Genomic DNA, 57,671 nt, shown 5'->3' with positions numbered 1-57,671 from the left:
CGGCACGAGGACGACGTCCGGGTACCGACCACCGCCGAGTCCGAGGACGCGGTCACCCGTGCCCGCCGGGCCCTGGACGAGATCCAGGCCCAGGAGGTCTACGAGGCTGGCCTCGACACCCCCGAGGCCCGCGATGTCGACCACCACCGCAACGACCCGTTCACCGACGAACCGGACGACAGCGCCGGCTACGACGCCGAGCGCTGGGACTGACCAGGATCGGTCACGATCGCCTCGACGACAGCCCGCCACAACGGCCACCCCTGCGGCGGCTCGTCACCGGGGCGCACCGGCCACGCCATGTGGTAACCATCGTCCTCCAGGTCGAGGTAGGCCTCGGCGATCTCCACCGCGGACCACGTCCGCGGTGACCGCCACAGCTCCAACGCCGCGGACACCGGCATCGGCAGCCGGCCGCCCGGGATCCGCTGCGTCGGACTCCACGACGCCGTGACGACCGGACAGCCGTCCGCGCGGGTCCCGGTCTGCACCAGCTCAGCCGGGTTCCACCGCACGACGTGCTCACCGACCCTCGGCGCATCGACCACGACGAGCCCCGTCGGCAACAGCTCGCCCGGGCGCTGCAACGCGATCTGCAGGTCCGCCTGCTCCCAGGCCAACACCAGCCGCGAGGCGTTCACAAACGACGCGACGAGTCCGAGGGTCTCGACGGCCGCGTGCGCGTCGTCGCCCGGGTAGAAGGGCCGCGTGCGGACGTAGCCCGCGTACGGCTGATGGCCCAGGTCGTTGCAGAACATGTGCATGGTCGGGGGCGGGACGAAGCCACCCTCGGCCAGCATTGCGTCGGTTGTCGCGAGGGCGATGATCTCCAGCTCGTCCACCTGGTGCTGCTCGGTGAGCTCCATGTCAGCAGAGTGTGCGACAGACCCCCGACGTTTCCCGGGCCCTCGAACGATCGGTCGGGGGACGACGGATTGCCCCTCAGTAGGCCATTTCCGGTGGGAGAAGAGGGTGTCTAGCAGCTCCTTGTTGGTTGCGTCTGCTACCTGCTCGGTGATGCCGGGCGCGGTGAGGTCGAGCGCGCGCAGGTTGCCGGTCGAGTCGCGGATGACAGTGGGCACCCGGCGTACGTGGTCCAAGTGGTCAGTCGCGTACTTGGACAGCAGCAGCTCGTGCAGGGCCGACCACACGCCGGCTTCGGTCCAGTCCCGCATCCGCCGCCAGCAGGTCACCCCCGAGACGCCGAACGCAGTGGTCGGGAGCTGGCTCCAGCTGATCCCGTTGCGGAGCACGTACATGACCCCGCGCAGCGCCGCCCGGTCGTCGACCGGCCTGCGCCCGGGGAACCGGTACCGGCGCGGTGGACGGGCCGGCAGCAGCGGTTCCACGCGCTCCCACAACGAGTCAGGAACAAGATCGGCAGCCATGCGGGACGGATCTGCCGCAGCTCAGCGAGTGTCTACAACAGACACACCGAGCTCATTCTGAAACCATCTCTTACTCGGCAAGACGTATTCCCTCTAAACCCTGCCACGCTGGACCGATCTGAAAGGTGAACGTGGTTCGGACAGCATCTTTCTTTGGGAAGGTTAATCTGACAGTGAATACGTCGCCAGCCTCAAGTCGTTCGCGCGATTTACCCGGGATTTGGCAACTGCGTTCACGCACACGTTCAGGAGGGATCGAATTGTGCTGAGGCAGTAGCCTGGCTTCGTCGAATGTGTTGCAAGCCGCTGGCCTGTCCCTGCTAGGGTCGTAGGTCGCGCGCACCGTTGCGTGAACTTCCTGATCGGTTATTGCAATTGTTTCTAGAATTGCACCCGGGGGCGATTGAAGCGGCCGGTCGATCCTGTAGACGCCGTTCGGCGGCGCGACACTTGCGATCGCTGGCTGTGTTAGTTCTTGCCAGGCCCACTTTCCTCCAAAGAGGAGCACTGTCAAAGCAACAAATGCGAGAGTAGGAATCGCCGAAAATGATCCGCTAGTACGCGACGACTCTTGATTCGCTCGCATGCGAGCACGATCCCGCTCCGGGTCGTGAGGAATTCGGTAGTAGTGCGTCTCCGAGATTGGCTTGCTTGGGTCGGGAGGGCCAACACCTTTCGGGATCCAAGGCACGATTTCTCCTTGCTGTCGCGTCAACAGAATTATACGGGGTACTGCTGTTCGAATCTGTGGTGGGCGCAACCGACACCGTTGTGGTCCACCGCTGCTAGGCGTCGCACCCGGGAGGGCGTGTCAACTCTCAGCTCCTCCGTAGTTCCCGGAAAACCGCGACGACGGCGTGGATGGCAAGGCAGCGGCCGGGCCTCCCCGCGCCAGAGTCGAGCCACCACGAGCTTTGTCGAGGGCCTGTCGGGCTTCGTTAGCGACTGTCAGGCGGGCGACGAGCAGATACTCAATTCCGATGAGACATGCGGCAGCTTCCCCGGTCGCTGAGTATTCTTGTTGGCCAAGCCGTGTTCGCGCCACTGGGTCGCGCATGGCGAGCCGAGAGACCTGCTGGGCGGAGCGCGGCGCTGGACCACGGCCGCGAACGCTGCCTCGGAAACACAGCTGGCCGGGCGCGACCACGTCTGCAGGACGGTCACGGCGATTACGGATCCGATACCGCGGACTTCGAGTCCTTGTAGGTCGGGATTGCAGGAACCGCCGGTACGACTCCGGTCAAGGAGCGCGGACCGATCGGCCTGGCAGACGGACCTGGTTCGAGTGCGCTCTCGGTGTCGCCGGTCTTGTCGGTGTCGCCGTTATCCCCCTCTGAGGCCGCGAGTGAGGTCAGGCGATCTCCGAGGAGAGGGCGGCCCGGAGCTTGGTGACGGCTTCGTGGGTGACGCGTTTGACCTTGTCGACGGTGTAGCCGGTGATTTCCGCCGTGCGCGCCATGGTGTAGTCGTCGATCAGGCGGAGGATCACGACCTCGCGGTGGGGTGAGGAGAGATGGGTCAGGGCGTCGCGCACGGCCATGGCATTAGAGACTCGGGTGCCGGTTTCGTGTTGTTCACTCGGCAGGTTGGCGAGTAGGTCCTCACTGTTGTCGACCGGTAGGGCGCGCCAGCGTCGGCGAAGTTCCTCGTAGACCTCGTTGCGTACGGCGGTGATGAGGTAGTAGCGGAGGTTGGTGATTTCTCGGGGACGGTTCTGCTGGCTGTACCACACGTTCAGGAACGCGGTCTGGACCACATCCTCGGCGGTGTCACCCGCACCGGCGGCGCGGGCCCGGGCGAGAAAGTGGCTGCGGTGTTGCTCGAACAGGTCGTAGAATTCTCGGTCGAACTCTGGCCCCGGCCGGGCGACCCGGCGTAGTCCACGATGGCGACCGGAGCCGAGGCCGAGGATGGGGGCGTGTCCGTGGCGGGCCAGCCACGCAAGAGCGTCGATGAGCAGCGCGTCCGCGTCGGCTTTGGTGTCCTCATGTTCCATCAGGATGATCCTTGTTGTCATGCTCGTAGAGAGCCGCGGCGACCCGTCGGCGTACGGGATTGTGGTGCACGTCATTGTCGCTGTGCTTCTCGCGGGCCCGGGAGTCCTCGATGGAGGTCGCCCAGGTTGCACGATGTCCAGCGGCACAAGTGGTGGGTGACGAGCCGTCGACGCCGACGTTGAGCTGGTGGTCTTGTCGTTGCCACAGGTCGTGCACGTGCCCGTGTAAGAGCGGCACGCCGAGGTCCGGGGGGTGTCTCTATGGGTTCGTCAAGCGGCTGCGAGCTCGGGATCGGGTGTGCGAACGATGGGCGGGGCGTAGGGGCGTCGGTCGCGGAGCATGGCGTAGATGACGACGGTGCGGCGGCGGGCCAGGCAGATCAGGGCGGCGTTGTGGCGTTTGCCCTGTGTACGTTTGCGGTCGTAGTAGGCGCGGCTGGCCGGGTCGGCCAGGGCGGCGAAAGCGGAGAGGAACAACGCCGATTTCAGGGCGTGGTTGCCGCGCTGGGAACGGGTCTCGCCCTCGATCGACGAGCCCGATCGTCTAGTGACGGGAGCGAGGCTGGCGTAGGCGGCCAGGTGTCCGGCGGTAGGGAACGCGGAGCCGTCTCCGACGATGGTGAGGATCTTGATGGCGGTCCTGACCCCGAGTCCGGGCATCGAGGTCAGGACCGGTCCAAGAGGGTGGGCCTCCAGGCGGGCTTCGAGCTCGGTGGCGAGGTCGTCGCGTTCGCGGTGGACCTCGCGCAGTTGGGTGGCGACTCCGGCAACCACGCGGGCGAACGCGGTGGTGCCGGGGACGACCAGGCTCTGGGCGTCGAGCGCAGCCAGGATCTGGGTAGGCAACGTGCGGACCAGTCGCGGGGAACGTGCCCGCATCGCCTGCGCGATGCCGTCGGGTCCGAGATCTCGGAGAGCTTGCGGGGTCGGTGCGACGGTCAGCAGGTCGAGCACGCCGCCGCGGTCCAGACGTGGCCCGAGCAGACGTTCCAGTGCCGGGTGGACGTACAGCATCGCGTCACGCAGTCGGTTGGTCAGCCGGGTGGACTGTCCAGCGAGGTCGTCGTCGTAGCCGGCAAGGACCGAGAGTTCAGCGAGAGTCTCGTCGTCGGTGCCGACCCGGCGCAGGGTGTGGGGCATCGTCCGGGCCGCTTCGGCGATGACGTGGGCGTCGCGGGCGTCGGTCTTGGCCTGACCGGGGTGCAGGTCGGCGATGCGGCGCATCGCCAGTCCCGGCAGGTAGGCCACGGCAACGCCGAGTTCTCGGGCCACGGCGACGGCGAGCGCTCCGATCGAGGCCGGTTGATCGACCACGACCAGCACCGGGCCGCGTTCGGCCAGCCCGGTGAGCACCGTCCGAAGTGCGACCTCGTCGCCTGCGCAGCGCTTTGTCGTGCAAGCGCTTCCCGGCCTGGTCGAGAGCGCAGGCGTGGTGTTCGGACTTGCCGACATCGAGCCCGCAGAACACCGCGAACCCGTTCGGGCTGGGATCAGGACCGAGCAACGACCGCTCCCTTCTCGTCGCGGCAGGCCGACCATGAGCACCCGCGCCGGCAGCCACGCCTGCGAGCAGACCGAGGTGCGGTCAGGTCTCTATCAGCGGTCGTTGGCGCCCTCCGGCCGCGGCGACAACACCCCCCAGATCATCGAACGACAGGGGCAACGAGTCATACCGCGACCGGCGGCCTGCAAGCCCTCACCGGGCTTGATCAAGAACGTAACAGGACGAGTGGTTGGGGATGAGGCAAGTCGGGTGGTCGAGTTCTATGCGCTGGTAGCGCGGATCGTGACCGAAGGTCGGCCTACTGGCGGAATCCAGGCACCTGGACGTACCCCCCGTACACGGTGTTCGGGTCGTCCTGCGGGGCGTAGATCGCGAAGTCCTCGGGGTCGAATGACTCGTCGAAGGCGCCCTCGGTGAAGTACGTGAACACTGCATCCGACCCGGGCGGGATCGGCGCCCGTGCCGGACCGTTGAGCCGGTCGATCGTGTGGGTGCAGGAGCCGACCGGCAGGCCGCTGGTCAGCGGCTTGGATGTCGAGATCGATCGTGTGCTGTCGGCGGTGCGGAGGTCGAAGTCGCCGTTGCCTGCCACCCGGCAACGCTTAGCTTTGATCCAGCCGTTGGTGACGTAGAGGTCGGCTCGTGCAGAGGGGACGGCCACGTAGGTCGCTGCTCTCGGTGCCGGGGCGCTGCGGTCCTGCTGGAGGTTGCGGGCCCGGATGGTGACCGAGACGTAGTTGCGGCCCGGGCGGGCGATGGCGGATCCCTTCGCGGGTACCCTGCTCACCTCGACGAGCTGGAGCTCGTAGGCGAACCCCTTCTGCGTGGTCGTGACGGTCGGAGCGCTCGGCGGGTCCGGTACGGATGCCGGGCCCGCTCCCGGTCCGCTCTGGCCGGTCGTGCACGAGGTCGAGAACAGGGCCGCGCATGTGAGGGCGGTGAGTGCGACGAGCGTCCTGCCCAACCGTGTCCGCGTACCGAGGCGCTGCGACGGGTCGGAAGGGGACGGCGCGAGGGCCGTGCGGGTCTGCTCGGCGGGTCCGGGCCGTGGTGACGTGGTCATGCGGACCAGGAGCGGCAGGACCGCCTGAACGTTCGTCGGATTCCATGGAAAGTGATGCGAGTCACACTTTCGAACCTTGCTGTCTGGTTTCGGTCTTCTTCGTTGTCCGCGCTCGTGCCGGGCGAGGGTGCCGGGTCCCCGAAGGCCCGGGTTCGTGAACTGGAGGAGACCATGCAGCTACTTAGGGCGGGAACTCTGGCTGGTGTGCTGGCGGCGCTCGTGCTGCCGCTGGCGGTCGCCGTTGCGCCGGAGGCGTTGGCGACTGACGGTCGGGACCGAACGCCGACCGGTGAGCTGGCGGCGGTATACCAGCACGCGTTCACCCGGGCGCCGAGCGGCGCAGAGCGCGAACGTGACCTGCAGCTCGCCGGCATGGACTGTCACTGGGGAGTTCTCGACTTCTCCTTCCGGGCGATGACTAGCCCGGAGGCTCGTGGTCGGTGGGACAACGACCCGCAGGACCTGGCCGGAATGCTCTACGCTGGGCTCCTCGACCGCGCCCCAGACGCCGAGGGCCTTCAGACCTCGACCCGCTCGATCCAGCAGCGCGGCCTGGAATGGGCGACGACCGAGATGTTGGCCTCGCCGGAGTACCACCGCAGGATCGACCGGATTTGCCAGGGCTTGCCCTCGACCGGTGCCGCGATGATGACCTGGTCGGACGCGGTGGAGACTGCGCAGTCCGTGGTCGAGTCCCGGCGACAGGTCGCCGGGGTGACGTGCTGGCTCGACAGCACCGTCTGGGCGGGGCTCGATGCGTTCGACGCCCTGCTCAGGACCGACACTGGGAAGGAGAAGGACCCCCGGACCCTGAAGGCCAAGAAGGACCTGCGGGTTGAGACCCTGAAGCTGTTCGACGACCTGGTGAAGGGCGTCGACCGCGTCATGGGCGGCTCCGGCGGGGAGGACGAGTGCGCGGCTGAGGCCAACTTCATGCGGGCGGGCGAGCGCATCGTGGAGATCGCCGTGCCGGAGCGGGTGGGTACGGACGGCGGGCACAACGCCGTGTTCGTTCAGGAGGAGCAGGTAAAGATCGACAACCTTGCTCCCGGCCACAGAACGAAGGCGACCTGGCGGGTTGGGGCCAACCCGACGTCCTGGGAGCCCTTCGAGGGGACGGTGCGCGAGTACCCGAAGGTCATCCTGCGATAGCGAGCACCCGGCCGCACCGCAACAGCTGTCCGCCTCCCACCAGTGGAATCCGGTGGGAGGCGGACAGCTGTGTGCCGGGTGGGCTAACGAAACCGGCACCGTAGACGACGGTCGGAATGTCCGTTGTCGTCGGCCGTACGGCCGTGCCTGTTCTGGGGGCTGGTGGGTGACCGAGACCGGTCTGGGGTGGCGGGTTCAGTTCTCCGCGGTCGCACGCGTTGTCAGGCCGTCCGGCGAGGTCGTGGGGAGCGGGGTTCTCGTCGGCCCGAACCTCGTGGCTACCTGCGCGCACGTGGTCACCGCCGCATGCGGCGCGGGGGTGGATGCCGCCTACCGCGACACTCCGCCGGACGGACAGGTAGCGATCGAGTTCCCGTTGGTCGACCCTGCCGACTGTCGAGGGATCCGATCCGCGACCGTCCTGCGCTGGGTGCCCATCACCGAGTCCGGCACCGGTGACGTCGCGATCCTGCGACTCGGACAGGACGCGCCTGCTGGCGTCCGTCTGCCCCCGTTTCTGCGCCCGGACAAATTGTGGGATCACCGGTTCCGTGTGTTCGGGTTCCCGGCCGGCACCGGCGACGGGGTTTGGACGGTCGGCCGGTTCCGCGCCGAGCAGGGCACGGGATGGGTGCAACTGCAGACTGATCTCGGACAGCCCGCGATCACCGAAGGGTTCTCCGGTGCCGCGGTGTGGGACGAGGACAGCCACGCCGTGGTGGGGATCGTCGTCGCGTCGTCGCTCGACGCCGCCTCGGGTACCGCCTACCTGATCCCGGTTGCCGACGTCCTGGGCCTTGACCCCGGACTGCTGCCTAACCCCTACCGCGGGTTGGAACCTTTCCATGAGGAGCACGCCGAGTACTTTTTCGGCCGCGCCGACGACATCGCACGCTTGGAGGCAACCCTGGACCGCGCTGGTGCCGCGGTCCTCGTCGGCCCGTCCGGCTCGGGGAAATCGTCTCTTGTACGGGCTGGTCTGATCCCGCGCCACCGGGCACGGGGACGCCACATCGTTGACTGCACCCACACCGACAGCGACCTCTTGCCCGAGCTCGACGCGATGTCAGCGGAGGGTCGACCGGTGACGGTCGTTCTGGACCAGTTCGAAGAGCTCGTCGCCCTCGACCCGCCGGCGGCCCGCCGCCGGCTCCAGCGCCTGTTGGAGCGTGTTGGCACCGACCTTGCGCTGATCGTCACCCTGCGGTCGGGATCGCTGGACCAGTTGCTCACTCCTGAACTCGCGGACGTGATCGGCGCGGCGACGGTGCTCGTCCCCCCGATGGGACGTGAACAGCTCCGCCAGGCCGTCACCGGGCCTGCGGAGCGTGCTCCGGGGCTGCTCTTCGAGGACGGCCTGGTCGATCGCATCCTCGACGACACCGGTGACGAGCCCGGCAGGCTCCCCTTGCTCGGTCAGCTCCTGGACCGCCTCTGGGAGAACAGGGAGGGTGCCCGGCTCACCCTCGAGGGGTATCGGGCGGCCGGCGGGGTCGCGGGTTCGATCAGCCAGCACGCCGAGCAGGTCGTGGCGGACCTCGGGGAAGGCAGCATCGACCCATTACGCCGACTCCTCACCCGCATGGTCACCGCCGACAGGGAAGGCGGCTTCCAACGCCGCTCCGTGGCCCCCGCGGACCTCGACGACACCGAACTGCATCTCCTGGACCGCCTGCTGGCGGCGCGCCTGGTCGTCGCGGGGACCTCAGAAGACGGACGCGCGACAGTCGAGCTCGCCCACCAGGCCCTGATCGAGCACTGGCCACGGCTGGCCGCCTGGCTTGCCGAAGACCAGGACTTCCTCGTCTGGCGTACCCGTACGCACGAAGCGTGGGAGAACTGGCAGGACCAGGATCTCGACGAGACCGCTCTCCTCCAGGGGGGCGCGCTCGCCGCTGGCCTGGACTGGGTGAGACGCCGACCCGGCCAGATTCCCGATCGCCTGCACGATTACGTCCGCCGCGGTGAAGCGCGCCAACGACGCTCCGTCCGGCGATGGCGCGCCATCGCCTCCGTCTTGGCCGTGCTCGTAGTGCTGGCCGCCTCGCTGGCCGTGGTCGCCGGAGAGCGCGGTTCCCGCCTGGACAATCAGCTCCGCAGCGCGAACGCGGAGCTCCTCGGACGGCTGGCCATCGCCCGCGCGGCGACCGATCCGGACGCCGCGACCCAGTTCGCACTGCAGGCCTACCGGTCCGATCCGGACAACCCGGCGGCCCGCGATGCACTGTCCGCTCGCTACAACGCTATGGCAACCACCGTCCGCCAACACACGGTCTCCGACGTACCAATCCAGGCATTCAGCGGTGACCGCGAGGTTCTGCTTCTGCGCACCGATGACGGCCTGCATGTAGTCCATGACGTCGCGGGGCCGTCGCCCCGGGTTGTGACGCTGCCTGGGACACCCCGTCGGGTCAGTGCACTGTTGTCCCCGGACCGTCGATGGATCGCTGCCATCGACCCAGGAGGCTCGGTCTACCTCTGGGAGGTCACCGACCTGCGCGAGCCAACGATCCTGCACGCCGGTTCGGACGTCTGGCCCGTAGAGTTCACCGGAGCGCTGGCCTTCTCCGACGATGGTGCGCAGTTGTCGTTCGCCCCGCCGGGAACCGGTGAACCCCGAGAACTGGTGACCTGGCAGCTGCCGGACCTGACGCCCGTCCCGAACGCCGTCACGATCGACGCGGCCGACCCCAGCGTCACGGGGCTGCTACACATCAAGGACTCCGGCGTGTTCCTTATCAAGGAAGCCGACGACGAGCCGTCCGTCGGCGCCGCAGGAGAAATGACCGTTCGGTCGGCCACTACAGGTGCGGTCCTCCGGTCGATGCCCGGCGACTCGGTCGTCGTCGGCGAGTTCGAGGTCGGCTGCGCCGAAAGCATGATCGACGGCGAGAGACGAACCGAAGCGATCCTGCGGCAGCTCGCAACGCGGGACGAGGTCCGCCGACTTGCGGTAGAATTCGGTGACCGTGCGATGTGCCTAGACGGACGCTGGTCGACGCCGCCTATACCGTTGTTGGGTGACAGCCTAATGTTCCGTCAGGCTGAGGTCGGTCGCCCCGGAGCTCCGGAAGAAGTGACGCCGGTGCGGATCGTATCGCTGTCCGATGACGACACCTCTTTCGCCCAGCTGACGCTCCACGCCACCGATATTGACTGGCAGTCGAGCTGGGCATTGTCCCCGATCGTCGAGCGTGACGATTCCGGCGCGATCACGCTCCTCACGGCGCAAGGTCGCGCGATCAGCATCGTGCGGACCGACCGACAGCCGACGATACCTGCAGAACTGGATCCCCAGGTCCGGCCTACATTAGCGCGGACGATCGTCGGCGGACACCTGGCGATCCCGCATACCGGAAGCACACTGTTCATCGACCCTGCAACCGGGAGCCTGGTGGCGGAGGGCGCGGGCGTCACGCTCTATGAGAGTGGCGCGTTCCGGTTCGGGCGCGACGCATCGGGGGACTGGCGGTTTGAGAAGCTCGCCCTGCCGACACTTCATCCGGAGTACGTCGTCACCGTTCCCGGGAGCAGGGACCCGATGGAGAACACAGGTCTAGCAGCGTCGATCGACGGTGAGTTCACCGCCATCGCGGGGGGCGTCGTCTCGACTTGGACGATGCAGGGTGGCGACCTCGTGCGCCCGCCAGCCACGTTGCCCCCCCGGGAAGGGGATCCCACCTGGTATAAGAGAGTCGCATCGATCGAGGCCCGTCCTGGGCACTCCGGTCAGGTCGCGATCCGGACCCCCGATGGTGCCGTCGAACTCTGGGATGTCCGCGAGGACCCCCGGCAGCTGTTCAGGATCGACGCGAACTTGAATTCGGACGGCTCCCATCACCTGTTCGACGCGTCCGGAGAGCGGCTTGTCACCTCGTCCGTGGGTGGTGAGCTGAGAGTTTGGAGTGCCGAGACTGGGGAACAGCTCGGAGCCCCGATTCCGACTCCTGGCATCGGGCAGTTGCTCACCATTTCCGCGGATGGGCGGCTGATAGTAGAGGGGTTATCCTCTAACTCCATCGAGTTCTGGGATCTCGAGCTCGGTGCCCGAAGCGGACGGCTCGACCCAGGACACCAGCTAGCAAGCAACCAGGACGTGACCGGCGAGCAACTGCAGTTCCTCACCCGACACGGGTCGTACTCGCTGGCGGCCACCGGCCAGGCCTGGTTCGACCACGTGTGCTCCATCGCGGGCCGAGAACCGACGGCGGACGAGACCCGGGCGTTCCCACCAGGCACGGACCAGTCGTCCCCGTGCACATAACTGGCTCTTCCGGAAATGGAGTGTAGGTGAGGGCGTGGTCGACCACGGTGGTGGGGTTGTGTCGCTGCGCTGAGCTTGATCTTTAACCGCGACGCGCCGCTGTCGTCGAGTTGATGCAGGTCGCGCGGCGTGTCGGCCGATGTTGGGTGCTGCCACCGCTTGTTCCGGCTCGCGCTCTGCGACCGCGATGAGCCGAGCAGCGGTGCTGTTCGCGGACGCGAACAAGCGCGCGAAGTACGGCCTGGGCAGATTCGCTGGGGAGGATGCTGCCGCCATGCCGGATTCTGATCGGGACCTCGCCGCGTTCTACCTGGCGCGTGCGTTGCCGCAGCGTTGGCGACACGTGCAGGGGGTAGCGCGTCGTGCCGAGAGGGTGGCCGAGTACCTCTGTCCTGCGGAGGGTGAACTGCTGGTCGCCGCGGCGTGGCTGCACGATATCGGCTACGCCCCACCGTTGGTGGAGACCGGGTTCCATCCCCTTGACGGAGCGCGAGCGCTGCGGCGGCAACTGGGAACCGGCGAACGCCTCTGGGGCCTGGTCGCCCACCACTCCGGTGCCATCCACGAAGCCCGTGTCCTCGGCCTCGACGACCAGCTCGACGAGTTCGCTGACGACTACAGCCTGGTCCGCAACCTGCTCTGGTACCTGGACATGACTACCAGCACCGACGGAAAGGTGGTTTCGTTCACTGACCGGATGGCCGACGTTCGAGCCCGCTACTCGGCTGGTCACTACCTTAACCGGGCCCTGGGACCGAGCATGTATGAGCGGCAGGCCGCCGTCAGTCGTGCCGAGCAATGGATGCGCCACAGCAGAATCGAACTGAAGTGACACCCGTCAGCCGGACACCTGGGTCTGCTGCAGTATTAGGTGACATCTGATCTGGCTTGCCGACCCGGTTGGCTGAGAGGACGTAGCCGTGCCCAAGACCTATCCTGAGGAGTTCCGCGCCGACGTGGTCCGCGTCGCCCGTAACCGTGAGGACGGGCTGACCATCGAGCAGGTCGCCCTCGATTTCGGGGTGCATCCGATGACGCTGCAGAAGTGGCTACGCCGCGCGGCGGTCGACGACGGAGCCCGCTCCGGCCAGACGTTGACGGAATCGGCCGAGTTGTGTGAGGAACGCAGGCGGGATCCAGTTATTGGAGCAGGAGAACGAGATCCTGCGCCGCGCGGCGGCGTATCTGTCCCAGGCCCAGCTACCGGGAAAGGGCTCTACTCGCTCGTGAGAGAGCTCGCCGCCGACGGGATCGCGGCGGCGCTCACGTGTCGGGTGTTCAGACTCGCCCGCCAGCCCTACTACCGGTGGCTCGCCGCTCCGGTCACCACCAGCGACCTGCACCGCGCGTATCAGGCGAACGCCCTGTGTGACGCTCACCGTGACGATCCGGAGTTCGGCTACCGCTACCTCGCCGCCGAAGCGGCCTCGGCCGGTGAAACCATGGCCGAGCGCACCGCGTGGCAGCTGTGCAGCGAACACGGCTGGTGGAGCGCGTTCGGCAAGAGGCGCCGCGGCGGCGGTAAGGCCGGGCGGGTCGGACCGCCGGTGCACGACGACCTCGTTCACCGTGACTTCACCGCCGATGGACTGGATCAGCTCTGGCTCGCCGACATCACCGAACATCCCACGGCGGAGGGCAAGCTGTATCTGTGTGCGGTCAAGGACGCCTGTTCCGGACGGATCGTGGGCTCCTCCATCGACACCCGCATGGCCTCAGAGCTGGCCGTATCCGCGCTCGACAACGCTGTCGCCCGCCGCGGCGTCGTCGCGGGTAGCACGTTTCACACCGATCGGGGATCGCAATTTTCGTTCCCGGAAACTGCAACACGCTCTGCGTTGGCGCGGGCTGAACGGGTCGATGGGCCGCGTCGGCGCAGCCGGGAACAACGCCGCGATAGAAAGCTTCTTCGCGTTGTTGCAGAACAACGTCCTGGACCGCCGTCGCTGGAGGACTCGTCAGGAACTGCGGACAGCGATCGTTGTCTGGATCGAGCGGACCTACCACCGACGCCGGCGCCAGGCCCGTCTCGGGCGTTTGACCCCGATCGAGTACGAGACCATCATCAGCCCCGCCACGCCCCTCGTGGCATGACAGCCCGACTGTCACCTATCGCTGCAGCAGACCCGAGTCCCGCGGCTGATGTAGCGCTTGACAGCCATAGAAGCACCTCACTGCCAGAGAGTCTGACGCACGACACGGCGACCCTCGTATTATCCACTTGACCTCAACAGGGCGTAACGTCCAGGTCCGCGAGAGCGACCATCAGGCTGTCCGAGGTCTAACGAAACTGGAACGAGGCTTGACTGATGCGCGCATGGCCTATCGTTGCAGTGACGGCAACGCTTCTCGCGCTGGTCGTGCTAGCAACTATCGTAGTTGATGTCGAGTCCGTTAACCAGCAGGAAGCTGTGACGGAAAGCAATCCTGGCACTGGGGCAAACGACCGCTCGTACGTTGCAATAGGTGATTCGTTCAGCTCAGGGGAAGGTGAGCCGTACCTGGATCCCCAAGTCCTGCAAGACGAATACAAGGTGAACTCGCTCAATGAGCTTGATTCCTGTATCCTTTTTCCACGTCTCCGAACGCCGCTCTGCGGTCCAAGTCCGGATTTTGTGGAGAATAAGATCGGATGGCTTGGCGACACCGGAACAGACGTAGATAAGCTCCCGCTAGAAGAGCGGCTAATTGCTGGCGTGGCCGCAACGAAGAGTTTTGGTGGAAACAATTGTCATCGATCCGCCCACGCCTATCCGGTTCGCCTCCACAACCTCCTTGCAGACACTCCGCAGCGTTGGCAGCTGAAATTCGTGGCATGCTCGGGGGCGACAACAGAGCATTTTCGAGAGCCTTTTCGTGGCGAGTCCCCACAGCGAGATGCTTTCGCCTCTGGCCCGGCAGACATAGTCTCAATCGGATTCGGTGGAAATGACGTCGGCTTCGGCAACTTGGTAATCTGTGGCGTGACCGAAGCGATAATTGACCGGATAACAACGATAACTTCGCCGATAACAAGCGACTACCATACTCGAATTGACGCCTGCAAGCAGGGGATGCAGCCTGGACTACCTGAGCGCCTCGATCGGTTGAGGGCCAACCTCAGTGCGCTCGTGGCGGACGTTCGCAGAAATCACTTGAAACAAGATGGCAGGATCATCATGGTGGGGTATCCACGGGTCTTTCCTGATGAACCGCCAGACTCATGCAGCTTAGGCGCAGCCTCGTCCATTGGTCGGGACTCAATGATTTGGCTAAACGATGTAGCGGATAGAATTAATGCCGAGATTCGAACTGTGGCAATTGAGCATCAAGTGTCATACCTCGATACCACCAGCCTTGCGAATGTTGAGTCCGAAGTGGGCCACGCTCACGATTTCTGCGAAGACAACGGTGCGGTTCGTTGGTTCAACAGGCTGATTCCGTCCGACATTCGACGCAGCATGCACCCGAAGTTTGAGTACCATGTTCGAGTTGCCAAGGGGATAGAAGAGTGCCTCTCCGATGTGAGCAGCTGCAATCCAGAGTTGACGATCCACAACTGGGCGGATGAAGTCAACAAGAACTGTTACATTGAAAATGAACGATGGACTGCGGCGAGCTCTAACGAGACAAAAATTCGTGCCATGTCTCGAGCGGCCGAGTGGCTGCGAAAAGTTCCACCTGCTCCCGCCACCCCAGGTGCGCGCCTGGTGCTGAACAATCGGATAGCCATCTACGAGTCGAGTGCGCGGGCGCTCAAAGCATTCGCTGATCCATCTGTTTCGCCTGCGCGCCTGTATGCACTGGAAAGGGAGCGCGACTCACATCTCACCGATGGCGCCCAGCTAGCCAATCAAAACATCGACGCTTATGAAGTACTGTTCGCTTTAACGCCTGCGTGTCGCTAGCCCGGATGGGGTCTGCTTTTGGGAATGGGTGAGATCTGATCTGGCTTAGAGATGGTTTCAGAATGACTTCCTGAGTTCGCGGTGACAGATCAGGGCGCAGGCGAGTTGGAGGAAGCCGAGGTGGATGTCGGCGCGGCGTTCGTAGCGGGTCCGCAGGCGCTTGAACGCGTGTAGCCAGGCGGAACCGCGCTCGATGGCCCAGCGGACTTTCCCGAGGCCGGGGCCGTGCGCGACACCGCGGCGAGCGATTAGCGGGCGGATCCCGCGCTCGCGCAGGCGTCGTCGGTGTGGGTTGGAGTCGTAGCCACGGTCGCCTGGACCTCACGTGGGTGCCGGCGTGGCGGCCGAGCTGTCCTCACATCGGCTGGGTGATGTCGTGGCGGTTGGCGCCGGTCAGCGTGACGGCCAGCGGGAGACCGTGGGCGTCGACGATCAGGTGGTGCTTGGAACTGGGGTGGCCACGGTTGACGGGTGACGGCCCGACATGCCCCCCTGTGAGCGCGTGGATGTGCGAGGAGTCCACCGCGCACCGGTCCGGGTCGAGTTCACCGGCGGCGCGCAGCTCGGCCAGCAGCAGCTCGTGCAGCGCCGGTCACACCCCGGCCTCGGTCCAGTCCCGCATCCGCCGCCAGCAGATCACCCCCGAGACGCCGAACGCGGTGGTCGGGAGCTGGCTCCAGCTGATCCCGTTGCGGAGCACGTACATGACCCCGCGCAGCGCGGTTCGGTCGTCGACCGGCCTGCGCCCGGGGAACCGGTACCGGCGCGGTGGATGGGCCGGCAGCAGCGGTTCCACGCGCTCCCACAACGAGTCAGGAACAAGATCGGCAGCCATGCGGGACGGATCTGCCGCAGCTCAGCGAGTGTCTACAACAGACACACCGAGCTCATTCTGAAACCATCTCTTACAACCCTCTGGGGGAGCAGGCGGTTATTCGGTTCGAGCTGCCGCCGGTCGACGTCGTGCCCCCCGTGGTCTCCTACAGCTATGTCGTGTCGAGTGCGACGACGAAGGAGAAGCCGCGGCCGGCCAGCTGGATCGCGCAGGTCTACCGGTCGGTGGTCAGCCAGATCGCTCTGTTGTACATGCGGGACTTGTTCGAGGCCGACTCGGAGCTGGTCAACGTCGAGCTGAGCGGGCACGTGCGCTCCATTCGCCCAGCGACAGGCCAGCGAGAGTATCCATGCTTGATCAGCTTCGGTGTTGATCGTGAGACGTATTTGGGGGTGAGCCTGCGACGTCACTCCGCAGAAGTGCTTGGAGCACCTGAACGCGCTGGTCTCACATCATCCGCACCTGGTCGAGGCGGTCACACCGGTGCGGGACTTCGACCTGGCTCGGTTCGCTTTCACAGCAAGTGTCGACGTCGTGGCGGAAGTGGACTCGCGGACCGATCTGACGAAGATCACACCGACGGAGTTCGAGCACTTCGTCCGTCAGCTGTTGGAGGCACGCGGGCTGCAAGGCTGGACCACGAACCAGAAGGGTGACGACGGAGTCGACGCCGTCGTCGTCAACCCGGACCCGCTCATCGGCGGGCTGACGATCGTTCAGGCCAAGAAGTACACGCGCGTACTCGGTGTGAACCATATCCGGGAGCTGGTCGGCGCGATGGATGAGAAGCGCGCCGGCCGAGCTGTACTGATCACAACGTCATGGTTCTCCAGCGGGTGTTGGACCAAGGCAGCCGAGAACGGCCGGGTCGAGCTGATCGAGGGGAGCGGCCTGCGTGCCCTGGCCCAGCAGCACCTCGGCATGGACGTCCTCGTCGCCCCACCGACACGGCAGAGCCGCGGCCGCCGCCCGAACCGGTAGCCGGCCATACGGCCGCGTATGAGGACATGACACGTGTCGTGACACGAAACGTCAGCTGCGACTGATGTCAGGGGTGTCGGTCGAGGGCAGCAACGAAGGATCGTTGCCGGTAGAGGCATCGTGAGGCGTCTCGCACGCGCTTTACACCCGAGCGGTCGCCGGCTCGAACCCGCAGAGTCTGGCGCCGTCGTAACGGTTGGGGTGCGATATGCCGCGTGACCTGGGCTTTCCGGTCCGCGCGCCGGTAGTCATTCGGGTCCCTTTCGACTCGTGTCGCGGTGTTTCCTGTCCCAAGAATGCCCCGGTGGGGGCTTCTATCCCGCGCGCTCCGGCCTGCTGGTGATCTTCTCGTGGTGCGGGCTCATCCCCTCGGTCTGGTAGCCGTCTCGGCGCGCCGTGAGGAGATCACCAGCCCGCACTACTTCGGTTTCCGAAGCGGTGTCGGGTCCGGGCGGAGGCCGTGCCTTGGCCTGTGATGACCGACCTGCCACGCTGCCCCCGTGCCGAAGCGACGAAGCCAAACCGACGAGCGGCGCCGACAGCGGGAAACTGCGGTCTTGACGGTAGCGCGGCTGAGTCATACCCAGTGGCTCTTCGTCAATCTGTACGAAGCGGTCGTTCGGATGCCCGACCGGCTTGCCGATGAGCACGACAGCCCGAACCGGCGGCCAGCGTCGCGAGGGCCGTTGGCCCATGGAAGCCCTGCGCGCTATCACATTCCCTCAGCGCTCATGGTGCTCAGCTGCGCGTTGGGATCCGCCGCGTTGGCCACGCGACGTGGAGCGGGGCAGAGAGCGACCGCCGTGGCAGCGGCATCGTCACTATGCGCGACTGCGCTGTCGGGGTACATCATCCGGACCGTCAACCTGCGGTTACTCGATGACGGGTCACCGATCGCAGAAGATGAGCGGTTGCGTCTTGTCAGTCGTTGGCACCGGCTGAATCGTGCTCGGCTGGCGCTCCTCGCTGTCGCAACCGTCGGCTTCGAGTACGCCTCGTGGAGCGAGCGCAGCGCCCGGTAGCGCGGGGCCGGCGTGGCCGGCCCCGCGCCGCCAGAGGCGGCGCCTTGAGAATCACGGAAGCGAGATTCGGCAGACTTCGCTTGCGACCGCACGGTTTCCCGCACGCTTATGCCCGCAGTTCGTCGATCCTGGGTGAGCGCCGCCGTTGATCGACTCTGGCGCTGAGCAGCGTCTACGGCTCCGGTGGGCTACCGCTGACCACAGTCGTACGCCGAACCTGGGACACGTCAGGTTCAGGGTCGGCATCGCCTGTCGGGACTGCTTCGAGGCGCCGAGCGCACCGCGTGACACCCCGCGTGACCTACTCATGGTGCGCACGGTGATCCTCGGCGTGCACCGTGGGACCGGGCACGTGCGCGGATTGGCTGATCAGAGCACGGTGCGACCGCCGTGGACGGACTTGTAATCAGCACGTCGTTCGCTCGTGAAGCGCTGGGCCGTGGTGCTCAGTTGCGTCCTGGCCCGAGTCAGACGCCTGTGGCGTTCCTGTCAGTCACGACCTAGCGGTCACCAGCTCCATGAGCTGCTCGACTGTGAGCCACGGGCGGTACCGGTGAATCATCCGGTGGCAGTTCGAGCACAGCAGCACCAGATCGCCGAGAGCGGTCTGCCGGGGCCCAGAGACGCTCAACGGGTCACGGTGGTGACACTCGATGAAGTCTCGCCCCCGGTCGCCGTACACCGTCTCGAAGTCGAACCGACACACCTCGCAACGAACAACACCGTTGTTATTATGCACCTGAATGATCTTCCGTCGTCGGGCCTCGGGATCCCGCTCGCGTGCGAGGTGCCGTCGTTCGAACGGGCGCCCCTCGGCGAACGTTGCTTCGTCGTCAAGATCCGGTGGAGGAGCTTCGTCAGGTGACAGTGAGCCAGCGGCTCGGATGGCAGTCGCTAGATCGCCCATGCGGCCCGGTTCGGTAAGGAACGCCGCGACCACGGCAGCGGTCAGCTTGCCGCCCTTGGTTGGCTGGCCGGAGTACTCCGGATGGAGCGTTGCGATGTCGTGGGTCTTCCTCCCGACACCCTGAACGTTGCGAAACGTCGGGTCCTGCGCGGCGCGCATGGGCGACATCTGGCGCAGCACGGACGACAGTTCAGCGACCCGGTCGTCGGTGCGCCGGTCGAGCGCGTGCCAGTTGTTGGCGACCACCAGGTCGCACGCGAGCACAATCTCCTCGTACCCCCACGGCGTCCGGCTACGTGACTCGGTCTGCGGCTGCTCCGACACGTCGTGAGAGTAGGGCGTTGGCCCGACACTGTCGGGTACCAGATGTCCCGGCACTGCAGTGGCCGCGCCGGACGAGCAGGACCGTGGGATCAACCGTGGTGCGAACTATGGCCGTGTGGTGTGAGTAGTGCTGGCTGCGGAGTCCGTCGGTTGCACTGTTGATGCTGGTCGAGGGTCCAGGCGCCTCTGTACTACGTCCTTTTAATCCGCGGGTTCGGGGTTCGATCCCCCGGGGGCCCACATTCTCCCAGGTCACGATCCTGGTTTCTCGGAGTCATCGAGATCCACTCCCGGATTACCCCGGGATTGCTGAAAACTTCCAGGACTCCGGCTGCCCCGGTCTGGGCGACCTTGCACCCGAAGTAGTTGTCCTGGGTCATCGAGATCTTGGCGTGCCCGAGCTGGTCGGCGGCCTGGCGGTACCCGACAACCTGTCCGTCGTCGGGTTCGACGACGTTCCGCTTGCCGGAGAATCCGGCCCGCGCTGACCACCGTGGCGCAGGGCATCGATCGGAAGGGGCGTATCGCCGTCGGGCTCGTGGTCGATGCCATCGACCGGAGTCTGCGCGGGCATCCGGTCGAACCCCGCCGCGAGCTGTTGGCCACCGAGCTGGTCGTCCGGGCAAGCACCGGTCCACCGTCGACGAGGCGATGACGTCGATGGCGGGACGGGCAATCTGCGCGGGTGCAGAGGCGGTCCCACCGCCGTAGTCGCTGTGGGAGCAGTCCTGTGGGCCACATCATCCCAGGTCACACACCTGACTCCTTGTCCTCGTTACGATCCGCCTCCGGCTTATCCCTGGGATCGCGGACACCTCCAGGAGGCCGGCGGCCTGGCGGGGAGTAAGGCCGGCCTCGTCCACGAGGGTCGCCACGGTCATGCGGTAGACGTGCGCAGCTACTGGTGAGGCAGGGGTCTCGGCCCTGACCCTCGCCTCGGTGGGTCAGCGGGCCGGTTACAGCCGGAACATGGTCAGTCACCACTTCGGGCCGAAAGAGGGCCTGCTCTACGCCCTGGTCCGCGACGCCCACACCGGCCTGCTGCCCGGCCTGGCGCAGCGTCCGCCCGGTCTCGACCGGTTGCTCGATCTCCTCGAGGGCCACTTGACGGCACTGTCCTCTGTCGACTCCGACTGGCGGCCCTTCCTGCTGCTCTGGGGGCGACGCCGCGGGGGCAGCAACGTCGCGGGCCTCGCGGAGGTGATGCGCGAGGCCCGCGACGAGGGGCTCCGGGGCGCCACTCGCGACGACACCACCACCGAGTACGCGGCGGACACCATCAGCGCCGACGCCACCTCGGACGCCGTGGCCCTGCGAGTGGTCGGGGGAGCTGCGCGGGATAGCCCTGCAGCACGTGCTCGACCCCCGACACGACATCGCCGCACCCCCCGCTGGTCGTCGGTGGGTGGCGCGAGCTGCTGCCCCCACCCCCGCCCGGTCGGGAACCGGACCCGCAGCCGGCGTAGGAACGCGACGAACCCGACCCCCCGGGACGACCGACGGGACAGGTGGCTTCCTCCGCGGTAGGCGTCGCCGAGACGTCGGTGACGATCTGGAGCCGGCTGCGCACCACCCGGTGCTGGGTCTGCGCCCGGCCCGCCCACCCGGCCGAGCACCGGCCTGCGTGATGCGCTCGCGGACAAGTGCCGACCGACCGATGAGATCGCGGACCGGGCACGGTCCGCCTTGTGATCGGACCGGCCGAAGCACGACTGGAGGACCACATGAAGCCCCGACACTCCTGGTGGACCGTTGGTGGGCATGTACTCGTTCCGTACCGCGGATCCCGAGCGCCTCGCGACCTTCTGGGCCGAGGTCATGGAGCTCCCGGTGTCCGGCCCCGCCTCGGCGGACCTGGTCATGCTCGACTTCCATCACGAGATCGGCCCGATCACCTGGATGTTCGAGCGGGACGACTCCGCCGGATCCGGTTCCTCCCGGCTGGGTCTGGACATCGGCCTCCCCGACGGCCACGACTGGCGGGCGATCGCGGACCGGGCCGAACGGGCCGGAGCGACCCGCTACGCCGAACACGACACGGACGGTGTCCGATGGATCGAGATGGCCGACCCCGACGGCAACCGGTTCCGGGTCTTCGCACCGGGACCGTCCTGGCGAGCGCGATCGCGGCACTGCCCCCGCGGGCTAGGGCCGCCGGCCCTGATGGGGTTACGCTGAGGTGCAGATTTCGAGGAGAGTTCGAGGCACGTGGCTGGACATGCCGGACCGACCCGGTGCGCGGAACCCCCGCCTCGGTCTCGTAGCCGTCGCCGGATTCTCGAGCAGGTCCCCGGACGTGTCGTCGCGCTGCTGGTCGCCGTCGAGGGCGTGGCCGTTCTGCTCCTGGCCGGTGACGTGTTCTGGCAGGTGTCGCCCACCGATGACCTGATGCTGTGGGCGACGTCGGCCGGGATCGCGGCAGCCGCGGCCGCGCACACCGAGTTGTCGCTGCGGGTGGAGCGGCTGCGGCGGCGGATCGCCGAGACCCGGCACGTCGACACCTCGTCGGTGTGGACGTTCGCGGCCGCACTGGTGCTGCCGCCGTTGTTGGCGGCGGCGACGGTCGTGACGATCTACGGGCACCTGTACCTGCGGGTGTTCCGACCGGCCGGGACTCCGCTGTACCGGCAGGTCTACTCGACCTCGACCGTGGTCGTGGCGGTGTACGCGGTGTCGGCCGTGCGCGCACTGTTCGGCAGCGGTACCGACTACGGCTCGGTGCTCGGGGTCGTGGTGCTGGCGTGCTCGCTCGCCGTCTACACGGCCATCAACATCGTGCTGGTGGTCACGGCGATCCGGCTGTCGCAGCCGGGATCGCGGTTCCTGGTCGTCCTGGCCGGCGGGGAGAGCGCGCTGGAACTGGCGACGCTGTGTCTGGGCGGGCTGGTCGCCGCGGTGATCCTGCCGTTGAGCTGGCTGTTGCTGATCGTCTTGCTGCCGCTGCTGGTCCTGCTGGAGCAGACGACGCTGATCCGGGTGTTGGAGACTCAGGCCAGCACCGACACCAAGACCGGGTTGCTCAACGCCACGGCGTGGCGGGAACGTGCCCGCGAACTCGTCGACGCCTGCGTCGGACGGCACACCGTCGCCGGGGTGCTGATCATGGACCTGGACCACTTCAAGGAGGTCAACGACCGCCACGGCCATCTCGGCGGGGACGCGGTGCTGGAGGCGATGGCGGGGCTGCTGTCGGCCGAGATGCGCGACGGAGACGTGGTGGGCCGGTTCGGCGGCGAGGAGTTCGTCGCGGCGATCAGCACGATGAAGAGCGAACAGGCCGGCGGGTACGCCGCGGTGCTGGAACTGGGCGAGCGGATCCGGCAGCGTGTGGAGACACTGTCGGTGCCGGTCGTGCCCGCGCCCCGGGAGCCGACGGTGATCACCGGGCTGAGCGTGTCGGTCGGGGCCGCGGTCTCGCCGGGTGCGGGGGTCGAGGTCGACGACCTGTTGGCCGCCGCCGACGAGGCCCTGTACGCCGCGAAGCGGGCCGGGCGCAACCGGGTACGGGTCCGGACGGGTCCCGCGTCGGCCTCGCCCCCGCCACGGTCGGATCCGTGAACCGGCCGCCGCCGCACACAGCGCGGCCGGGCGGGCCGGCAGGGTCGCGCCCGACAGCCGGGCCGGGCGCGGGTTCCGTGCTGAACCTGTGGTGTGCCGTGGTCGTGCCGTCATCGTCCGTGCGGACGTTCGCCCCGGCCCGTCGAGCGCGGGGGCACCGGGCGTCCGGGAACCGGTGCAGCACCGCGTGACCCCACCGATCCGAGGCGACGTCCGCTGGTGGGGCGTGGCCCTGCCCCGTGCCGGCCAGTTGATCGTGGCCGACCCCCGGATCCCGTCGGCCGAGGTCCTTGCCGTGCTCAGCGACGTGCGCGACCGCGCGCGGCCGCGGCCCACCTGGTCCCGGTACGTCGGCCGGGTGGCGATGGTGGCCGGTGTGCTGTTGGTGGGCGTCGGGTTGATGACGGCGTCGGACCGCACGAGCGCAGCGGCGGTGGTACTGATCGCGTTGGGCTTCCTGTACTGGGCGTACCGGGCCCAGGACCGGTTACGGGAGCTTCATGACCGGGGCCGGGACCGGCCGGTGTTCGCCGTCCGCGCCGCTGGCCGCGAACAGACCTGGGAGCTGGTGGAGCACCTGGAGCGCATCGCCGAGCAGGGCGGCCACCGCTCGAACGTGCGGGAGCTGCTCTGGCACGTGGTGCACCTGCCCACCACCGACGACGCCGCGATCGCCACCCTGGTGGAGCAGGCGCGCGCGGGTCAGCTGCGCAGTGGAAGCGACCTGCGCGACGCCGTCGCCGCGCTCCGTACCCGGGTGCAGCCGGCCTCTCCCCGCTCCCGGCGCAGCGGCGCGCAGCTCGCTGCGCTGTTCAGCTACGAAGCACGCGAGTAGCCGGCGCTCCGCCCGCGCTCGTGGCAGCGGGCGGGCGACGGCCCGGTCGTGCGCGGCGCGCGTCCGGGTGACGGCGGCGCGAGCACACGCCCGGGCGACCCGTTTCCGCTCCGGTGCCTGGCAGGGTGGTGCGGGCCGGCGGTCTCGTCCAGCTGCGCCGGTGCGCGGCCGCCCGGCCGCGGGCCACAGGAGAGGATCTCGATGTCGCAGACGCACCCCACCCCGTCAGCTCCCACCCCGTCCGACAGCAGCCGGATCGCAGCCGTACTGGCCCATCTCTCGGCCCCGATCGCCGCGGTCCTCAGCGCCGGTCTGTTGAGCCTGCTGGGCCCGCTGCTGGTGTGGCTGATCAAGAAGGACGACCCGTTCGCGCGCAGGGCCGCCGCCGGCGCGTTCAACTTCAACCTGACGTTCTGGGTGCTCTTCGTCCTCAGCTGGGTGCTGATCTTCACCGTGATCGGGATCATCGTCGCGCTCCCGCTCCTGCTCGTCCTGTTCGTGGTCTCCGCGTGGTGCCACATCAAGGGGGCGATTCGCGCCTCGAACAACCAGTCCTACGACTACCCCTTCCAGCTCCGGATGCTCTCCTGACCCGCGACGATCCCGTGCGGCCCGTAGACGTGCCCTGATCCTCGTGGACCGCGCTCCCGGTGGGGGCCGGTCAGCGGGCGCGTAGGCCGTGTTCGACGGTGGCGAAGAAGTCCCGGGCGAGGGCTTCGAGCTGCGGGCCGGCCGTCTGTGGGGTGCCGGTCCCGTACGGCGGGCGCGGCGCGTACTCGGCGCCGAGCTCGAGGAACCGCGCGTAGTCGTCCCCACGCAACCGCCCGACCAGGGTCGCCACCGGTCCGCGCGGTGAAGGCCGCACGCAGCTCGCGCAGATGGGTCTCGGCCGCGGTGGAGCGGGCCTCAGGTTCGCTCATGATCGGTTCCCTTCGGTGCAGGGCAGCGCAGACGCCGGGATTCGGTCGCCCTAGGGCGGACTCATCGCTCGGCCGGTTCACCGAGGGGCGCCGGGTCCTCGGAGGGCCCGGGGGTCCCGGCGTCCGGGCCGGCCGGGGCCTGGCGCGACCGCCGGACGGCGTCGATGAGCAGGAACAGCACCAACGAGACCCCGAGGAGGGGAAAGAACACCCCGAGGACGATCGCGGCGAGCCCGACCAGCGCGACCGCGCCCGCGCTGGGCTGCTGCACACCCCCGGGAGCGGTGGCGCCCGGGCGGGTCGGACGGCGCAGCCACCACATCCGGTAGCCCCAGACGACGACGCAGATGATCGCCAGGGCCACCGCGGCCAGCAGCAGCTGATTGGCGACGCCGAACAGGATCCCCATGTGCATCGAGATCCCGACCTCGGCGGCCTGCGCCATCAACGGCCAGTCGGCGAACCGCACGGTGTCGAGGATCTGCCCGGTGGCCGGGTCGATCGCCATCGCGTCCTGCTGCAGCGGCCAGGACCGGGTGACCTCGGCGATCTTCCACGCCTGGGCCGCCTCGTCGGGTGGGGTGATCGCGACCGGGCCGGACATGCCCGCGGCGCGGGCGGTGGCCAGCACCTCCTCGGCCAGGGCGCCGACCGTGGCCGGATCGGCCGATGGCTCGGCCGACACGGCGTCGGGCGTCGAGATCTCCTGGGACACCCGCGGCGTCGTCCAGCTCAGCGCCGAGCGCAACTCGCCGACGTTGGACCCGGCGAAATTCGACCAGGTCAGGCCGGTGGCGGACAGGACCAGCATGCCCAGGGCCGCCCAGAGCCCCACGGCGCCGTGCCAGGACCGGAGCCGAGCCCTGCCGCGCGCGGACCGTTCCGGCAACAGGGTGCGACGGACCCGGGCCGCCCGGCGCCGCCTGATGACCCAGAGCATGATCCCGGACAGGGCGAGCACCCACAGCCAGCTGGCGGCCAGCTCCGAGTAGACCCGACCGACGTCGCCGAGATGCAGGTTGCGGTGCAGGGTGTCGATCCAGGCCCGCGCCGGCAGCCACTCCCCGAAGGTGTCGAGCACCGCCCGCACCTCACCGGTGTAGGGATCGACGAACGCGGTGCGCGCGTAGTCCTCGGCGACACCGGGTGCGTCGAAGGTGACCCGGGTGGTCGAGTCCGGCCCGACCGGCGGGCGGATCTGGGTGATCACTCCGCCGGGGACCGCCTCGGCCGCGGCGCCGGCCTGTTCCTGCAACGTCAGGGCGGACGAGCCGACCGGGACGTGCAGCGCGTCCCGGTAGAGGATCTGGTCCAGCTGCGGTGTGATCGTGTACAGCAACCCGGTCACGGCGGCGACCAGGATGAACGGGCCGATGAACACACCGACGTAGAAGTGCAGGCGCAGCACCAGCGGTCGCAGGCCCGACCACCACCAGGACCCGCGTCCCCGCCGCAGGCCACTGTCGTGGCCGTCCGTGCGCACCGGTGGTCCGTCCGACCGGTCGGGTACCGGTTCGGTGCCCCCGGTCGAGGTGTCGGTCAGTTCGGACACGAGTTCTCCTCACAGCTGAGCGGTAGGTGGTGAACACCGCCGACAACACCACCGACGTGGACACTGGCCGCCCCGCGGTTGCTCTACGAGACGTAGAAGTAGTGGGTGTCGATCGGGTGGAAGTTCCCGCCGACACCGTTTCGTGACCTATGACCGGTCGGCGGTGGGAGTGCGCCGGCCGGGCCGCGGCCCCGGTTCCAGGGCGGACGGCGCCGGTGCGGAATGCGTACCCGGACGCCTCGCCGCGACCGCGTCCCCGTGGTGCCGGGGACCGTGCACGCGTCCGGCAGAACCGCCGGCGCGGTACGGCCTCATCCCGCCGGGTGCCGGACGCTTCGGCCGAGCCGGCCGGATCGCGCGCGTCAGCGCGCGGCACTCCGCTCCGGGGCGGGCACGGTCGGTTCGCTGCCGACGGCGCCGACCCCCCGCAGCGTCACCAGTGCAACCACCGCCAGCACCGCGATCACCAGGCCGGTGCCGGCGCCGACCACGGTGAGGCCGGCCGTCTGCGCCTGCCGGGCGACATCCAGCGCGGCCGGTGAAAGGCCCTCCGAGACGGCGTTCGCCAGGCTCGTCCCGGTGGCGTCGTCGAACCCCAGGTCCGGGTGCGACCGGACGGCCGCGCGGTACACCGCACCCGCCACGCTCCCCAGCACCGCCACCCCGAGGGAGAAGCCGAGCTCCTGGGCGGTCTCCGACATCGCCGCGGCCGAACCCGCCCGGTTCGGCGGAGCGCTGCCGACGACCAGGTCGGTGCCGAGCGCGGCGACCGCACCGAGGCCCAGGTACACCAGCGCGAACCCGGTGACCACCGGACCGACCGAGCCGGGGCCGTCGGCCGTGGCGAGCAGGAGATGCCCGGCCGCGGCGACGGCCGACGCCCCACCCACGACGACGCCGGGCCGGATCCGCCGGGCGAGCAGTGGGGCACCGACCGCGGCCAGGAACATCGCCAGCGCGGCCGGCCCCATCCACAGCCCGACGACCAGGGGGCGGTACCCCTCGACGAACTGCAGGTGCTGGGTCACCAGCAACATCGCGCCACCCACCCCGACGAGCACGACGAGCAGGATCACCAGCGCCGCCGCGAACGCGGGCACCCGGAACAGCCGTAGATCGAGCAGCGGGTCGGGCATCCGGTTCTGTCGCCGGACGAACAGCACGGCGAACAGCGTCCCGGCCGCGGCGGTGAGCAGCGCGTGTGCGTCCGGGCCCTCGGCCGCGCCGTGCTTCACCGCGTACACCCACGGGAGCACGGTGAGCAGCGACAGCACGACACTGATCGGGTCGGGCCGCCCGGGCTCGGGGTCGCGGTACTCGGGCAGCACGACCGGCGCCGCCGCGAGCACGACCAGCACGACCGGGACGGCGACCAGGAACACCGAGCCCCACCAGAAGCGCTCCAGCAGCACTCCGCCGACCAGCGGCCCGAGGGCCATCCCGAGCGCGAACATCGTCGCCCAGACACCGATCGCGAGGCTGCGCTGCCGCACGTCGGTGAACATCGTCCTGATCAGCGCGAGCGTCGAGGGCATCAGGGTCGCGCCGGCGACACCGAGGGCGGCCCTGGCTGCGATGAGCGCCTCGGACGTGGGGGCGTACGCAGCGGCGACCGAGGCCACGGCGAACGCGCCCAGGCCGATCATCAACAGCCTGCGCCGGCCGGTGCGGTCGCCCACCGTGCCCATCGTGATCAACAATCCGGCGATCAGGAAGCCGTACACGTCCATGATCCACAGGCTCTGCACGGCGCTGGGCCGCAGGTCCGCCGACAGCTCGGGCAACGCCAGGTAGAGCACGGTGATGTCCAGGCCGAGCAGCACGGTGGGAACCGCGAGAACCGCCAGGCCTGCCCATTCGCGGGCACCGGCCCGGCCGCCGACGGAGGGGCTCACGGGTCGCTCCGATCCAGGAGGGTGGACGAACCTACTCGTTGTACCCGTCCGGCCCCGGCGATGATCTGTCGCTGAGGCCACCGCCACCGGTGTGCGTTGCGTGCTCCGGCCTCGTCACCGGCCGCGGAATCGGGGTGGGCGGCATCGCCGGTCCGGAGCAGGTGTCAGCGCTGGAGGGTCACCGACGGAGGTTCGCCGAACCGCCTGCGATAGGCGGCGGCGAACCGCCCGCCGTGCGCGAACCCGTGCAGCAGGGCGATGTCGGTGACCGTCGTGCCGTCCTCCGGCCGGCCGGCGACCAGGTCGGCGTGGGCGCGCTCCAACCGCACCTGGCGCAGGTACGCCGCGGGGGTGGTGCCCAGGTACCTGCGGAAGGCCAGGTGCAGCGCGCGCTCGCCGACGCCGGCGGCCCGCGCGAGTTCACCGACGCTCAGCGTGCCCTCCGGTGTCGCGTCGATGTGCTCCAGGACGGTGGAGACGATCCGCGGCGGTGGGAGCGCCACGTACTCGGTCAACCGCCCGGAGTAGTTGTGCCGGTGGCTGAGCAGCAGCAGGTTCAGGATCGTGCGCTCGAACTCCGTGGCCACGACGGGCGGCAGGCCGCCGGGTCCGCACGAGTCGATCGTGCCCAGTAGCGCCCGGACCGCACCCGCCAGGCCGGCGTCCGCGCCGGTGACGTCGACGCCGGGATCGAAGGCGACCGGCTGGTCGATCGGGCGGTCGATCAGGTTCTGCAGTCGTTCCTCGACGGCTGTCTGCTCGACCCGCAGCACCAGCAGTGACAGGTCCCCGCTCCAGCGCATCTCCATCGGCGAGGTCGAGGAGAAGACCGCACCGCGGCGGGGCCCGGCGACCAGCCGCTCACCCCGGTAGCCGATCTCGAGCCGGCCGCGCAGGGGCAGGTGCACGGTGGCGAACGTCCTCAGGGGGCGCCCCGAGATCCGTACGGCGGTGCCGTAGTGGAAGCCCATCAGTGACATCCCGGCGATGCGGACGTGTCTGATGTCGGCCGCGAGCGCCGTCGTCGCCCCGTCGAACTCCATGCGGTGCCGGGCGAGCAGGGTCGTCGCACCCTCACGCACCACGTCCGGGTCACGGGAGGTCAGCACCCGGTGTCGCTCCAGCGGTACGGGCCCCCGGGTGGCGGACCGGTGCGCGATCCGCAGCGGTGTCATGCCGTTGTGCGTCATCGCGACCTCCGGCCCGTTTGTCTAGCGGACAAGTGTCCGTCATCAAAACGAGCGGTCGATCCCGTAGTCAAGCGCTGCTGCCGACAGGAAATGGATGAGAAGTTCGGTATCCGGCTACTGGTCCGTCTGCTCCGCTCCTACTTTGACGTCGGTCGGCTGATCGGCCCGCTCCAACGAAGGAGGACCGTATGACCCTGGCGAGCAAGCCCCGCCCCACCACGGCCGAGGAGGTCGAGGCCGCGGTCGTCGATCTCGTTCCGCTCCTGCGCGCGAACGCATCGCTGGCCGAGCAACAGCGTTCGGTGCCTCAGGAGAACATCGACGCACTCGAGGCCGCGGGGGTGTTCCGCATCTCCACCCCCCGTCACCACGGCGGGCTCGAGCTCGACCTCACCGCGCAGGTCCGCATCCTGGCAGCTGTCGCCCGTGGATGCGGCTCCACCGCGTGGGTGTGCTCGCTGCACTCGGTGGCCTCCTACTTCCTCGGGCTGTTCGACGATCGTGCGCAGGATGCGGTCTTCACGTCCCCCGACGTCCGCAGCGCCAGCATCTTCAGCCCCGGCGGGGTGCTCACCCCGGTCGAGGGCGGTTACCGCCTGACCGGCCGCTGGCCGTTCAACACCGGTTGCCGCTCGGCCCAGTGGGACACCCTCGCCGCCCGGCTCGACGACCCGGCCGGCGGGCCACCGCAGATGCTGCTGTGCCTGGTGTCGATGTCGGACCTGACGATCGAGGACGACTGGCACCCCAGCGGCCTCGCGGGCACCGGCAGCAACGCGACCGTCGCGAAGGACGTCTTCGTCCCGAGCCACTGGGTGCTGCCGTTGATGGGTGCGCTGACCGGCACCAACCTGTCGGCGAAGACCGCCGGCTCCCCGCTCTACCGCGCCGCGTTCTTCCCGTTCGTCCTGGTGAACAGCACCGGGGCACCGGTCGGCATGGCCGAGGGTGCCCTGGACACCTTCCTGGAGCGCCTTCCCGGCCGCAAGATCACCTACACGAACTGGGTGCAGTCCGAGGCGCAGGTGACCCACATCGGGGTCGCCGACGCAGCGGTCAACATCCGCGCCGCGAAGGTGCTCAGTCACGACCTCGCCACCCGGATCGGTGACGCGGCGCGCGAGGGACGTGATCTCGACGTCGCCGAGCGCGCGGCGATGCGGGCCGAGGCCGCGCACGTCGTCCGGCTCTCCCGGTTGGCGATCGAGCAGCTCAACAGCATGAGCGGCGCCTCGTCGATCCAGTCGGACGTGCCGATCCAGCGGATCTTCCGCGACATCGAGGCGCTCACGCTGCACGCTGCGCTGGCGCTCAACACCAACCTCGAGGTGCACGGGCGGGTGCTCGTCGGTCTGGACCCGGCGACCCCGTTCCTCTGAGGGATCGCGGAGCGTGACGACGACCGGGACCGCGACGCCGGCACCGTCGGGGGCGGTCCCGGCCGGGCGCCATCGGTACACCGTCATGAACCGGGCCGGGGCCCGCCCTTCGCGCATGTGATCTGCCTCGCAGTCGCGTCGACCCCGACGCGACGTCAGAGTGTTCGGTGGTCGGACCGGCTCCCGACGAAAGGTCCCGATCATGACCGGCCAGCCCGAGCGCATCCAGCTCACCGACGCCGACTACGCCCGCGCCGAGCAGATGCTCGCGCCGTACCGGGCACGGCTGATCCCGAACGCCTCGGTGGTGCCGGAGTGGTCCGCCGACGGTGCCCGGTTCCGCTACCGGTCCGGTGGGCGGCACGTCCTGGTCGATCCGGCGGTGGGCGTCCGCCGGGAGGCGTTCGACCACGATCGGCTCGCCACCGCCCTCTCGGAGGCGTCCGGGCACGCGGTGCCGGCCGACGACCTGCCCATCACCGCACCGGAGTACGAGGTCCCCGGCCGGGAACCGGACGTGCTCCGGTTCTCGGCGTTCGACACCAGGTGGGAGTGGTCGGAGCGCACGGGGACCTGCACACGGGTCGAGGACGAGGGCCCGCCGGTCGGGCCGGGGGAGATCGCGTCACCGGACCGGGCGTGGGTGGCGTTCCGACGTGCCGGCGACGTGTGGGTACGCAGCCGCGACGGTCGGCAGGAGTTCGCGCTCACCACCGACGCCGAACCGCACTGGGACTACGGCGGGTTCCTCGAGGCGGCCACGAAGGTCAAGCTCCCGTTGCTGGGCGTGGGGTCGCTGTTGCATGCGGAGTGGTCCCCCGACTCCACTCGGCTGATCACCCACCGGATCGACCAGCGGGAGTTGCCCGAGCAGGTCCTGGTCGAGGCGGCGCCGAAGGGCGGGGGCCGGCCGGTCGTGCACCGCATCCGCTACCCGATGCCCGGTGACGAGGTGCAGGCGACGATGACCTGGCACGTCCTCGACGTCGGCACGCGCCGGAACACGACCGCTGCCGGCGGGCCGGAGGAGCTGACCTCGCCCTACGCTCTGGACCGGCGGTGGTGGACCGGCGAGAAGGGCAAGTCGGTGCACGTCCTGCATCAGTCCCGCGACGGGCGGACCCTCGAACTGCGCAGGCTCGACCCCGACACGGGCGCGTGGACGACGCTGATCACCGAGACCGGCCCGACCCGGGTGGATCCCTCGCCCTACCTGCACGTCCCGCCGCTGGTGCGCGTCCTGGACTCGGGGGAGATCCTCTGGTGGTCCCAGCGCGACGGGTGGGGCCATCTCTATCGCTACTCCGCGGACGGTGAGCTGCTCGGGCGGGTCACCGACGGCCAGTGGCTGGTCCGCCGGGTCCTGTGGGTCGACGAGGACCGCCGGCAGGTCTGGTTCCTGGCCTGCGGGCTGAACGCCGACCCCTACCTGCGCCAGATCTGCCGGGCCGATCTCGACGGTGGCGGGTTCGTCCGGGTCACCGACGACGATCTCGACCACGATGCCGTCGCCCCGCCCCGCGGCGGCTACCTGGTCGACCGCGCCTCGACCGTCGGTCTCCCGCCCCGGGCACGGGTGCTCGACGACCAGGGACAGGTGCTGGTCGAGCTGGAGGCCCCGGACACGGCAGCGCTGGAAGCTGCCGGATGGACCCCTCCGGAACGGTTCCGGACCACCTCCGCCGACGGGCACACTCCGATCTACGGCCTGTTGTGGCGCCCGTACGGTTTCGACCCGACGCAGCGCTACCCCGTCGTCGACCACACCTACCCCGGCCCGAACATCCACCGTGCCTCACCGGCGTTCGGTGACCTGTTCACCGGGGAACCCGAGGCGCTGGCGGCGCTCGGCTTCGCGGTCGTCGCCCTGGACGGCCGCGGCACCCCGCTGCGCAGCAAGGCGTTCCTCGACCACTCCTACGGTGACCTCGGCATGGCTGCGGCACTGGACGACCATGTCGCCGCCATCCGTGAGCTCGGGCGCCGGTACAGCTGGCTCGACACGGGACGGGTGGGGATCACCGGGCACTCCGGCGGCGGGTTCCTCACCGCCAGGGCCCTGCTGACCCGCCCCGGGTTCTTCTCGGTGGGGGTCGCCCAGGCGGGGCCGCACGACTTCTCGATCTACCTGCCGTTCTGGGTCGAGCAGAACCATGGGGAGATCACCGATGAGAACCGGCGGGCGCTGGTGAACCCCCCGCACGCCGGTGGCCTGCGTGGCAAGCTGCTGCTGATCGACGGCGAGCTCGACGACAACGTGCTCCCGCACCAGAGCATGCGCCTGGTCGAAGCGCTCATCGAGGCCGACGCCGACGTCGACATGCTCGTCGTCCCCGGTGTCGAGCACAACTTCACGGGCCGCTTGCACTACGTCACCCGGCGCACCTGGGACCATCTCGTGCGCCATCTGCACGGCACCGAACCCCCGGCCCACCGGCTGGCCCCGTTCCCCGACATGCCGGACTGGGCCGTGAACCCGGCGGGATAGGTATGCCGGCCACCCACCGTGCCGCGCCCGGCCGCGCCGGCGGACACCGAGGGCGGGCCGCGCCTGCCCCCGGTGTCCCCGGGCCCACCGTCCGCTCCCCGACCGGCGGCCCGTCCTCGGCCGGTCGTACAGGAACGTGGGGGAATGGGGTTCCGGGTACCGGCGCCGGGGGGCAACGCCGGTACCCGGAACAGTCGCGAGCCGGGTTCCGTCCCGGGGAAGAAGCGGCAACCGGCCCGCAGCTCCTAGGCGGTCGGGATCCGCAACAGATCCGCCGCGTTCAGTCGCCCGATCCGGGCGGCGTCATTACGGTTCAGCGGGGCCGAATCGAACCAGCTCGCCGCCTCGTCCATGGTCTCGTAGGGGTAGTCCGTCGAGAACAGCACGCGGTCCGAACCGATCGTGCTGATCGTGTAGGCGAGCGCCTTGGTGTCGAAGTGGCCGCTCGTGGTCAGCACGATGTTCGACGTGAAGTACTCGGTCACGGTCCGTTTCGCGCTGCCGAGCCCGGTGCCCTCCCGCTGCTTGTGCAACCGGTGCTCGAGCCGGGGCAGCAGGAACGGCAGCGCCTCACCGAGGTGGCCGAGCACGACCTGCAGACCGGGGCGACGGTCGAACAACCCGGACAGCATCAGCCGCACCGCGTGCGTGGCCGTCTCGTGGCCGAACCCCCACGCCGAACCGACCAGCGACTCGTAACCCTCGTAGATGCCGCGCGAGCCCGGATGCGGCTCCCGCGGATGCAGGTACACCGGTACGCCGAGCTCCGCCGCCATGTCCCAGAACGGTTCGCACGACGGGTGGTCCAGGTAGCGGACCCCGCCGTCGGGCAGGTCGGTGTAGCCGTTGACCAACGCACCCTTGGCGCCGAGCTCGGTGACGGCCCGCTGCAGCTCGACGGCACCGGCGTGCGGGTCCTGCACGGCGACGGTCGCGAAGAACGCGAACCGCGACGGGTGCCGGTGGACGAACGTGTCGTGGATCGTGTCGTTCGTGTGCCGGGCGACCGTGGACGCCACCTGCGGGTCGGTGATGCCCTGCACCCCCGGCGACGTCAGCGACAGCACGGACACCGCGACGCCCGCACGGTCCATCGCCTCGATCCGGTCGTCGACGTCGAGCAGCCGACGAGCCACCTCGGCCATGTATGCCTGCCCGTTCCGAGCGGCCTCTCCCGAGTCGTCCCAGTACTGCCCGTTCTCCCGTGTGGAGAGGTGCTCCTCGAGCGCGATCTTGTCCTGCACGTGGTCATCCCCTCCTCATCCGACCTCGTTCACCACAGCGACGTTAGAACGGCGGGCGGGGTACGTCTGGCCGGTTCGGGGCCGATCTCTGGCCACCTGGCGCAGGGTGCGCGGCAGCCTGCCGGAGCGCCGGTGGCGCTCAGGCCACCGGCGCGTGTCCGGGTGGCGCCGGCCTGCCGAACAGCCAGCCCTGCCCGAGATCCACGCCCGCGCCCGCGCACCGCTCCGCGGTCGCGGAGTCCTCGATGCCCTCGGCGACGGCCACCGCGCCGAGCTCGTGCACGAGGTCCAGGGCCCGGCACAACGCGCGGCGGCCGCGTCCGGTGTGCACGAGCCGGATCAGCGTGCGGTCCAGCTTGACGACGTCGAACGGGTACTCGATCACCCGGGTGAGCGTGCTCAGTCCCGCGCCGAGGTCGTCGGCCGCGATCCGGACACCGGCTCGTTGCAGCGTCGTCATCGCTGCGCGGAACCAACCGGGGTCGTCGATCACGCCGGTCTCGGTCACCTCGAGGACCAACCGGTCCGGGGGGAACGACCGCATGGTGCAGGCGTCGAGGACCCGGCCCGGGAACGTGGGGTCGCAGAACCCGGCGACGTCGACGTTGACCGACAGGAAGCCTCCGCCGCGGACGACCTGCATCCCGTCCATCAGTGCGCGGGTGGTGAGTCCGGGGAGCCTGCCGGTGTCGTCGGCGATCGGCACGAAGTCCACCGGGGAGACCTCGCCGAGCTGCGGGTCGGTCCAGCGCGCGAGGCTCTCGACGCCGACGGTCGTCCGACCGGAGAGACTCACGATCGGCTGGTAGGTGAACCGGACGTGGGCGAGGAAGTCGGGACGGCACAGCCGCTGGGTGATCAGCGCGGCACGCCCGGAGAGGTCGATCCTCGCCTCGTGCATCGTCGCTCCGCCTGCCTCTCGTCAACGACTGTCGGACGACGCTAGCGGGAGTCGGGATGTGCCGTCTGGCCGTTCCGCGCGGGTCGATGGTCACCGAGCGCGACATCATCACATACGGGTCCCTCCGAGGCGGAGCGAAGAAGGGGGGAGGCTCGTCACCTCGATCACGTGGAGTGCCCACGTGGGTCGTCACCGGTCACCGGATGCCCCGCCCGGGTGGCTCTCGCCGATCGTTGTCCGGCGTCACGATCGCCGATACAGTGGTACTGGTCCTGTAACAGTGTCGACGGCAGGCAGGGTCGTGGCCTGGACAGTCATGAGGGAATCCGCCGGGCCCGGCCGGCCGGTGCCGCGGGGCTGCGGTCCGTCCGATCGCGGCCGACCTGCGGTTGTGCGCCACTCGGTTATGCTCCCCGGACACGACACGGCCGGCAGCTGGCCCGGGTCGCGACCGGGTGGTCGCTCTCGATGGCCGGACGACGCGGAGGGATGCATCGCCCATGCTGACGGGCGGACCGACTGGCCCCGAGCGCTCCGGCCCCATGCGTGACGGTGCGGCGGAGACCGATGCCACGGCCGCCCGCATCCTCGGCGCCGCGCGGCGGGTCGCCGAGGAGTTCGGCCTCCGCCGCTTCACGATGGACGAGGTCGCCCGTCGCTGCGACCTCGCCAGGGTCACGGTGTACCGCTACTTCCCGCGCAAGGACGAGTTGATCCGCGCGCTCGTGCTGGAGGAGCTGCGGCTGTTCACCGAGGAGGCCGACAAGGTCGTCCGGGAGGAGTCGACGGCCGACGGCGCGATGGTCGTCGGATTCCGGTTCTGCGTCGACTACCTGCGCAACCATGTGGCGCTGAACCGGCTGCTGCGCACCGAGCCCGACGTGATCCTGCCGCACCTGACGACCTCCGGCGGGCCGGTGCTCGCGATGGCGACCGGATGGATCGCCGAGCACGTCCGGCGGGAGATCGACGTCGCCGCGCTCGCCGTCCCTCCGGAGCACGCGGAGCCGTTCGCCGAGCTGCTCGTCCGGATGGTCATCTCGTTGGTCCTGACCCCCGGCACGCTGGACCTGGATTCGGACGAGGGCTGGCAGCAGGTCCGGCGCCTCTACGTGGCGCCGTTCGTGGAGATGCTCCGGCGCTGATCCGGCCGGCTGCGCAGCGCGTCCCACGCGAACGTGGCCAGCCAGTGGGTGGCCACGAAGTCCCGGTTGCCCAGGGACCGGAGACCGAGGCCGAGCAGTTCCTCGGCGGCCGCGGCGAGACCGGTGTCACCGAGCACGGCCGCCAGCCGGTGTGCGGCACCGGCCCGGGACAGGTTGAGCCCGTCCAGGTGCACCAGGTGCGGGTCGCCCGGGTCGCTGACCTCGACCGGCCGCAGCAGCGGCGTGGGATCGGGGAGGAAGCCGTCGAACCACGTCGCGAACTCGTCCGCGGGCAGCACGCGTGACATCAGGTCGGCCTCGCAGAGCCCGGCGGACAGGAAGTCGTGTCCGGAGAGCTCCCAGCCCGCGGGCCAGCCCCGGTCGCCGGCGAACAGTCGTCGCGCCGCGTCCGCGATCCGTTCGGTGTCGTCGGCGCGGTCCAGTTCGTCCGCCGCCTCGTGCAGCAGGGTCAGGCCGAACGCGGTGTTGGAGTGCAGTCCGTGGCGCACCGGGTGGTCGAGCCGGGTCAGCCAGCCCTCGGTGAGCCGGTACACGGTGTCGGCCAACGGTTGCAGGGCGTCCCGCCAGGCGGGCCGGGGCAGCCGGCCGGATGCGGCGGTGAGCCGGGCCGCCCACGCCCAGCCGTAGGGGCGCTCGAACACCGGATGCGCATCGAGGTGGGCCGCCTCCCCGAGCAGCCGCTGTGCGGTCAGGGTGCGGCCGAGCGCGGCGGGCAGCCGGGGGTCGTCCTCGCCGTCGAGCAGCAGTTCGACGCCGAGCCAGTGCATGTGCACGCAGGAGTGCCAGTCGAAGGAGGTGTGGAAGGCGGGGTGGAGCCGGTCCGGGGTGACCCCGGACCGGCTCTCCTCGGCGTCGACCAGATGGCTCAGGTGGTACGGCGCGGTGGTCGCCAGGTTCTGCAGGACGACCGCGGTGAAGTCGGAGCGCGACGGATGCACGACGGAATCGTCCTACAATCCAACACAGCGGCTGCGAGCGGGGGGTGACTCAGCCCGGCCCGAAGAAGAAGCCCCGGAAGGTCCAGGCGGCGGCCACCAGGATCAGCAGGTACCAGATAGCCGGCACGCTGGAATGGAACCGGCGCAGCGTCGCGACCAGCGGCCGCGCCGGCCGGACCAGTGCCAGGCTCTCCAGCGTGGCATACCAGAACACGGTGATCGTGACCAGCCAGACCACCATGCAGTACGGGCAGAGCGCGTGGATCTCGGCCAGGCTCTGGTAGATCAGCCAGTGCACGAACACCAGGCCGAGGGTGCTGCCGACCTGCATGCCGACGGTGAACCAGGCCGGCGGTTCGAACCCGGCGAGCATCGCGACGCCGCCGGTCACCACGACGGCGAACGCGACCAGACCGATCAACGGGTTCGGGAACCCGAACACCGACGCCTGGGCGCTCTCCATCACCGAGCCGCAGGAGATCACCGGGTTGATCGAGCAGGACGGCACGTAACCGGGGTCGCTGAGCATCGCCAGCCGCTCCAGCACCAGGACGGCGGCCGCCACCAACCCGATCGCCCCACCGACCAGGTAGACCGCACCGGCCCGGCGCCGGCGCCGGGCCCCGTCGCGGGCCGGTGCCGGAGCGGTCCCGGCGGTCGTGCCGGTCACGCCGCCTCCGCCAGCGCCCGATCCAGCTCGGCACGGATCTCCTGGTCGACCTCGGCGAAGGTGCTGCCCACCGGCTCGAACCGGCGACCGTCGATGAAGAACGTCGGGGTGCTGAACACGCCGAGCTCCTCGCCGAGATCCATGTCGGCCTCCACCCGCCCCACGACGTCGTCGGAGTCCAGGTCGGCCAGGAACCGGGGCATGTCGAGGCCGAGCCGCTCGGCGTAACCGGTGAACCGCTCGCGGGCCGCGTCATCGTCGGCGGCCGCACCGTTCCCGGCCCAGGCCGAGTACTCGTCGTAGAGCAGGTGGTACATGTCGGTGTAGCGGCCCTGGTTCTCGGCCGCCTCGGCCGCCTGTGCGGCGAGCGGCGCGAGCGCGTGCATCTCCAGCGGGAAGTTGCGGGTCGCGAAGGTGATCCGGTCGGCGTAGTCCTGTTCGATGCCGACGGTCAGGTTGTCGTAGAACGCCGAACAGGCCGGGCACTGGTAGTCCAGGAACTCGACCATCGTCACCGGCCGGCCGGGATCGGTCACCATGCTGGCGCCGGCGACGAGCTGCTCCTCGGACACCTCGTCGGGCGGCGCGGGTGAGAGCAGCGCCCCGCCGATCGAGAACGCGGCGAACAGCACGACCACCACGGTCAGCACCGTGTTGATCGAGATTCCCCTGCGCTCGGCCATCGGGTTCGGTGCCGCCTTGCCCGGGCGGGCCTGCGGCTTCTTCTTCTTCTTGTTCGTGGACATCGGGATCTCCTCCGGAGGGGGTCAGTGCGCCGATCCCGGCGCGGTGAGGGCGGGGAGCAGTGCCGCGATCCCCGCGGTGACGGCGGCCCGCCCTCGGGCCGGGAGGTGCTCCCCGGCTGGTGGGTCAGCAACACGACGACGAACCGGTCGTGGGCCCCGACGTGGCCGGTGGTGTTCAGCACCAGCTCACCGCCGGCGACCATCCAGCCCTGCTTGATCGCGTGCGGCAGCCGGGGCAGCGCGTCCGGGATGCCGAAGTACTGGTCGACGCCGTCCAGTGCGATCCGGGGCGCCTCGCGCAACGCCGAGAGCACGAGCTCGCGGGAAGGTTCGGGCAGCCGGTCCAGGACGAACCGGTAGACGGCGACGACGTCGGCGCCCGTGGTCCGGGTCAGTTCCCATTCCCGCGGCTCGGACGGCGCCACGGTCCCGGTCAGGTTCAGCTCGGCCACCATCCTGGTGACGACGTCCGGGCCGCCCCGCTCGGCCCACAGGTGGGCGGCCGCGCGGTCGTCGCTGTCCCGGAGCACCCGTGTGACGGCGCTCGCGGTGCCCGGGTCGGGTGGCTGCCAGTCGCGGGCGCGCAGGACGTCCAGCGCGATGAGCAGCTTCACCACCGACGCCGTCGCGAAACCCGGCCGGTCGGCGGACTCGAGGCTCACCCCTGTCCACCGGTCGTTCGGGGTGCCGGCGACGGTCGCGGACGCACCGGTGGAAACCACCACCAGCGCGGTCACGACGAGCGCGGCGACGATCACCACCAGCCCCCGGTGCGGGCTTCCCGGCCGGGCCGTGTCCCCGTGGGCAGGCTGCCCGGGCACGGTCTCGAACGCGGACACGATGAGCCTCTCGTCCGGGGCGGATGCGGATGGATCCGGTGGCGGTCGCTCAGGTGACCGCCACCGGACCGCTCGACCGGAGGGCACTCCGGCCGAGCGGGTTCCGGGGTGGGGGAACCCCGGAACCGGCGGCGTCACCGCGGTCGTCGAGCCGGTCCGGTGACGCCGTCGGCGACCGTACGAGCAGAAGCGGTGCTGCCGCCGCGACGTGAGCAGGCGCTTTCCCCGGTGCGGAAATCGGTGACCGGCCGCGGTCGAGTGGCGCCGGTCGGCGCCGGGATCGGGCGATCAGGGCTTGCCCAGGCTCCAGCTCCGCTCCTCGGGGAGAGCGGCGAGCACGGCGCCCGCGGTGTCCCGCAGCAGTGACGCCAGATAGGGCAGATCGGCCTCGGGGATGCGGTGCTGCGGGCCGCCGACGACCAGGGCGGTCTGGTCGGTGACGGCCAGGCCGACGCCACGCACGTCGGGTTCGGACTCACCGTCGGTGATGGCGTAGCCGCGCTGCCGGACCAGGTGCAGGTCCGACAGCAGCGCTGAGACCTCGGTGATCGTGCGGTCGGTCATCCGGCGCAGCGGGCGCCCGGTGTAGAGGTGGCTGATCGTGTCGTCGGCGTAACGGGCCAGCAGCGCCTTGCCGCCGGACGTAGCGTGCGCGGGCATGGTCATGCCGAGCCGGGTGGTGACCCGGGTGGACCGGTCGCTCTCCCCGCTGGCGACGAACTCGACGCTGCGCCCGACGAGCTGCACCAGGTGCGCGGTCTCGCCACAGGTGCGGGCCAGCTCCCGCAGGTGTGGCAGTACGTCGTCGGGGACCCGGGGTGCGGCGAACGCGGTGGCCAGCTCGGCGAGAGCGGGACCCGCCCGGTAGAGCTTCGAACCGGTGACCCGGGCCAGCATCCCCGTGTGCTCCAGGCTGCTCAGGAGCCGGTGGGTGGACCCGAGCGCCAGATCCAGCTCCGAGCTGACCTCGGAGAGCCGCACCACGCCGCGCTCCGCGACCAACCGCAGCACCTGCACCGCGCGGTCGACACCGCGCAGCGCGGTGCCTCCCTGGCGGGGCTCGGCCATCGCTGGTCCTCCGGCTCCGATCGTCGGGGGCTGTGCGGTCGCTCGAAGAGGTCGGTGTCGTGACGGTCGGAGTGGTCGAGGTGGGTGTCGTGGAGGTCGGTGTGGTCGAGGTGAGTGTCGTCCGGGGGCGCCCCCGGGATCCATCGGGTCCCTCAGCCGGATGACGATCCGGCCCGATGGGGCAGGAGGGCACATCGGGCGCCGGACCATCCGCGGCAGCGGACCCGGTCGTGCGGGTCGGCCGGGTTCCCCCCGCGGCGACGGCGTCGGCGGGAGATCACCGGACCGTGCGGCGGATGGATGATCAGGTTCCCCTGACCGGCGAGCAGGCAGGCACCGGTGGCACCTGCACAGGGACGCGACCGCTTCCCCTGCACCAGGTGGAGTGCCCGCGATCCGCTGCGGCGGACGGCGGCGCTGCTGCGCCGGACGAGGCTGCCGACCGCCGCGGTGACGACGAACAGGCGGCCCGCGATGTGGGGCACGCCCCGCTCGTCGTGCCAGTAGGTGTCGCGGAGGCGGTCGGTGTCGGCGGGTTCGTCCGCCCAGCCCATGTTCATGCGGTGCGCCCGGTGCGCCCGGTGCGCAGGCGGTTCGAGTCCAGCTCCATGGCGATCCTTCCGGAGTCGGTCGTGGCGTGCGACCCCGGAGGACCGGACAGGGAGCGCACGCGATGGTTCACCCGCTCGTGTGACACCGCGATCCGGCGGTCCTCACGGCGGCCGTCCGTCGAAATCGGTGATCGGTCCGACACGGTTCAACCGCGGTGGGCGTGCACCGGGGTGCGTGCCGAGGTCATGACGTCGATCCGCCTGCCGTGCCGGTCGAAGGCGTGCAGCGCCTCGGCGCCGAAACCGACCGCCATCGGCCTGCCCACCGACGGGTGATCATGGGCGGGCAACGGCACCCGGAACGTCGCCCGCCGCGCGGGCCGGTCAAGCGGGGCGAGGATCTCCTCGCGGTGCGGGTCGACACCACCGGCCCCGATGTCGAGCAGCGCGAAAGCACCGTCCGATCGGTGCTCGACGCCCCGCACGACGCCGCGGAGCACGACCCCGGACCCCCCGGGCGCCACCGCGTCCGGCCGGACGCCGAGCACGACGCGCTCCCCGTGGTAGTGCGCGATCGACCGGGACCGGAGGTCGCTCCAGGGCAGCCAGTGGTTCTGACGGCCGATCGTCAGTACGACGTGACGGTCCTGCTGTGCGTGCACGCTCGCCTCGAGCAGGTTCATCGGCGGGTCGGCCATCGCGACGGCGCCGTGCACGGTGCCGGGCCGGGTGCCCAGCTCCCGCGGGGTTCCGAGATCCCGGAGCCGTCCGCCGTGCAGCACGGCGACCCGGTCGGCGAGCTCGTTCGCCTCCGCCGGGTGGGACGTCGCGTAGAGGATGGTCCGGCCCTCGGCACGGAACTGCCGGAGCACCTCCCGCAGGACGGACTCGGTCTCCTCGTCGACACCGGCCAGCGGCTCGTCGAGCAGCAGCAGCCGCGGGCGCCGGGCCAGCGCCGTCGCGAAGGCGACCCGCCTGCGCTGGCCGACCGACAGGTCGTCGAGCGGGTGCGGCAACAGCTCACCGACGTGCAGGCGCTCGGCGAGCTCGGCGATGTGACAGGTGCGGGTCCAGGTGCCGGCGCCCGCGATCTGCATCGGCCGGCCGATGTGCTCTGCCACGGTGCGCCCCCGCGCGGTGCCGGGTCGGGCGTCGACCAGGGCGGCGGGCCGGTTCCGGGCCCGGAACCGGGCGCACGCCGTCCCGTCGATCAGCACGGACCCGCTCATGGGGGGGAGCTCGCCCGAGGCGAGCCGCAGGACGGTGGACTTGCCACTGCGCGGGGGCCCGAGCAGGGCCAGCAGTTCGCCACCGCGCACCTGGAACGTCAGGTCGGCGACGGCGACCGTCCCGTTCGGGTATCGCGCACCCGCGCTGCGGAACGACAGTGTCGGCATGGGTGGTCCCGACCCCCGCTCTCGAATCTCGGTTCACCGGAGTACGAGTCCGGGAATCTAGGAGATTGACGATCGGGAGGGCGGCGATCTTTACCCGTCCTTAAGAGGAGAGCGGGTGCCCGACAGCTATTCACCACTGTGAGCGAGACCGGCCGAATTGACAAGCCCATTGATTAGTTGGGCCCCTGGAATGGTGCCTGCGGTGCCGGCCGCTGTCGATCCCGTCCCGCCGGACCGCCCTGCCGGACCGGCCCTACCGGACCAGCCGGTGCAGGTCCCAGCCCGCCAGCGCGGTGCCGGGGTGACGCCACGCGTGGCGCACGGCAGCGGTGTGGGTGAACAGCGGGCCGGGCAGCTCGTCCGGGTCGGCCCAGAGCCAGGCGTCGACGGCGTGCGGCTCGGTGACCGTGAGCTCGGCACCGGACGGCGCGGCGACGTGCACCGCGAACGTCACCCCGCTGCCCGCGGTCCGCACGCAGACCGCGAACGGCGAACCCCGCTCCGCGACGACACCGGTCTCCTCCGCCAGCTCGCGCAGCGCGGCACCCACCGGCGTCTCGCCACCCTCCAGGTGGCCGCCGGGGAACGACCAACTGGGGTGCTCACCCCTGGTCACCCGGTGGCCGATCGCGACCAGGCCGTCGGCACGCTCCAGCACGACACCGACACCGGACACCGGACGGGGCAGGTTCACGACGACGAATCTGCCAGGCCGGGGCACCCTGGTCGGCATGGACCCTGCAGCACTGGCGGTGGAACGCGCCCGGGTGGACGACCGGATCGCCTCGTTGCACCACGAGCTGGCCTCGCTCGCCGAGGAGCAGGCGCTCACCAGTCATGACGACGAACACGATCCGGAGGGCGTCACGATCGCGGTGCAGCGGGCGCAGCTGCAGGGCCTGCTCGCCGCCGCGGAACGGGACCGGGCCGAGCTCGCCGGCGCAGCCCGGCGGTTCGCCGACGGCAGTTACGGGGTCTGCACCGGATGCGGTGGCCCGATCGCGCCGGAACGGCTGGAGGCACTGCCCGCGGCCCGTACCTGCATCTCGTGCGCCACCCGCCGCGGAACCCGGCGCTGACCCGCGGATCGTCAGGCAACCGTCAGGACGGCCTCACCACCCCGTCACGATCTCCCGGGGAGCCTGGGGGCATGCCCGACTCCCCTCCTGCCGGTGACCGCGCACGATTCGTCCGTCGCAGGCTGGTGCAGGGGTTCGGAGCGAGTGTGCTCGCCGGGGTGCTGCTGGCCGGGATGCTCGCGCCGGTCGCCGTCGCGACGGTGGTCGCGACCGACGGGATCACCGGCGTCGCGGACCAGGCCGCGGGCGCCCGGCTCGGCGACGGGCGGATGGGCGCGACCTCGGTGCTGCTCGACGCCGCGGGTGAGCCGTTCGCGCACCTCTACGACCAGCACCGCGAGCCGGTCGGTGTGGACGGCATCGCGGACACGATGACCGCCGCGATCGTCGCCATCGAGGACCGCCGGTTCTACGAGCACGACGGCGTGGACTGGTACGGCATGGGCCGGGCGCTGATCAGCAACGCCGCGGGCGGATCACCGCTGGAGGGGCAGGGGGCCTCCACCCTGACCATGCAGTACGTCAAGAACTACCGGCTCAACGTGCTGGCGTCGACACCGGAGGAGGAGCGCGCCGCCATCGCGAACACCCCGGCGCGCAAGCTCACCGAGGTCCGGCTCGCGCACCAGGTCGAGGCGGCGCTGGACAAGGACGAGATCCTGGCCGGTTATCTCGACCTGATCTACTTCGGCCGCGGCGCCTACGGCGTCCAGACCGCGGCCCGCACCTGGTTCGGGACGACGGCCGACCGGCTCACCGTGCCGCAGGCGGCGCTGCTGGCCGGGATGATCCAGGCCCCTGAGCGGTTCGACCCGTTGACCAACCCGCAGGACGCGCAGAACCGCCGCGACACCGTGATCGCAGCGATGGTCGAGGTCGGGTCGATCACCCCGGCCCAGGCCGAGCAGGCCAGGGCGACCCCGCTCGAGGTCCGGTCGGACGCCGGCGTCCCGGCCCAGGGCTGCGCCAACGCCCGCGAGGGGACCGGGCACTTCTGCCAGGCCGTCGTGGAGACCCTCGACGGGGCGGGCATCGAGGCGGGCATGCTCCGCAACGGCGGATACACGATCCGCACCACCCTCGACCCGCGGGCGACCGACGAGGCGCTGACCGCGGTCCGCCGGACCGGTGGCGCCGAGCGGTCGTCGTCGGTCGCGAACGTCGCCGCGCTGGTGGAGCCGGGCACCGGACGGGTCGACGCACTGGTCTCCAGCAGCGAGTACGGCTTCGACGCCGACGCGGGCGAGACCGCCTACCCGCTGGCGACGCTCCCGCTGCACGGCGCCGGGTCGGTCTACAAGGTCTTCACCGCGGCGGCCGCGCTCGAGCGCGGGATCGTCACCCCGGACAGCATGCTCGACAACCCGGCGAGCTACACCTCACGGAACTTCCGCAACGGCACCGCGCCCTACACGGTCGCCAACTACGGCGACTCCAGCAGCGGCCCGCTGACGCTGCGCCAGGCACTCGCCAGCTCGCCGAACACACCGTTCATCGAGCTCACCGACCGGATCGGCTCGTTGCAGCCGATCGTCGACATGGCCTGGCGGCTGGGCCTGCGGCAGTCCCTCGAGGCACCCACCCGTGACGGCGGCACCGTCGGCGAGGCCGTGATCGCGCAGCGCCGGGCGTCGTTCACGCTGGGACCGGAGGGCACCAGCCCACTGGAGCTGGCCACCGTCGGCGCCACGATCGCCTCCGGTGGGGTGCACTGCACGCCGCAGTTCGTCGAGGCGGTGACCGACCGGGACGGCGCCGACGTCGCGCTGCCCGGTCCGCGTTGCGACCGGGTGATCGACGAGTCGGTCGCCCGCGACCTGGTGACCGCCCTGTCCGGGGACGCCACGTCCGGCACTGCGGCAGCCGCCGCGGCCGAGGTGGGCTGGAACGGGCCGGTGATCGCGAAGACCGGTACCACCCAGAACTACGCGTCGGCCGCCTTCATCGGTGCCACCGGTGACCGCGCCGGTTCGGTGATGACGCTCCCGACCGGGACACCGCGCCCGGTGTGCACCGGGCCGCTGCGGACCTGCGGGTCCGGCAACCTCACCGGCGGCGCGGTGCCGGCGCGGGCCTGGTTCGCGATGGTCTCCGCGCTCGACGGCGGCGGCGGGGGATCGACCCCGCTGCCCGGCACCGGGGCCGGGACCTGAGCGGACCGCTCCCGGGACCGGCGGCGACCGGCCCGGCGCGTCCGGCGGGTCCCGGATCCACCCGGGACGGCGACGGGCGGTGAGCCGTCGCCGTCCCCGGCCGCGGGGCGGGATCCCGGGAAGTACCCCGCGGTGGGTCCGACCGGCGCGGTCGTGCGCGGCTGCTCCCCAGAAGCCGCACGCTCCGCCGCCGATCGCCCGGTCCCGATTCTGCCTCCGGCGGGGCACGATCGGGGCGGGTGGAACCGATCGTCAGCCAACCGTCAGGGATTTCCGCCCTGGTCAGGGGCCGGTGGGCGGGAGTGACACGGCGGATGTCGGGGCGGGCGTCGCAGTGACCGCCGGCGCCGGGTCGTCGACCGGGAGATCGTCGGGCCGGACGCTGACCGTCGGCGCGGGCGAGGGGACATCGGTGGCCGGACCGTAGGGCTCCGGTTCGTCCTCCAGCGTCACCCCGCACCCGCCGAGCAGGATCACGATCCCGGCGGCGAGCACCGTCGCTGCACGTCTCATCCCGCCACCTCCGGAAGCTCCACGACGACCCGGGCGCCGCCGCCGGGCCGGTCCTCGATCCACACCGCGCCGTCGTGTCTGCGCACGTGCGCCGCGACCAACGACAGCCCGAGCCCGGTGCCGCCACCGTCTCCTCGGCTGCCCGCCCGCGCGCCGCGGGAGAACCGTTCGAACACCTCGGCGCGCTTCCCGGCCGGCACCCCTGGCCCGGCGTCGTCGACCTCGATCCGGCCGCGGCCGGACCGCGCCGACACCCCGACCCGGACGGCGCCCCCGCCGTGCGCCTCGGCATTGTCGAGCAGGTTGCCGAGGATCTGGTCGATCCGGCGCCGGTCCGCCCGGACGACCACCGGTTCCGGCACGTCGATCTCCGGGGGCGTCCCACCGCGGGCCGCGACGATCCCGCGGACCAGTTCGCCGAGCTCCCACGGCTCGCGTTCGAGGGTGTCGCTGCGGGAGATCTCCAGCAGGTCCAGCACCATCCGGCGGAACCGCTGGATGTCGCCGTCGAGCAGGTCCACCGCCTGCTGCGCCGTCGGGGGCAGCTCGGCGCGTCGCCGGCGCAGCACCGCGACCGCGTTCACCAGGGTGGTGAGCGGGGAGCGCAGCTCGTGGCTGACGTCGGCGGCGAACCGCGCGTCCCGGGCCACCCGCTGCTCGAGTGCGTCGGCGGTGCGGTTGAAGGTCGCGACCAGGGGGGCGAGCTCGGCGTCGGAGCTGCCCGGTAGCCGGGCGGTGAGATCACCGCCCGCGACCCGCCCGGCGGCCTCGGTCAGCTCGGTCAGCGGTTGCAGCGCGCGGCGCCCCGCCCAGTACCCGAGCCCGAGCCCGAGCACCGTGCTGACCGCGACGCCCACGATCAGCACCCCGCTCAGGAACCGCAGGTTGGCATCGAGCAGCTGCAGGGGGAAGACCTCGACGAACACCGTCTCACCGGGCATCGGCGCGGCGACGACCAGGCTGGGCATCCCCCCGACCAGCATCCGCTGCCGGGCGCCGATGCCGGACCTGGCCATGTCCAGCAGCGGTTTCGGCAGCTCCGCCATGTCGATCTCGCGGCCGCTGGTGATCCAGTTGCCCTCGTGCCGGAGGGCGACGGTGGTGTCCGGCGTACCGGCCAGGCCGGTGAGCAGCTCGTCCAGCCCGTCGGACTCCGGGCGTGCGTCGAGCACCCGCTCGACCAACCGGACGTTGACCTCCACCTGCCGGGTCGCGCCCTCCACCCGCTGTTCGACCAGGTAGTAGGACGCCAGGTTCCAGGTCACGGTGGCGAACAGGCCGGTCACCACCAGCGACACCAACGCGAACGCGGCGCCGATCCGGTGCCGCAGGGGCAGCCGGCGCAGCGGGAAGCGGTCCAGCACGGACCGGCGGGAGACGCCGGGAGGGCTCATCCGTGCCGACCGGGCACCGGCTCCGTGTCGGGAGCGGCCGGTCCGGGCCGCCGTTCGACCCGGCCCGCCTTGTAACCCGCTCCGCGCACGGTCAGCACGACGGTCGGCCGGTCCGGGTCCGTCTCGACCTTGCGCCGCAACCGGCGGACGTGCACGTCCAGCAGCCGGGTGTCGCCGTGGTACTCGTAACCCCATACCCGGGACAGCAGCTCGTCGCGGGTGACGATCCGGCCTGCTGCCGCGGCCAGCTCGGCGAGCAGCCGGAACTCGGTGCGGGTCAGGTGCACGGGCTCACCGCCGCGCAGGACGACGCCCTCGTCGGGCCGGAGCTCGACGTCACCGAGCAGCAGCCTGCGCGGCGTCGCGGGGGCAGGCCTGCGCCGCCGCAGCAGGGCCCGGATCCGTGCCGCGAGCTCGCCCGCGACTAGCGGTTTCGTCACGTAGTCGTCAGCGCCCGCCTCGAGCCCGGCGATGACATCGGCGGAGTCGGACCGCGCCGTCACCATGATGATCGGGAGGTCACCGGCGTCGCGCAGCCTGCGGCAGACGGTGAGCCCGTCGATGCCGGGCAGCATCAGGTCCAGCAGCACCAGGTCGATCTCCGGTGCGCCGGCCCTGGCGAGGGCCTCCTCGCCGGTGTGCACCGCGTCGACGTCGAAACCCTCGTCATCGAGCGCGAGGCCGAGCGCCTGCCCGATGCGCACGTCGTCGTCCACGATCAGCACCCGGGTCCGGGAACCGACTCCGCCCTGTGCCGCCTCGAGTTCGACCATGATGACCCCGATTCCACCCGATCGCCGGCGTGAGGTCGAACCACCGGGTCCACCCGCGACGATCGTCAGCTGATCGTAAGCAGTCCGTGGAACGCGTGCACCCCACGCAAGCTCAGCTGCCGCAGCGCCAGCAGCGCCGCGGCCCGGCGCCGCCCCCGCCGGAGGGCATGGCGCCGCACTCCGGGCAGAGCTGGTCCAGCCAGCACACCGGATCACCGGCGGTGTCGTCGCCGGCCGTGTCGTCGTCGGCCGTGTCGTCGTCGGCCGTGTCGTCACGGCCGTCGCCGACGTCTGCTCCCTCCGGGTCGGGGGGCGGCGCCGGTCGTGTTCCGGACATCCGGCCATCGGACCACCACCCGGCGCGGCCGTCCAGCCCGGCTCAGCGCGGCGCCCGCGCCACCAGGACGGAGTTGACGACGTCGGTGCGCGGATGCACCTCCAGCAGCACGTCCAGTCCGGGCAGGTCGGCCGGGCACACCTGCGGGTAGAGCAGGGTCCGCAGACCGGCCGCGGTACGGACGAGCACTGCCGTGTCCGGCCCCGCCGCGGCCGCCAACCGGGCGGTGATCGCGGCCTTGGCGGGAGCGTCGGCCCCCACCAGCGCTCCGAGCAGGACGAGATCGGCGCGCCGGATCTCGGTCGTCAGGTCGGTGGGCAGCACCGTCGACGACACGTCCGCGCAGAGGCTGCGGGTCCGGATCCGCACCGCTTCGGCCACCGAGGTGCCCGAGTCGAGCGCGGCCGGGTCGCGGTCGACGTGCAGGACCTCGGCACCGTGCCGCGCGGCGAGCACCAGCCCGGTCAACGGCAGCGGCCCGGATCCGAGCACGACCACCCGGCGCGGCGTCGCGTGCCCGACGGCGGTCAGCGCGGCGAGTTCGAGGCGGACGAGATCGAGGTAGTTGCCCAGGTAGGGGAACCGTTCGAGCTCGGCGCCCGGGTCGGCTGCGGTGGCGATCCGGCCGGCCCAGTAGTGCTCCATCAGTCCCTCACCGGACGAGCTGAGCCCGCGCAACCGGTCGATGTGGGGCGCCACCCGTTCCAGCACCGTCGCGGTGCACCCGGTCGGCGGATGACAGCAGAGCTGCACCAGCTCGCCGAAGGCGGCGTCCACCCGCGGGCACGGACGCAGGTCGGTGTCCTCCAGCTCCTCGCACAGCGCCACCAGCCGCTCGGCGGTCCGTTCGGCGATGCCGGCGGCCTCCCGGGGAGCGCGGGGCGCAGGCACGCCGACAGCAGTGATTGCTTGGCACCTCTGCGTAGTCACGATTCTTCACAGTAACGAATGACAATCGTTATGCCTGTCGTTCGACCGGATGGACGAGAAACCTGAGCGAACGCTCCAGAATCTGGTTACCGTTGATCCCGGACACCGTCGAACAGGGAGAGACGCATGTGGGGATGGCTCGCGCTCGCGATCGGGGCCGAGGTGACGGCCACCATGTCGCTGAGGGCCTCGCAGGGTTTCAGCCGGCTCCTGCCGTCGCTGGTCACCGTCGCGGGCTACGGGGTGGCGTTCTGGGCGCTGGCCCAGGCGCTCACCCGGGGGATGGCGCTCGGCATGGCCTACGGCATCTGGGCAGCGGCCGGGGTCGCGATCGTCGCGGTACTGGGCGTGCTCTTCCTCGGTGAATCGCTCACCTGGGTGCAGGTCGGCGGGATCCTGTTGATCATCGGTGGGGTGCTCGCGCTGGAGCTGGGCGGATCCACCGCACATGCCTGAGCATGCCGACGGCCGACGGCGCAAGGGAGAGCGCCGTCGTCGCGCGCTGCTCGACGCGACGCTGCGGCTGGTGGGCGAGCACGGGGCGGCGGCGCTCACCCAGCGTTCGGTCGCCGCGGAGGCGGGGGTCCCGCCGAGCGCGGTGCTGTACTACTTCAGCTCCGTCGACGAGCTGCTGGTGGCGGCTCTGACCACGGTCAACGATCGGTACGTCGACCGGCTGGCCGGTGTGGGCACCGTCGCCGAGCTGGTCGATGTGCTCGACGAGTGGAGCCGCAGCGACCGGTCCCTCACGGTCGCGGAGTACGAGCTGCTGCTGCTCGCCGTCCGCCGCCCGGACCTGGCACCGCAACTGCGCCGGTGGGACGACGCGTTGGAGGCCACCGCCCGCCGGTTGCTCCCCGCCGCCCCGGAACGGCGCCCGTTGCTGGTGGCCTGCGTGAACGGGCTCTGCCTCGCCGCCGTCCTGGGCTCACCCGCCGACCCCGCGGTGCTCCGGCGGATCTGACGGCTCAGGCGAACGGTTCCAGCGGCGAGTCCAGCCAGCCCGCGTCGACCCCGAGCCAGTCACTGACCAGCCCGAACACGTCGAGCAGCCACAGCGTGGCCAGCACCACGGCGCCGGTCGCGGCCAGCAGCAGCAGCCGCACGACGATGTGTTGCTGCTTCTGCCACTCGTTCCACCGGTCGTAGTGCCGACGGGCGAAGTGCAGCACCCGCCGTGCCCCCTCGAACTCCGAAGCCAGCACCGCCAGCCCGGTGAACACGACCAGCCAGCCGGGGCCGGGGTAGGGGATCAGGATGATGCCGACGATCACGATCAGCGTGCCGAGCACACCGATGCTCCACCGCCAGCAGCGGTCCACCATCGGCCGGTGCCGCAGGCCGTCGCGGAAGCCGCGGTAGCGGGTCTGCGCGTCGTGGTAGCGGGTCCGCCAGCCGCGGGCCGGCGGGTCCGCGGACGGGTGTGCGGGAGAGCCGTGGTCGGGTGCGCTGCCCGAGGGCCGACCGTCGCTCATGGTCTGCATGGTTCCAGATGGCCGCACCCGGATCCCGCCGTGGGCGGATACCGTGGTCGCCATGAACACGGTTCCCACCGGCGAGCGCCACTCGGAGTCCGTGGAGAACTACCTGAAGACCATCTTCCTGCTGGGGGAGCGGTGGGAGGGTTCGGTGGGCATCTCCGCGCTGGCCGAGCGGCTGCAGGTGTCCTCGCCGTCGGCGTCGGGGATGGTCCGCAAGCTGGTCGAGACCGGCCTCGTCGATCATGCCCGGTACGCCGGGATCACCCTCACCCCGGCGGGGCGGGCGTCCGCGCTGGCCGTCGTCCGGCGGCACCGGCTGATCGAGATGTTCCTGGTGACGGAGCTGGGTCTGGCCTGGGACGAGGTGCACGAGGAGGCCGAGGCGCTGGAGCACGCCGTGTCCGACCGGCTGCTGGACCGGATCGACGACCGGCTCGGGCATCCCCGGTTCGATCCGCACGGTGACCCGATCCCCGGACGGGACGGCGAGCTGCCCGAGGTGCTGGCCCGCCGGCTGCCGGAGCTGCGTTTCGGCGAGGGCGGTGAGCTGGTCCGGGTGGACGACACCGAGCCCGAGGTGTTGCGTTTCCTCGACGCGCACGACGTCCGCCTCGGTGACCGGGTGGTCCTCGTCACCCGCAAGCCGTTCGACGGCCCGTTCGTGGTGCGCCTGTGCCGCCTCGGTGATGCGCGGGAGGACACCGACGAGGAGTGGGGCCCGTCGCTGGCGCGGGCGCTGTGGGTCGGGGCGGGCGCCCCGGGCTGATCACCCAGGGCTCTCCCGCCCCCGGCACACGACCCGCGAAAGGGCCGGGGAACGCCGGCCGGCTCCCTCGGGTCAGTTCCGGTCGTCGCCGGGACCGGGTGTCCGCCCGGGGTCGTCCACCCCGTTCGACGGCGACGTCGCGAACTCGGCGACCGCGGTCTCGCGCATCAGCGGATCGGACTCCGCCTGCTGCGCGGCCGGCCGCCCGTCCTCACCCGGGGCGACCCGGGTGGTGCTGTGGCGCAGCGAGTCGAGCGGTGAGGGCTCCGGCGGTAGCGCCACGACGAACTTCTCGTCACGCAGCGCCGTGGACAACCCGACCGCCATCATGATCAGCACGATGCCCAGCGGGAGCCCGGCCACGATCGCCGCGGTCTGCAGCGCGGACAGCGCGTCCGCCCCGGACGCAGCGCCCGCGGCGAGGAGCACCGCGGCGATCACGCCCTCCAGCACCGCCCAGAACAACCGCTGCTGCCAGCGCGGATGCGGATCACCGCCGTTGGTGAGCATGTCGACGACGAGCGACCCGGAGTCGGACGAGGTCGCGAAGAAGAGCACCACCACGAACACCGTCAGGATCGACGCGAGTGTGATCAGGATCTGGCTGACCGGCAGCTGGTCCAGCAGCACGTAGATCGCGGTCTCCGCGCTCGCGGTCGCCAGCGGGTGGTCCGGGTCGGCCTGCACGAGATCCAGGGCACTGTTGCCGAACACGGTCAGCCACACCATGGAGGCTCCGACCGGGGCGAACAGGCAGCCGGCCACGAACTGCCGGATGGTGCGACCGTAGGAGATGCGGGCCAGGAACATCCCGACGAACGGCGACCAGGAGATCCACCAGCCCCAGTAGAAGAGGGTCCAGGCGCTCTGCCACTCGGCGGCGGAACCGTTGCCTCCGTCCGGGAACGTCTGGAAGCTCAGGCTCGGGATCTCCTGGATGTAGCTGCCCATGTTCGCGGCGAGGCTGTTGAGCAGATCGCGGGTCGGTCCGAAGAAGAACACGAACAGCATGAGCGCCAACGCGAACCAGAGGTTCAACAGCGCCAGCCGCCGGATCCCCCGGTCGAGGCCGAGCATCAGCGAGGTGATCGCGATCGCGGTGATCCCCAGGATCAGCAACACCTGCAGGAACGTCGTGTTCTCCCAGCCGAACAGCACGTCCAGCCCGGCGCCGACCTGCTGGGCGCCGATGCCGAGCGAGGTGGCCAGGCCGAACAGCGTCCCGAACACGGCGAGCACGTCGACCAGGTAACCGGGCCAGCCGTTGACCCGATCCTTGAGCAGCGGGTAGAGCGCCGATGCCGGGCGCAGCGGCAGGCCACGGCGGAACGCGAAATAACCCAGCGACAGGCCGAGCACGATGTAGATCGCCCACGGGTGCAGGCCCCAGTGGAAGAACGTGTAGAGCATCGAGTCACGGGCGGCCTCCGGTGAACCCGCCTCACCGGTCGGCGGCGCCGTGAAGTGCGAGATGGGTTCCGAGACCGCATAGAACACCAGGCCTATACCCATGCCTGCGGTGAACAGCATCGCGAACCACGAGGTGTTCCCGTACTCCGGGACCGAGTCCGACGGCCCGATCTTGACCCGGCCGTAGCGGGACATCATGAGGATCACGACGAAGATGAGGAACCCGGTGGCCGAGAAGATGTACAGCCAGCCGAGTGTGTCGGTGATCCAGGTGTTGACGGCCATCGCGACCTCGCCGAGAGATGCCGGCGAGATCACACCCCACATCACGAACGCGACGGCAAGCGCAGCCGAGCTGATGAAGACGGGAGGACTGGTGTGCTCCCGGAGATATCGAACAATCAACTCGTTCTCCCCCAGATCACTCGGAACGGTGCGGCGCGTCGGCGGTCACGATTCAGACCTATGCGCCATATCGCAGGCACTGTAGGTCCACTCGGAGCATCCGCACAGCGCGGGGCGCGTCCGGGTGGCCGGTACCACGGTCGCGACATACGCTGTGGATCGATGACGTCCGCGCCGGACCCGCACGAGGAGTACCGTGCCCGAGGACAGTTCCTCCCGCCCGCTGGACCAGCGTGAGCTGCGCGTCCTTGCCGACATCTCGTCGGCGACGCTGCGCGAGGACCCGGGCCTGGTGCGTCGCTTGCACGGCGTGGAGGGTCAGGTCCATCCGCCGGTGGCACGGACCGGGACGCCGCTGGCGTGGCCGCTGGTTCTCGCGGTGATGGGAGTGGCGGTGCTCTACGCCCTCGTGATCGTCGCGCTCCCGCCGGTGCTGGCCCTGGCCGTGGTGCTCGGTGTGCAGCTGGTGCTCGTTCCGGCCGGTTGCCTGTTCTGGGCGCGCCGGCGCGGCGAGCTCTGACCCGGACACGCGAACGGGCCCGGCCCCGCGAGATGCGGGGCCGGGCCCGGTTCCTGCTGGACCGTCCGGGGAAGCTGTGCCCTCGTCGAGGTCCGGCCTGCCGGCTCGGGCCGGTCAGCGAGCGGCGTCGGCGGCACCCGTCTCGGTGCCGGCGGTCTGCGAGCGCAGTGAACCGTCCGAGCTCTCCAGGTGCGCGCGCACGAACCACTGGAACTGCTCCAGCTCACCGGCCTGTGCGATCAGCATGTCCTGGGTGACCGGGTCGAGGGTCTCCAGCTTCTCGATCTGCGTGCGGTGGTCGGTGATGACCCCGGTGTAGACCAGATCAAGCGCACCGAGATGCGCGATCGCCTCGTCCCGGCCGATCGAGTAGTCGTCCCAGCTGCGCTCGCGCACCAGTGCACCGGGTGTGCCGTCGGGCGACCCGCCGAGGGTGGCGATCCGCTCTGCGACGTCATCGACCATGCCCCGGACGCTGTCGACCTGCGGGTCCAGCATCTCGTGCACCGCGATGAAGTTCGGGCCCACCACGTTCCAGTGCACGTGCTTGAGGGTCAGCTGAAGGTCGTTGAGCGCGTGCAGGCGGTTCTGCAGCAGCGCGACGACCTGCTCGGCGTCGCCCCGCTCGAGGCCGGGAACGGTGTAGCGGATGGTGGCCATGGTGATTCGCTGTCCTTTCGTGCGGTGGTCGCGTTCGAGGGCGGTGCTAGGACGCCGCGGGACGCGTGTCGTCCGGTTCCACCGGTTGTTCGGCGAGGTGCACGCCGTCGGCGTCCGGGGTCTCGTCGACGGGTGTGTCGCTCTGCTCCGTCGGGACCGGTCCGGTCTCGACGCGGGTCGCGTCGTGCGTCCTCATGGGGGCTGGGTACCCGATCGGCACGGCTTCATGTACGTCATGCCGGTCCTGGTTCCGGGTCTTTCGGGTGTGGTGCCACGGACGGCGCACCGGCCACGCGACGCGCCGGCCCGCACAGGGGTACCGGCACCGCACCCGAGGTCGCGCTGCACCCCCAGCCGACGCTGCCCGACCCTGTCCGCCTGTCCGCCCTGACGGTTGACGCACCGGGGTGTCGTCGCCCGCGGTCATGTGGGTGTGGTTCCCCGATCGGTGAGTTCGCGCCAGGCCCGGCGCCGCTCGGCGAGATCGCGGATCGAGTCGACCTCGGCGAGCATGCGACGCTGCTCGTCGGTGCCGGCGCCGGAGGCCACGAGCCGTTCGGTGTCGGCGAGCGAGCGGGCGGCCTCGATGTCCTCCTCGCCGTGCGGGAGCCGCTGGTCGCGATCCTCGTCGCCCTCGGCGTCCACGGGATGGTGCTGCTCGTCGGCGTACGGGTTGTCGGAGGGGAGCCGGCCGGTGAACCGTCCGTAACCACCGAGGGTGAGCAGCACCAGCCCGACGACCAGGCTGAACACCACGTTCGGCATGCGGAACGACAGGACGTTGTACGGCGTCCCGATCAGCAGGACGTTCAGCACGCCGGACAGCAGGAACAGGGCTCCGACGGCGACGCTGACGGTGGAGGCGATCCGGCCGCCGCGCGCCGCTGCCGCGACCAGGACCGTGCCGACCACCAGCGAGACCGCGGACAGCAGGTTGTTGGTGGTCATGCCGAACAGCGGTGCACCTGTGGTGGAGAAGAAGTCGAGGTTGTCGGTGATGCCGAGCCCCCCGAACACCCAGAGGGTGACACCGATCAGTGCGCAGCTGGCGCGGTGCAGACCGTTCAGCACGCGCGTGTCGGACCCGAGCGATCCCATGTCGTCCTCCATTGCTGGCCGGCGGGGGTCTCCGCCTAACCCCTCATCCGGCCCGGCAAACCCGCGAGCCGAACGCTGCCGGCGGGGCCGGCTCAGCTCGTTCTCAGCTCTGTCGAGGCACCGTCGGCGGGGTACGGCGGTGCGGACGCCCGCCGGGGGAGGACACATGACGCTGCTCGACGTGCTCGTGCTCATCGTGGTGCTCGCCGCCGCGGTCGGCGGCTTCGGCAGGCTGGGCGGCGTGGCGCGGGCCGGGAGCCTGCTCGGCCTCGTCGTCGGCGCGGGCGTTGGCGCCGCCTGGGGCTCGCGACTCGCGGGGTTCGGTGAGACCCCGGGTTCGGCCTGGTTGTGGGGTCTGCTCGGCATTCTCGGCGGCCTGCTGCTCGGTTCACTGGTCGGGAGGTTCCTCGGCGGCCTGGTCAGCAGGCTGCTCACCGGGGCCCGGTTGTCCGTCCTGGACCGGGCCGTGGGCGCCGCCACCGGCGGCATCGCCGCACTGCTCGTGATGTGGCTGGTGTCCTGGGTCGTCCCGGCCCTGGTGGATCCGGCCGCACTCGCCCCGGTGACCTCACTGGTGGATGCGTTGGGCGGTGAGAGCCGGATCCTCGGCTCGGTCGGCGAGGTGCTCCCGGCGACGACGTCGGCCGTGCGTGACGCGGTGGACGCGGCCCGGCCGCCGGCCGGCTGAGCCGGTGCCGGGAGTGCTCCCCGTCGGATCGCGACGCGCATTCGCCCCCGACGCGCTGCAGGATCCGACGAGGAGCACTCGTCGGGTCAACGCGCCGGACCCCGACGCGGATACCCCCCTGATGCGGTGACGGCCACGACGTCCGGACACCCACTGCGACGGAGGCCCGGTGAACACGGGTCGAGGGCCGGACGACTCACTCGCGCGTGCCGCCCGGCGGTCGCACGGGATGCGCTGCGCCCGGGTGATGCGGGAGGGGGGCGAGGGTCCCGGGGCACGGGCACCGGGGCACCGGGGCACCGGGGGCTGGGGCACTGCGGGGCGCGGAGGTGCGGAGGCGGCGGGGAGGCGCTGGCAGTGCAGTGCAGCGCCGACCGTGCGGGGGTGAGGCACAGCCAGCGGCCGTCCGTCGGTGGCGGGACCGCCCGGGGCCGTGTGGTGTTCGGTCGCGCAACGGACCTGGTCAGCAGCCTGAACAGGCAGGTGCGGCGACGGTCCGACCACCGAGAACACCACGAGGGCGCGGCCCGAACACCCAGAAGTGCTCGGCGTCACACCGGCAGTGTTTCGGGCGAAACCGTATGCGATCCTTGATCGATAAGTGGCGGCGCGCCACCCGCACCCCTGGTGACCTGCGATGACTCCTCCTGTTCGCCGGAGGTACCCCCCGGTTTGACCATGCCGGACACCGTGGCGTAACTTAGTTCTCGTCAGCGAGTGAGCCGGACAGAACGGGCCTTGGTTGCCCGGTCAACAGGCCCCGTTGGCTGGTGGCCCCCCGGGTGGATGTCCGATGTTGTCGGG

49 protein-coding genes and 5 pseudogenes (1 of these 54 running past the window's edge) are annotated in these 57,671 nt (G+C 70.3%); 24 read left to right on the top strand and 30 right to left on the bottom strand.

The window, feature by feature from the left end:
* Window positions 1-213, top strand: partial view of a MobF family relaxase gene (gene mobF, locus AB0J24_RS11095; protein WP_358678911.1) — the end only. Its footprint begins 4,179 nt before the window's first position; the window shows 213 of its 4,392 coding nt (coding positions 4,180-4,392); the start codon falls outside the window, past its left edge; the stop codon is at window positions 211-213.
* Between the two features lie 902 nt (window positions 214-1,115).
* Here mobF and AB0J24_RS11090 read toward each other — a convergent pair.
* The 4 genes and pseudogenes from AB0J24_RS11090 to AB0J24_RS11075 form a co-directional block, all read right to left on the bottom strand.
* Window positions 1,116-1,388, bottom strand: a pseudogene (locus tag AB0J24_RS11090) (transposase); the annotation flags it as partial.
* Window positions 1,389-2,739: 1,351 nt separating this feature from the next.
* The gene (locus AB0J24_RS11085; protein ID WP_358678908.1) at window positions 2,740-3,384 is read right to left on the bottom strand and encodes an RNA polymerase sigma factor; all 645 of its coding nucleotides are present in this window, start codon (window positions 3,382-3,384) and stop codon (window positions 2,740-2,742) included.
* A 270-nt stretch (window positions 3,385-3,654) separates the two neighbouring features.
* A pseudogene (locus AB0J24_RS11080) lies at window positions 3,655-4,888 on the bottom strand (IS110 family transposase).
* 298 nt (window positions 4,889-5,186) lie between these two features.
* Window positions 5,187-5,852, bottom strand: a complete 666-nt coding sequence (locus AB0J24_RS11075; protein WP_358678905.1) for a hypothetical protein — start codon at window positions 5,850-5,852, stop codon at window positions 5,187-5,189.
* 201 nt (window positions 5,853-6,053) lie between these two features.
* Between AB0J24_RS11075 and AB0J24_RS11070 the strand changes: the two genes are divergently transcribed.
* The 5 genes and pseudogenes from AB0J24_RS11070 (at window position 6,054) to AB0J24_RS11050 (ending at window position 15,254) form a co-directional block, all read left to right on the top strand.
* Window positions 6,054-7,103, top strand: a complete 1,050-nt coding sequence (locus AB0J24_RS11070) for a hypothetical protein (protein ID WP_358678902.1) — start codon at window positions 6,054-6,056, stop codon at window positions 7,101-7,103.
* 166 nt (window positions 7,104-7,269) lie between these two features.
* Window positions 7,270-11,367 carry a trypsin-like peptidase domain-containing protein gene (locus AB0J24_RS11065; protein ID WP_358678899.1) on the top strand — a complete coding sequence of 1,366 codons (4,098 nt, stop codon included), beginning with the start codon at window positions 7,270-7,272 and terminating at the stop codon, window positions 11,365-11,367.
* A gap of 202 nt (window positions 11,368-11,569) precedes the next feature.
* Window positions 11,570-12,199: an HD domain-containing protein gene (locus tag AB0J24_RS11060; RefSeq protein ID WP_358678896.1), complete on the top strand. Its 630-nt coding sequence runs from the start codon at window positions 11,570-11,572 to the stop codon at window positions 12,197-12,199.
* Between the two features lie 88 nt (window positions 12,200-12,287).
* Window positions 12,288-13,461, top strand: a pseudogene (locus AB0J24_RS11055) (IS3 family transposase).
* Window positions 13,462-13,676: 215 nt separating this feature from the next.
* Window positions 13,677-15,254 (top strand): SGNH/GDSL hydrolase family protein, encoded by a 1,578-nt coding sequence (locus AB0J24_RS11050; protein ID WP_358678893.1) that lies wholly within the window; start codon window positions 13,677-13,679, stop codon window positions 15,252-15,254.
* 57 nt (window positions 15,255-15,311) lie between these two features.
* Here the strand turns inward: AB0J24_RS11050 and AB0J24_RS11045 are convergent.
* Window positions 15,312-16,089: pseudogene (locus AB0J24_RS11045) on the bottom strand (IS5 family transposase).
* Between the two features lie 423 nt (window positions 16,090-16,512).
* Here AB0J24_RS11045 and AB0J24_RS11040 point away from each other — a divergent pair.
* Window positions 16,513-17,070 (top strand): restriction endonuclease, encoded by a 558-nt coding sequence (locus AB0J24_RS11040; RefSeq protein ID WP_358678890.1) that lies wholly within the window; start codon window positions 16,513-16,515, stop codon window positions 17,068-17,070.
* Between the two features lie 623 nt (window positions 17,071-17,693).
* Window positions 17,694-18,092, top strand: a complete 399-nt coding sequence (locus AB0J24_RS11035) for a DUF1772 domain-containing protein (protein WP_358679398.1) — start codon at window positions 17,694-17,696, stop codon at window positions 18,090-18,092.
* A gap of 493 nt (window positions 18,093-18,585) precedes the next feature.
* Here the strand turns inward: AB0J24_RS11035 and AB0J24_RS11030 are convergent, their stop codons facing one another.
* Window positions 18,586-19,323, bottom strand: coding sequence for an HNH endonuclease (locus AB0J24_RS11030; protein ID WP_358678887.1), 738 nt, complete (start codon window positions 19,321-19,323; stop codon window positions 18,586-18,588).
* Between the two features lie 493 nt (window positions 19,324-19,816).
* Here AB0J24_RS11030 and AB0J24_RS11025 point away from each other — a divergent pair, with 493 nt between their 5' ends.
* The 6 genes and pseudogenes from AB0J24_RS11025 (at window position 19,817) to AB0J24_RS11000 (ending at window position 24,307) form a co-directional block, all read left to right on the top strand.
* On the top strand, window positions 19,817-19,978 hold the full coding sequence (locus tag AB0J24_RS11025) for a hypothetical protein (RefSeq protein ID WP_358678884.1): 162 nt from the start codon (window positions 19,817-19,819) through the stop codon (window positions 19,976-19,978).
* Window positions 19,979-20,238: 260 nt separating this feature from the next.
* Window positions 20,239-20,850 (top strand): annotated as a pseudogene (locus tag AB0J24_RS11020) (TetR/AcrR family transcriptional regulator); the annotation flags it as partial.
* 234 nt (window positions 20,851-21,084) lie between these two features.
* The gene (locus AB0J24_RS11015; RefSeq protein WP_358678881.1) at window positions 21,085-21,501 is read left to right on the top strand and encodes a VOC family protein; all 417 of its coding nucleotides are present in this window, start codon (window positions 21,085-21,087) and stop codon (window positions 21,499-21,501) included.
* Between the two features lie 150 nt (window positions 21,502-21,651).
* Complete coding sequence (locus tag AB0J24_RS11010; RefSeq protein WP_358678878.1) at window positions 21,652-22,881, top strand: GGDEF domain-containing protein; 1,230 nt, start codon at window positions 21,652-21,654, stop codon at window positions 22,879-22,881.
* A 226-nt stretch (window positions 22,882-23,107) separates the two neighbouring features.
* A complete protein-coding gene (locus AB0J24_RS11005; protein ID WP_358678875.1) occupies window positions 23,108-23,716 on the top strand; it encodes a hypothetical protein in 609 nt (202 codons plus the stop codon).
* A gap of 201 nt (window positions 23,717-23,917) precedes the next feature.
* Complete coding sequence (locus AB0J24_RS11000; protein WP_358678872.1) at window positions 23,918-24,307, top strand: DUF4870 domain-containing protein; 390 nt, start codon at window positions 23,918-23,920, stop codon at window positions 24,305-24,307.
* A gap of 70 nt (window positions 24,308-24,377) precedes the next feature.
* Here AB0J24_RS11000 and AB0J24_RS10995 read toward each other — a convergent pair whose 3' ends face one another.
* The 4 genes from AB0J24_RS10995 to AB0J24_RS10980 form a co-directional block, all read right to left on the bottom strand.
* On the bottom strand, window positions 24,378-24,557 hold the full coding sequence (locus tag AB0J24_RS10995) for a hypothetical protein (RefSeq protein WP_358678870.1): 180 nt from the start codon (window positions 24,555-24,557) through the stop codon (window positions 24,378-24,380).
* A gap of 140 nt (window positions 24,558-24,697) precedes the next feature.
* The gene (locus AB0J24_RS10990) at window positions 24,698-26,188 is read right to left on the bottom strand and encodes a PepSY domain-containing protein (RefSeq protein ID WP_358678867.1); all 1,491 of its coding nucleotides are present in this window, start codon (window positions 26,186-26,188) and stop codon (window positions 24,698-24,700) included.
* 362 nt (window positions 26,189-26,550) lie between these two features.
* Window positions 26,551-28,083 (bottom strand): MFS transporter, encoded by a 1,533-nt coding sequence (locus tag AB0J24_RS10985; RefSeq protein WP_358678864.1) that lies wholly within the window; start codon window positions 28,081-28,083, stop codon window positions 26,551-26,553.
* Between the two features lie 164 nt (window positions 28,084-28,247).
* Window positions 28,248-29,273 (bottom strand): AraC family transcriptional regulator, encoded by a 1,026-nt coding sequence (locus tag AB0J24_RS10980; RefSeq protein WP_358678862.1) that lies wholly within the window; start codon window positions 29,271-29,273, stop codon window positions 28,248-28,250.
* A gap of 188 nt (window positions 29,274-29,461) precedes the next feature.
* On the opposite strand from AB0J24_RS10980, the gene AB0J24_RS10975 reads away from it, so the two are divergent.
* Both AB0J24_RS10975 and AB0J24_RS10970 read left to right on the top strand, forming a co-directional pair.
* Window positions 29,462-30,652 (top strand): acyl-CoA dehydrogenase family protein, encoded by a 1,191-nt coding sequence (locus AB0J24_RS10975; RefSeq protein ID WP_358678859.1) that lies wholly within the window; start codon window positions 29,462-29,464, stop codon window positions 30,650-30,652.
* Between the two features lie 202 nt (window positions 30,653-30,854).
* Window positions 30,855-33,140, top strand: a complete 2,286-nt coding sequence (locus AB0J24_RS10970) for a DPP IV N-terminal domain-containing protein (protein WP_358678856.1) — start codon at window positions 30,855-30,857, stop codon at window positions 33,138-33,140.
* Between the two features lie 245 nt (window positions 33,141-33,385).
* On the opposite strand, the gene AB0J24_RS10965 is transcribed toward AB0J24_RS10970, so the two are convergent.
* Window positions 33,386-34,384 (bottom strand): amidohydrolase family protein, encoded by a 999-nt coding sequence (locus AB0J24_RS10965; protein WP_358678853.1) that lies wholly within the window; start codon window positions 34,382-34,384, stop codon window positions 33,386-33,388.
* A gap of 139 nt (window positions 34,385-34,523) precedes the next feature.
* On the bottom strand, window positions 34,524-35,285 hold the full coding sequence (locus tag AB0J24_RS10960; protein WP_358678850.1) for an EAL domain-containing protein: 762 nt from the start codon (window positions 35,283-35,285) through the stop codon (window positions 34,524-34,526).
* Between the two features lie 500 nt (window positions 35,286-35,785).
* On the opposite strand from AB0J24_RS10960, the gene AB0J24_RS10955 reads away from it, so the two are divergent.
* Window positions 35,786-36,430, top strand: coding sequence for a TetR/AcrR family transcriptional regulator (locus tag AB0J24_RS10955; RefSeq protein ID WP_358678847.1), 645 nt, complete (start codon window positions 35,786-35,788; stop codon window positions 36,428-36,430).
* On the opposite strand, the gene AB0J24_RS10950 is transcribed toward AB0J24_RS10955, so the two are convergent.
* The 8 genes from AB0J24_RS10950 to AB0J24_RS10915 form a co-directional block, all read right to left on the bottom strand.
* Complete coding sequence (locus AB0J24_RS10950) at window positions 36,394-37,389, bottom strand: DUF2891 family protein (protein WP_358678845.1); 996 nt, start codon at window positions 37,387-37,389, stop codon at window positions 36,394-36,396. The two genes, AB0J24_RS10955 and AB0J24_RS10950, sit on opposite strands and share 37 nt — an antisense overlap.
* Window positions 37,390-37,438: 49 nt before the next feature.
* Window positions 37,439-38,059 carry a vitamin K epoxide reductase family protein gene (locus AB0J24_RS10945; protein WP_358678842.1) on the bottom strand — a complete coding sequence of 207 codons (621 nt, stop codon included), beginning with the start codon at window positions 38,057-38,059 and terminating at the stop codon, window positions 37,439-37,441.
* Window positions 38,056-38,805, bottom strand: coding sequence for a thioredoxin domain-containing protein (locus AB0J24_RS10940; RefSeq protein WP_358678839.1), 750 nt, complete (start codon window positions 38,803-38,805; stop codon window positions 38,056-38,058). The genes AB0J24_RS10945 and AB0J24_RS10940 overlap by 4 nt, the downstream gene beginning before the upstream one ends.
* Window positions 38,703-39,644, bottom strand: coding sequence for a hypothetical protein (locus AB0J24_RS10935; RefSeq protein ID WP_358678837.1), 942 nt, complete (start codon window positions 39,642-39,644; stop codon window positions 38,703-38,705). The genes AB0J24_RS10940 and AB0J24_RS10935 overlap by 103 nt, the downstream gene beginning before the upstream one ends.
* A gap of 288 nt (window positions 39,645-39,932) precedes the next feature.
* Window positions 39,933-40,712, bottom strand: a complete 780-nt coding sequence (locus AB0J24_RS10930) for an IclR family transcriptional regulator (protein ID WP_358678834.1) — start codon at window positions 40,710-40,712, stop codon at window positions 39,933-39,935.
* Window positions 40,713-40,864: 152 nt separating this feature from the next.
* Window positions 40,865-41,266, bottom strand: coding sequence for a hypothetical protein (locus tag AB0J24_RS10925; RefSeq protein WP_358678831.1), 402 nt, complete (start codon window positions 41,264-41,266; stop codon window positions 40,865-40,867).
* A gap of 203 nt (window positions 41,267-41,469) precedes the next feature.
* Entirely contained in the window at window positions 41,470-42,660 is a 1,191-nt protein-coding gene (locus tag AB0J24_RS10920) for an ATP-binding cassette domain-containing protein (protein ID WP_358678829.1), read from the bottom strand.
* Window positions 42,661-42,913: 253 nt separating this feature from the next.
* A complete protein-coding gene (locus AB0J24_RS10915; RefSeq protein WP_358678826.1) occupies window positions 42,914-43,354 on the bottom strand; it encodes an NUDIX domain-containing protein in 441 nt (146 codons plus the stop codon).
* A 37-nt stretch (window positions 43,355-43,391) separates the two neighbouring features.
* Between AB0J24_RS10915 and AB0J24_RS10910 the strand changes: the two genes are divergently transcribed.
* Both AB0J24_RS10910 and AB0J24_RS10905 read left to right on the top strand, forming a co-directional pair.
* Complete coding sequence (locus tag AB0J24_RS10910) at window positions 43,392-43,739, top strand: TraR/DksA C4-type zinc finger protein (protein WP_358678823.1); 348 nt, start codon at window positions 43,392-43,394, stop codon at window positions 43,737-43,739.
* Window positions 43,740-43,810: 71 nt separating this feature from the next.
* Complete coding sequence (locus tag AB0J24_RS10905) at window positions 43,811-45,892, top strand: transglycosylase domain-containing protein (protein ID WP_358678820.1); 2,082 nt, start codon at window positions 43,811-43,813, stop codon at window positions 45,890-45,892.
* Between the two features lie 282 nt (window positions 45,893-46,174).
* Here AB0J24_RS10905 and AB0J24_RS10900 read toward each other — a convergent pair whose 3' ends face one another.
* From AB0J24_RS10900 to AB0J24_RS10880, 5 genes are all read right to left on the bottom strand, one after another.
* On the bottom strand, window positions 46,175-46,405 hold the full coding sequence (locus tag AB0J24_RS10900; RefSeq protein ID WP_358678817.1) for a hypothetical protein: 231 nt from the start codon (window positions 46,403-46,405) through the stop codon (window positions 46,175-46,177).
* Entirely contained in the window at window positions 46,402-47,799 is a 1,398-nt protein-coding gene (locus AB0J24_RS10895; RefSeq protein WP_358678814.1) for a HAMP domain-containing sensor histidine kinase, read from the bottom strand. Before AB0J24_RS10895 ends, AB0J24_RS10900 begins: the two co-directional genes overlap by 4 nt.
* Window positions 47,796-48,572, bottom strand: coding sequence for a response regulator transcription factor (locus AB0J24_RS10890; protein ID WP_358678811.1), 777 nt, complete (start codon window positions 48,570-48,572; stop codon window positions 47,796-47,798). Before AB0J24_RS10890 ends, AB0J24_RS10895 begins: the two co-directional genes overlap by 4 nt.
* A 112-nt stretch (window positions 48,573-48,684) precedes the next feature.
* A complete protein-coding gene (locus AB0J24_RS10885) occupies window positions 48,685-48,909 on the bottom strand; it encodes a hypothetical protein (protein ID WP_358678808.1) in 225 nt (74 codons plus the stop codon).
* Window positions 48,910-48,951: 42 nt separating this feature from the next.
* Window positions 48,952-49,800 (bottom strand): nicotianamine synthase family protein, encoded by an 849-nt coding sequence (locus AB0J24_RS10880; protein ID WP_358678805.1) that lies wholly within the window; start codon window positions 49,798-49,800, stop codon window positions 48,952-48,954.
* A gap of 165 nt (window positions 49,801-49,965) precedes the next feature.
* Between AB0J24_RS10880 and AB0J24_RS10875 the strand changes: the two genes are divergently transcribed.
* Window positions 49,966-50,295, top strand: a complete 330-nt coding sequence (locus tag AB0J24_RS10875; RefSeq protein ID WP_358678802.1) for an SMR family transporter — start codon at window positions 49,966-49,968, stop codon at window positions 50,293-50,295.
* Window positions 50,288-50,803 carry a TetR family transcriptional regulator gene (locus AB0J24_RS10870; RefSeq protein WP_358678799.1) on the top strand — a complete coding sequence of 172 codons (516 nt, stop codon included), beginning with the start codon at window positions 50,288-50,290 and terminating at the stop codon, window positions 50,801-50,803. Before AB0J24_RS10875 ends, AB0J24_RS10870 begins: the two co-directional genes overlap by 8 nt.
* 4 nt (window positions 50,804-50,807) lie before the next feature.
* Here AB0J24_RS10870 and AB0J24_RS10865 read toward each other — a convergent pair whose 3' ends face one another.
* Entirely contained in the window at window positions 50,808-51,314 is a 507-nt protein-coding gene (locus AB0J24_RS10865) for a TIGR02611 family protein (RefSeq protein WP_358678796.1), read from the bottom strand.
* A gap of 61 nt (window positions 51,315-51,375) precedes the next feature.
* On the opposite strand from AB0J24_RS10865, the gene AB0J24_RS10860 reads away from it, so the two are divergent.
* Entirely contained in the window at window positions 51,376-52,086 is a 711-nt protein-coding gene (locus AB0J24_RS10860) for a metal-dependent transcriptional regulator (RefSeq protein WP_358678793.1), read from the top strand.
* A 72-nt stretch (window positions 52,087-52,158) separates the two neighbouring features.
* Here AB0J24_RS10860 and AB0J24_RS10855 read toward each other — a convergent pair whose 3' ends face one another.
* Window positions 52,159-53,901, bottom strand: a complete 1,743-nt coding sequence (locus AB0J24_RS10855; RefSeq protein ID WP_358678790.1) for a BCCT family transporter — start codon at window positions 53,899-53,901, stop codon at window positions 52,159-52,161.
* A gap of 196 nt (window positions 53,902-54,097) precedes the next feature.
* Between AB0J24_RS10855 and AB0J24_RS10850 the strand changes: the two genes are divergently transcribed.
* Window positions 54,098-54,421, top strand: a complete 324-nt coding sequence (locus tag AB0J24_RS10850) for a DUF3040 domain-containing protein (protein WP_358678787.1) — start codon at window positions 54,098-54,100, stop codon at window positions 54,419-54,421.
* 114 nt (window positions 54,422-54,535) lie between these two features.
* Here AB0J24_RS10850 and AB0J24_RS10845 read toward each other — a convergent pair whose 3' ends face one another.
* The 3 genes from AB0J24_RS10845 to AB0J24_RS10835 all read right to left on the bottom strand — a co-directional run bounded on the left by AB0J24_RS10845 (window position 54,536) and on the right by AB0J24_RS10835 (window position 56,179).
* Complete coding sequence (locus AB0J24_RS10845; RefSeq protein ID WP_358678784.1) at window positions 54,536-55,081, bottom strand: DNA starvation/stationary phase protection protein; 546 nt, start codon at window positions 55,079-55,081, stop codon at window positions 54,536-54,538.
* Between the two features lie 46 nt (window positions 55,082-55,127).
* Window positions 55,128-55,277: a hypothetical protein gene (locus tag AB0J24_RS10840; RefSeq protein ID WP_358678781.1), complete on the bottom strand. Its 150-nt coding sequence runs from the start codon at window positions 55,275-55,277 to the stop codon at window positions 55,128-55,130.
* 227 nt (window positions 55,278-55,504) lie between these two features.
* The gene (locus AB0J24_RS10835; RefSeq protein WP_358678779.1) at window positions 55,505-56,179 is read right to left on the bottom strand and encodes a DUF4383 domain-containing protein; all 675 of its coding nucleotides are present in this window, start codon (window positions 56,177-56,179) and stop codon (window positions 55,505-55,507) included.
* A gap of 166 nt (window positions 56,180-56,345) precedes the next feature.
* Here AB0J24_RS10835 and AB0J24_RS10830 point away from each other — a divergent pair, with 166 nt between their 5' ends.
* The gene (locus AB0J24_RS10830; protein ID WP_358678776.1) at window positions 56,346-56,867 is read left to right on the top strand and encodes a CvpA family protein; all 522 of its coding nucleotides are present in this window, start codon (window positions 56,346-56,348) and stop codon (window positions 56,865-56,867) included.
* The last annotated feature ends 804 nt before the right edge of the window (window positions 56,868-57,671 follow it).

The sequence above is a fragment of the Pseudonocardia sp. NPDC049635 genome, from assembly GCF_040659795.1.
GTDB lineage: Bacteria > Actinomycetota > Actinomycetes > Mycobacteriales > Pseudonocardiaceae > Pseudonocardia.
Note: the sequence above shows the minus strand (reverse complement) of the source record. Positions and strands in the feature narration are given on the sequence as shown.

Bases quoted from the DNA above. Each gene is read 5' to 3' on its own strand.
- AB0J24_RS11085 (WP_358678908.1), bottom strand. From the start codon at position 3,384: ATGGAACATGAGGACACCAAAGCCGACGCGGACGCGCTGCTCATCGAC.
- AB0J24_RS11050 (WP_358678893.1), top strand. From the start codon at position 13,677: ATGCGCGCATGGCCTATCGTTGCAGTGACGGCAACGCTTCTCGCGCTG.
- AB0J24_RS11035 (WP_358679398.1), top strand. From the start codon at position 17,694: ATGCCCGACCGGCTTGCCGATGAGCACGACAGCCCGAACCGGCGGCCA.
- AB0J24_RS11015 (WP_358678881.1), top strand. From the start codon at position 21,085: ATGTACTCGTTCCGTACCGCGGATCCCGAGCGCCTCGCGACCTTCTGG.
- AB0J24_RS11000 (WP_358678872.1), top strand. From the start codon at position 23,918: ATGTCGCAGACGCACCCCACCCCGTCAGCTCCCACCCCGTCCGACAGC.
- AB0J24_RS10980 (WP_358678862.1), bottom strand. From the start codon at position 29,273: ATGACGCACAACGGCATGACACCGCTGCGGATCGCGCACCGGTCCGCC.
- AB0J24_RS10975 (WP_358678859.1), top strand. From the start codon at position 29,462: ATGACCCTGGCGAGCAAGCCCCGCCCCACCACGGCCGAGGAGGTCGAG.
- AB0J24_RS10970 (WP_358678856.1), top strand. From the start codon at position 30,855: ATGACCGGCCAGCCCGAGCGCATCCAGCTCACCGACGCCGACTACGCC.
- AB0J24_RS10960 (WP_358678850.1), bottom strand. From the start codon at position 35,285: ATGCACGAGGCGAGGATCGACCTCTCCGGGCGTGCCGCGCTGATCACC.
- AB0J24_RS10955 (WP_358678847.1), top strand. From the start codon at position 35,786: ATGCTGACGGGCGGACCGACTGGCCCCGAGCGCTCCGGCCCCATGCGT.
- AB0J24_RS10940 (WP_358678839.1), bottom strand. From the start codon at position 38,805: ATGTCCACGAACAAGAAGAAGAAGAAGCCGCAGGCCCGCCCGGGCAAG.
- AB0J24_RS10930 (WP_358678834.1), bottom strand. From the start codon at position 40,712: ATGGCCGAGCCCCGCCAGGGAGGCACCGCGCTGCGCGGTGTCGACCGC.
- AB0J24_RS10925 (WP_358678831.1), bottom strand. From the start codon at position 41,266: ATGGGCTGGGCGGACGAACCCGCCGACACCGACCGCCTCCGCGACACC.
- AB0J24_RS10920 (WP_358678829.1), bottom strand. From the start codon at position 42,660: ATGCCGACACTGTCGTTCCGCAGCGCGGGTGCGCGATACCCGAACGGG.
- AB0J24_RS10910 (WP_358678823.1), top strand. From the start codon at position 43,392: ATGGACCCTGCAGCACTGGCGGTGGAACGCGCCCGGGTGGACGACCGG.
- AB0J24_RS10905 (WP_358678820.1), top strand. From the start codon at position 43,811: ATGCCCGACTCCCCTCCTGCCGGTGACCGCGCACGATTCGTCCGTCGC.
- AB0J24_RS10900 (WP_358678817.1), bottom strand. From the start codon at position 46,405: ATGAGACGTGCAGCGACGGTGCTCGCCGCCGGGATCGTGATCCTGCTC.
- AB0J24_RS10895 (WP_358678814.1), bottom strand. From the start codon at position 47,799: ATGAGCCCTCCCGGCGTCTCCCGCCGGTCCGTGCTGGACCGCTTCCCG.
- AB0J24_RS10890 (WP_358678811.1), bottom strand. From the start codon at position 48,572: ATGGTCGAACTCGAGGCGGCACAGGGCGGAGTCGGTTCCCGGACCCGG.
- AB0J24_RS10885 (WP_358678808.1), bottom strand. From the start codon at position 48,909: ATGTCCGGAACACGACCGGCGCCGCCCCCCGACCCGGAGGGAGCAGAC.
- AB0J24_RS10875 (WP_358678802.1), top strand. From the start codon at position 49,966: ATGTGGGGATGGCTCGCGCTCGCGATCGGGGCCGAGGTGACGGCCACC.
- AB0J24_RS10870 (WP_358678799.1), top strand. From the start codon at position 50,288: ATGCCTGAGCATGCCGACGGCCGACGGCGCAAGGGAGAGCGCCGTCGT.
- AB0J24_RS10865 (WP_358678796.1), bottom strand. From the start codon at position 51,314: ATGAGCGACGGTCGGCCCTCGGGCAGCGCACCCGACCACGGCTCTCCC.
- AB0J24_RS10860 (WP_358678793.1), top strand. From the start codon at position 51,376: ATGAACACGGTTCCCACCGGCGAGCGCCACTCGGAGTCCGTGGAGAAC.
- AB0J24_RS10845 (WP_358678784.1), bottom strand. From the start codon at position 55,081: ATGGCCACCATCCGCTACACCGTTCCCGGCCTCGAGCGGGGCGACGCC.
- AB0J24_RS10840 (WP_358678781.1), bottom strand. From the start codon at position 55,277: ATGAGGACGCACGACGCGACCCGCGTCGAGACCGGACCGGTCCCGACG.
- AB0J24_RS10835 (WP_358678779.1), bottom strand. From the start codon at position 56,179: ATGGGATCGCTCGGGTCCGACACGCGCGTGCTGAACGGTCTGCACCGC.
- AB0J24_RS10830 (WP_358678776.1), top strand. From the start codon at position 56,346: ATGACGCTGCTCGACGTGCTCGTGCTCATCGTGGTGCTCGCCGCCGCG.